Genomic DNA, 57,671 nt, shown 5'->3' with positions numbered 1-57,671 from the left:
AGGCGGTGCTCACCGCCCGGCGCGAGCGGATCGGCTACGTGTTCCAGTCGTTCGGACTGGTGCCCGTGCTCTCGGCGGCGGAGAACGTGGAGGTCCCGCTGCGGCTGCGGCGCACCCCGCCGGCCGAGCGGGCGGAGCGGGTGGCGGCTGCGCTGGCCGCCGTCGGGCTGGCCGGTCACGCGAAGCAGCGGCCGTACGAGCTGTCGGGCGGGCAGCAGCAGCGGGTGGGCATCGCCCGGGCGCTCGTGGCCGACCCCGAGGTGCTGCTCGCGGACGAGCCCACCGGGCAGCTCGACTCGGGTACCGCCGCGGTGGTGATGGACCTGCTGCGGGAGGTCACGCACGCGCGCGGCGTGGCCGCCGTCGTCTCCACGCACGACCCTGAGCTGATGGCCCGTGCCGACCGCGTGGTCGAGCTGCACGACGGCCGGGTGGTGGGCTGACCGGCTCCCTGACCACCACTTATCCTTGCGAGATGCCCGATTTACGATCCGACGGCAGCGTCGACCTGCGGCGGCTTCGGCTACGGGCGATGCTGACGCAGGAGGAGCTCGCGAACAAGGCCGGCGTCGGGACGCGAACGATCCGGGACATCGAGGCGGGGAAGGCGCGACCTCAACCGAAGACACTCCGTCTTCTCCTGGACGCGCTGGGTCTGGCTGGGGATGATCGTGCGCCGCTGGGCTCCTTCCCGGATAGCAACCTGCCAGTTCCTCGCGAGCTGCCGCGAACGCCGGCTGTGTTCGTCGGCCGAGAACGCCAGGTCGACGGGATCTTCGCCCACGGTGAACCGCACGTTCCGCAACAACAGGACGGATCACATGTTCCGGATCGAGCCACGGATCTCCGACACCTTCCTGGGTGGCAGCACTACTGCCGCCTACGAGCGCTGATCACCGGCCTGGGGACCTGATCGGGTGAATTGATCGGGTGAGCCGGAACCGACCCGGCGGCCGGCTCGACATGGGACGGGGCGATGCCCGACCGCACAGTGCGGTCGGGCATCGTCTCGTCCCAACGGGTGGATTTCCTGGTGAAGGCCCCCATGACACTTGCGTTACGGCCGTGAGAACCACCTGGTCGGAACTGTTACCCCGTGTTACCCGCGTATACCGAGATGGTCACAACTCGGTGGCGTTTCTCGCATAGTGGTCATCAGGTCCTGTGCGCAGAGGTTACGTTAGGGCTGTTATCACTGGGCGCAAGGAAGCGCCCGCATCGCTCCGGACGGCGACCGGGCCGGAGTGACCAGCTACCCAGGAGGACATGTGACACCTCGAAAGCGACTTGTAGGGTTCGGCGCATTCGCGCTGGCCGCGTCGCTCGTGCTGACCGCTTGCGGCGGTGGCGGCGGCGGCGAAGAACCTCCCGCTGAGGGCGAGTCGACCGGCATCGTTACTGTCGGCAACGGTGAGCCCCAGAACCCGCTGATCCCGGCAAGGACGAACGAGGTCTTCGGTGGCCTCGTCGTCACGAACATCTTCGCCGGCCTCAGCTACTACGACGCCGAGGGCGCAGTCCACAACGACGTCGCCGAGTCGATCGAGTCCGACGACAACCAGACCTGGAACGTGACGCTCCAGGATGGCTGGGAGTTCTCCGACGGCACGCCGGTCACGGCCAAGAGCTTCGTCGACGCCTGGAACTGGGCGGCCTACGGCCCCAACGGCGCCAACCTGGCTTCCTTCTTCTCGTCCATCGAAGGCTTCACCGAGGCCCAGGGTGAGTACGAGATCGACGACGAGGGCAACGTCAAGGTCATCACCGAGCCCGAGACCGAGACGATGTCCGGCCTCGAGGTCGTGAGCGACACCGAGTTCACGATCAAGCTGTCCCAGCCGGAGTCCGACTTCCCGATCCGTCTCGGCTACGCCGCGTACTACCCGCTGCCTGAGGTGTTCTTCGACGACCCTGAGGCGTTCGGCGAGGCTCCGATCGGCAACGGACCGTACGTGCTGGACAGCTGGGAGCACGATTCGGCCATCACCCTGCTGCCCAACGAGTCCTACCAGGGCGACCGGGCGGCGCAGAACGGCGGCATCGAGCTGATCGCCTACACCGACGAGGACGCGCAGTACAACGACCTGCTGTCCGGCAACCTGGACATCGTCCAGAACGTGCCGGCGTCGGCCTTCGCCACGTTCGAGGAGGAGCTGGGCGAGCGTGCTGTCAACCAGCCGGCCGCCACCCTCGGGGCCATGTCGGTGCCTGAGTGGGTCGAGGAGTTCTCCGGTGAGGCAGGCCTGATGCGTCGCAAGGCCCTCTCGATGGCGATCAACCGTGAGGAGATCACCGAGACGCTCTACGCCGGTGCGCGCACCCCGGCGAGGGATTTCACCTCTCCGGTCATCGACGGCTGGAGCGACTCGATCCCCGGCAACGAGGTCCTCGACTACAACCCCGAAGAGGCGAAGGCGCTTTGGGACGAAGCCGAGCAGATGGAGCCGTGGGGCGACAAGGTGCTCGAGATCCACACCAACACGGACTCCGACCACCAGGAGTGGGTTGAGGCAGCCTGCAACGGGTACGAGAACGACCTCGGCATCCAGTGCGAGATGGTCGGCTACCCGACGTTCGACGAGTTCCTCAACGAGCGTGACAAGGGCAAGGGCGGCAAGATCGACGGCCTGTTCCGCGCCGGCTGGGCTGCTGACTACCCGTCGCTGCAGAACTACCTTGGCCCGATCTACACCAAGGCGGCGCTCGCGGGCTCGAACGACTCCAAGTACGTGAACGAAGAGTTCGAGGCCAAGCTGACGGAGGCGGCCGGTGCCGCCACCACGGAAGAGGCCAACGCGCTCTACAACGAGGCCCAGGAGATCCTGTTCCAGGACATGCCCGGGATCCCGCTGTGGTACTACAACACCACCGCTGGCTACTCCGAGCTCGTGGAGAACGCCCAGTTCGGCTGGGACGACGCTCCGCTGCTGTACCAGGTGACCAAGACGGAGTGAGCGTGATCACGTCCGGCTCAGCGGACGAGGTCCGTCACTCCAGGTGAGAGGCGGGGCGCGCACCGTGCGTGCCCCGCCTTCCCATGTGCTGTGGCCCTAACCCTCGGGGGAATCCGAGAGAATGGTCCGCGGTAATCGACCAAGGAGACCAATCGATGCTCTGGTACATCGGACGCCGGATGCTGCAGGTGATCCCTGTGTTCCTCGGCGCCACACTGCTGCTCTACGCCATGGTGTTCCTGCGCCCCGGCGACCCCGTGGCCGCGCTCGGCGGCGACCGCGGCCTGCCTCCAGCGGCGGAGGCGGCCATCCGCGAGGCCTACCACCTGAACGAACCCTTCATCGTGCAGTACCTGTACTACCTGAAGGGGATCTTCACCTTCGACATGGGCGTGACCTTCACAGGTCGCCCCGTCGTCGACGTGATCACGCAGGCGCTGCCGGTCACGTTCCAGCTCGCCATGATGGCGATCATCTTCGAGACCGTCTTCGGTATCGGATTCGGCCTGTTCGCCGGTTTGCGCAAGGGCAAGTTCTTCGACTCTGCCGTGCTCGTGTGGAGCCTGCTCCTCATCGCACTGCCGACCTTTGTCATCGGCTTCGTGCTCCAGATCGTGGTGGGCGTGCAGCTCGGGTGGCTGCCGGTCACCGCCGGCCGAGATCCCGACTTCGTCAGCCTGCTCATGCCGGCTATCGTGCTGGCGACCGTCTCGTTCGCCTACATCCTGCGACTCACGCGCACCTCGGTGGTGGAGAACGTCACCGCCGACTTCGTACGGACCGCGCGAGCCAAGGGCCTGCCCCGCGACAAGGTTGTCTCGAGGCACGTGCTGCGCAACTCGCTCATCCCCGTTGTCACATTCGTGGGCGCCGACCTGGGAAACCTGATGGCGGGCTCGATCGTGACGGAGGGCATCTTCAACATCAACGGTGTGGGCGGGACCCTCTACAACGCGATCATCCGCGGCGAGAACGTCACTGTGGTCTCGCTGACCACCGTGCTCGTGGTCATCTATATCGTCGCCAACCTGCTCGTGGACCTGCTGTACGCCGTCCTGGACCCGAGGATCCGTTATGCCTGACAACGCGAATGCCATGCCGCGTCCCGGCCAGCGCCACTACGTGGCTCCGCCGGAGGACGTGAAGGTCGACGTCGTCGACGCCCTCGACGCGTCGGAGGCGCCGTCCAGCATGTGGAAGGACGCGTGGCGTGAGATGCGCCGCCGCCCGCTGTTCTGGGCCTCAGCCGTGCTGATCGCCGTCGTTTTGACGGCAACGATCGTGCCCAGTCTGTTCACGTCGGTCGATCCTGGGTCGTGCGACCTCGAGGACTCCCTCGGGGACCCTTCGGCGGGGCACATCTTCGGCTTCGACAAGCAGGGTTGCGACATCTACGCCCGCACGATCTATGGCGCCCGCGCTTCGGTGGTCGTCGGTGTGCTGGCCACCATCTTCGTGGTGGTGCTCGGCACGCTGGTCGGCGCAGTAGCCGGCTACTACGGTGGCTGGTTCGACACGATCCTGTCGCGGATCACCGACATCTTCTTCGCCGTTCCCCTGGTGCTCGCGGCCATCGTGATCATGAGCCTCGCGGCGACCCGCACGTCGCTCGTCGTGGCGACGGTGTTGGCACTGTTCGGGTGGACGTCGATCGCCCGCATCACCCGCGGTGCCGTGCTCAGCGTGAAGAACAACGAGTTCGTCACGGCGGCCAAGGCACTTGGCATGGGGCGCGGTGCGATCCTGCTCAAGCACGTGTTGCCCAACTCCTCCGCGCCGATCATCGTGTACGCCACCGTGTCCCTGGGGACGTTCATCGTCGCCGAGGCCACGCTGAGCTTCCTTGGCATCGGTCTGCCGCTGTCCACGGTCTCGTGGGGCGGTGACCTGTCGAAGGCCCAGGCCTCGATCCGCGTGGCTCCCGAGATCATGATCTACCCCGCCACCGCGCTCGCGCTCACCGTCCTCGGCTTCATCATGCTGGGCGACGTCGTTCGCGACGCCCTCGACCCGAAGGCCCGGAAGCGATGACGACGACGATCACTATCACTGACGGCGCCACAGAGGACGTTCCGGTGGTGGAGCCGAGGCCCGACGCCAACGTCCCGCTGCTGGAGGTCAAGGACCTGCAGATCTCCTTCACCACGGCCACCGGCACCATCGACGCCGTGCGCGGCGTGGACCTGACGGTCTACCCGGGCCAGTCCGTGGCGATCGTGGGGGAGTCGGGCTCCGGCAAGTCGACCACGGCACACGCGATCATCGACCTGCTGCCCGGCACCGGCAGGGTGACCGGCGGGTCCATCACGTTCGGCGGGCGTGAGCTCGTCGGCTTGAAGCGCAAGCAGACCGAGGACCTGCGTGGCCGCGAGATCGGCCTTGTGCCGCAGGACCCGATGTCCAACCTGAACCCGGTGTGGCGCATCGGGACGCAGATCGACGAGGCCTTGGTCGCCAACGGCTTCCAGGGCAGCAGAGCGGAACGCACCGCGCGCGTCGCCGAGCTGCTCGGCGAGGCAGGCCTGCCCGATGCCGCGCGTCGCGCCCGCCAGTACCCGCACGAGTTCTCGGGCGGCATGCGCCAGCGTGCGCTCATCGCCATCGGCCTGGCCTCGCGGCCCAAGCTGCTCATCGCGGACGAGCCGACTTCAGCTCTCGACGTCACGGTGCAGAAGAGGATCCTCGACCACCTGGACGACCTCACTGCCGAGCTCGGCATTGCGGTCCTGTTCATCACGCACGACCTGGGCCTGGCCGCCGAGCGCGCCGAGCACCTCGTGGTGATGTACAAGGGCAAGGTCGTGGAGTCCGGTCCGGCGGCGCAGATCCTCAAGGACCCGCAGCACGAGTACACCAAGCGGCTCGTGGCCTCGGCCCCGTCGCTGGCGTCGCGGCGCATCCAGTCGGCGCACGAGCGCGGCCAGGAGGCGGACGAGCTGCTCGCCGACCATCCGGACGCATCGGCGACCGCGGCGCCCGAGGTCGTCGTCGCGAAGGACCTGACCAAGGTGTTCCACATCCGTGGTTCCCGGCCCGGCGCGTCCACCGACTTCACGGCGGTGGACAGCGTCGACTTCGCGCTGCCCAAGGGCCGCACCCTGGCGCTGGTGGGGGAGTCGGGCTCCGGCAAGTCCACGGCAGCCAACATGGTCCTGGGACTGTTGGAGCCGACGGCGGGCACCGTCATGTTCGACGGAAGGGACGTCGCGAAGATGTCCCCGAAGGAGCAGTTCGCACTGCGCCGTCGGGTGCAGCCGGTGTTCCAGAACCCCTACGGCTCGCTCGACCCGCAGTTCTCCGTCTTCCGCTCGATCGAGGAGCCGCTCGTCCTGCACCGGGTGGGAGACCGGAAGTCCCGCGAGGCGCGGGTCCGCGAGCTGCTCGACATGGTGTCGCTGCCGCAGGCGACCATGCGCCGGTTCCCGAACGAGCTGTCGGGCGGGCAGCGGCAGCGCATCGCGATCGCGCGTGCGCTGGCGCTCAAGCCCGAGGTGCTCGTGCTCGACGAGGCCGTCTCGGCGCTCGACGTGCTGGTCCAGGCGCAGATCCTGACGCTGCTCAACGACCTGCAGGCCGAGCTGGGGCTGTCCTACCTGTTCATCACGCACGACCTTGCGGTCGTGCGGCAGATCGCCGACCTCGTCGCCGTGATGAAGGACGGCAGCATCGTCGAGCACGCGTCCACCGACGAGGTGTTCGACAACCCGCAGCAGGAGTACACGCGGGACCTGCTGGCGGCCATCCCGGGCGCGAGCCTGGAGATCGGCGGCTGACCTCCTGCCACTACCGCCGAAGTAGAACCAGGGCGAAGTAGAACTGCAGCGAAGTAGAACCAGAGCGCAGTTCTACTTCGCCCTGGTTCTACTTCGCCCTGGTTCTACTTCGGCGCGGGTTGTTCTCGGAACAGTGACACGGTCGACACCTGGTGATTTCGATTCGCAGGTAGAATGGGTGGTGCTGCGAGACCGGTCCACTTCGGACCAGAGTCCGCGCCCCTGACCTCCCTTCTGGAAATGAGTGCTCCGTGACCGTGCCTGCAACCGCGCCGACCTCGGCCCGTGCGACCCGATCCGACCTGCGTAACGTCGCGATCGTGGCCCACGTCGACCACGGCAAGACCACGCTCGTGGACGCCATGCTGCGGCAGGCCGGAGCGTTCGGTGCCCGCCAGCACCTCGAGGACCGCGTGATGGACTCGGGCGACCTGGAGCGTGAGAAGGGCATCACGATCCTCGCCAAGAACACCGCCATCCGGTACTCCGGTCCTGCCGCGGCGGAGAACGGGCAGCCCGACGGCATCACGATCAACGTGATCGACACCCCGGGCCACGCCGACTTCGGCGGCGAGGTCGAGCGCGGCCTGTCGATGGTCGACGGCGTCGTGCTGCTCGTGGACGCGTCCGAGGGCCCGCTGCCCCAGACCCGCTTCGTGCTGCGCAAGGCGCTGGCCGCGAAGCTGCCGGTCATCGTCGTCGTGAACAAGGTGGACCGCCCCGACGCGCGCATCGACGAGGTGGTCGCCGAGACCACCGACCTGCTGCTCGGTCTTGCCGGCGACCTGTCCGACGAGGTCGAGGACCTCGACCTGGACGCCATCCTCGACGTGCCCGTCGTGTACGCGTCGGCGAAGGCCGGCCGCGCCTCGATCGAGCAGCCCGCCGACGGCGGCCTGCCCGCCAACGAGGACCTCGAGCCGCTGTTCGCGACCATCCTCGAGAAGATCCCCGCCCCCACGTACGAGGAGGGCACGCCGCTGCAGGCCCACGTCACCAACCTGGACGCCTCGCCGTTCCTCGGTCGGCTCGCGCTGCTGCGTATCTTCAACGGCACCCTGTCCAAGGGCCAGAACGTCGCGTGGGCCCGCCACGACGGCACCCTGCAGAGCGTGAAGATCACCGAGCTGCTGGAGACCAAGGCGCTCGACCGCGTGCCGACCGACAAGGCCGGCCCCGGCGAGATCGTCGCCGTCGCGGGTATCGCGGACATCATGATCGGCGAGACGCTCACCGACATCGACGACCCGCGCCCGCTGCCGCTCATCACGGTGGACGACCCGGCGATCTCGATGACCATCGGTATCAACACCTCCCCGCTCGCGGGCAAGGGCGGCAAGGGCCACAAGGTCACCGCCCGCCAGGTGAAGGACCGCCTCGACGCCGAGCTCGTCGGCAACGTGTCGCTCAAGGTCCTCCCGACCGAGCGTCCCGACGCCTGGGAGGTGCAGGGCCGCGGCGAGCTGGCCCTGGCGATCCTGGTGGAGCAGATGCGCCGCGAGGGCTTCGAGCTCACCGTCGGCAAGCCGCAGGTCGTCACCAAGACGATCGACGGCAAGCTCCACGAGCCCATGGAGCGGATGACCATCGACGTGCCCGAGGAGTACCTCGGCGCCGTCACGCAGCTCCTCGCGCAGCGCAAGGGCCGCATGGAGACCATGACGAACCACGGCACCGGCTGGGTCCGCATGGAGTTCATGGTCCCGGCGCGCGGCCTCATCGGCTTCCGCACGCAGTTCCTCACGGACACCCGCGGCACCGGTATCGCGGCGTCCATCTCCGAGGGCTACGAGCCCTGGCACGGCCCGATCGAGTCGCGCATGACGGGCTCGCTCGTCGCGGACCGGACCGGCAAGGTCACGCCGTTCGCCATGATCAACCTGCAGGAGCGCGGCTCCTTCTTCGTGGACCCCACGCAGGAGGTGTACGAGGGCATGATCGTGGGCGAGAACTCGCGCAACGAGGACATGGACGTCAACATCACCAAGGAAAAGAAGCTGACGAACATGCGGTCCTCCACCGCCGACAACTTCGAGAACCTGATCCCGCCGCGCAAGCTCACGCTCGAGGAGTCGCTGGAGTTCGCGCAGGAGGACGAGTGCGTCGAGGTGACGCCCGAGGTGGTGCGGATCCGCAAGGTGCTGCTCGACGCGACGGACCGTGCGCGGGCGACGGCCCGGGCCAAGCGGTCCTGACCTTCCCCTTCGCTGAGTGCTGGATGTTCGCCTGATGACGATCCGTCTTCCGGGCGAGGATCCAGCACTCAGTGCTTTCTCGGGACCGGCGGCTTTCGGAGGGCTGCTGGCGGTGCATGCGCACCCCGACGACGAGACGCTGTCGACCGGGGGCCTGCTGGCCACCTGGGCGGCGGCCGGGCAGCCGGTCTGCCTGGTGACGTGCACGCGCGGGGAGCGCGGCGAGGTCATCGCCCTACCGGGCACGACGTCGGAGGGGCAGGCTCACCTCGAGGGCGACGGGCCCGCGCTGGGCGCCTACCGGGAGACCGAGCTGGCCCGCGCACTGGCGGAGCTGGGCGGCGGCGACGTCGGCACGATAAAGCAGACGTTCCTCGACGCCCTCCCCCTGCCCGACCCTCAGGTCACCGCGGTGCCCCATGCGCCTGACACGTCCGACGGCGTGCGGTACGAGGACTCGGGGATGTCGTGGGTCGCGCCCGGCGTCGCCGGACCCGCCCCGGACTCCCCGCCGACGGCGTTCGCGCGGGTGCCGCTCGACGAGTCCGCGGGCCGGCTCGCGGCGCTGATCCGTGCGCGGCGTCCTGCCGTCGTCGTGACGTACGAGCCCAGCGGGGGCTACGGGCACCCCGACCACGTGCGGGCGCACGAGTTGACGGTCCGTGCGCTGGAGCTCGCGGCGGACCAGGCCCGGCCGGAGCCGTGGGCCGGGGCCGAGCTGTGGCAGGCCGTGGCCCCGGCCGCCGAGGTACGGGAGGCGCGGGCGACGCTCGCGGCCCACCCGGCCGCTCGCATTTTGGCCGCGACCGAGGCCCTCACTTTCGCACCCGCCCACGAGCCCCTCCCGCCACTGGCCCGGGGGGACCTGGCCGCGTGGTCGGCAGGACGTCAGGAGATCGGCAGCTCGGACTATCGATCTCCTGACGCCCAGCCGATCACCCGGGCCGACGGCGTCGTGCGGGTGGATGTGCGGACCGTGGTCGGGCGCGTGGTGGGCGCTATGCGGGCCCATGCCACACAGGTGCAGCACGCGACCGCCCTGGTGAGTCCCGTGGGGCCGGTCGCAGGGTGGTACGCCCTGTCGAACAACGTGCTGGCCCCTGTCCTCACCCACGAGACCTACCTCGTCACCCCGCCGAGATAGAACTGTGGCGAGATAGAACCGCAGCTCGGCGGGGTTCTATCTCGGCGGGGCGGGGGGTCAGCGCGCCTGCAGCGCGTCCAGGGCGATGGCCATGGTGGCGACGAGCCGGCGGTCGAGCGCAGGGTCCTGGATGTTCACGATGTACCGGTCGCGCAGGCCGAACTTCTTCTCCACGGTGAAGGCCGGGCGGCCGTCGATCGTGAAGTCGAAGTGGTACGGAAGCCAGGCCACGTCGATGAGCCGTCGGATCACGGCGACCGCCATGCTCCGCTCGGACCCGGTGACGGTGCCGAGATCGGGCTGGTCGACGAGCCAGGTGCTGCGCAGCAGCGACTTGGCGAAGTCCTTGCGGAACGAGCCGATCGGCGTACCGCCCGCGTCGACCACGTCATACGTGGCGCCGAGGTCCATCACCTGGCGGGCCTTGAACCCGAGCACGGCCTCCTGCTTGGTCTCGTCCGTGTAGAGCGTGACCTGCTCGCGGAACGCCATGCGCTTCTGCTGGGCGAACGCGTACAGGTCGCCCTCGGAGCCGTCCGGCTGCGCGCCGCGGACCTCGTACTGGTTCACCAACATGCGGATGCGCTGTCGAACGATGAGCTGCGTCTGTGCCTGGAGGGTCTTCACCCGCCGGAGTGTTCCACACTTGCAGCGTCCTCCCAGATGGATGCTGGAGAATGTCTGGGTGAACTCTCCCGGACGCCCCCTCGGACGAACGATCGTGCGCACCCTTCTGGCCGTGGCGCTCGGCGTCGTCATGGGCGGCCTCGGGACGGTGGTCCACCGCTACGGCGACGAGTCCTGGTACCTCGGGCTGTTGCTCGCGTTCGCGCTGACGGCGGCAGGGGCAGTGCTCGCGCGCGCCTGGGCCGGCTACGGCGCGCTGCTCGGGTTCGGCGTGGGCTGGGTCGCCATCGTGCAGGCCCTGTCGCTGCCGGGTTCAGGGGGCGACGTCGTGGTCCCGGCGGGCACGCTCGGCATGGTCTGGTCGTACGCGGGAGTGGCGGTCCTGGCGGTCGTCGCGTTCCTCCCGGCGTCGTGGTTCGCGGAGGTCCCGGCGCGCCGAGATCGGCCTGTTGCCTGAGGTCTGGGGTTCTCCGCAGAGTGGTTCAGGATGGTGGGCAGGATTGATACAGAACCTCCACGTCGGGGCGTCCGCTACGGGGCCTTGGGCAGGATTCGCGCTGGATAAGATGCGCGGCAGGGCGGCCCCGTCCAGCGGATTCGCCGCGGGTCCGGTGCGCCCTTGGGGGACGCGGAGAGCCCGCGTCTCGGGTAGTTGCACGGAGCGTGCCGATGGGTCAGCCGACCGAGCGTGACGAACCGCTCGCGCCGACATCAGACGAGAAATCCGGGACCGAGCCTGCCCCGGCGATACCTCCTCGCTTGTCCCAGACACGCCCCGGCAGTATGCCGCGCCAAGCGGCGCAGCCCTCGGTGCGGCCGACTGACCCCGGACCCGCGCAGCACCCAGTACCGGCCGGTCGTCCGACCGCTCAGCCGGCCCCCCGATCCCCAGAGAAGGCCCAGCCCGTGACCCCTCCGGAGCAGTCCGAGGCCCCGAAGACCCCGCGCCCCGTCGTGCCGTCCGCGGCAGCGCCGACCGCGCCCGAGAGCGTCCCCGGCAGCGCAGGACCGGGCGCGGAGACGCCCGCCGCCGCCCCGAGCAAGCCGGAGCCGGCGGGCAAGCCGACCGCGAGCAAGCCGGAGCCGGCGAGCATGCCCAAGTCCGAGAGCAAGCCGGAGCCGGCGAGCAAGCCAGTGCCCGCGAGCACGCCGGAGCCGGCAAGCAGCAGGCCAGTGCCCGCGAGCACGCCGGAGCCGGCAAGCAGCAGGCCAGTGCCCGCGAGCACGCCGGAGTCCTCAAGCACGCCCAAGCCCGCGAGCACGCCGGAGTCCGCGAGCACGCCGGAGTCCTCAAGCACGCCCAAGCCCGCGAGCACGCCGAAGTCCTCGAGCACGCCCGAGCCCGCGAGCAAGCCCGAACCCTCACAGAAGCCGGAGGTCCCGAGCAAGCCTGCCGAGCCGGGTGCGGCCGACCAGGACCCGGTCGCCGTGCTGCAGACCGTCGTCGAGACGCTCGCGAAGCCGGCGACCAAGGCGGCCGCGCCCAAGAGCGGGTACACCCCGCGCGTCTTCGCGTTCGACCGTCCGCCCAAGACCGCCCCGGGGTCGAGCGGCACCGGGAATCAGAGCACGCGGCCGCAGGACACGGCGACGCCGCGTACGGCGCCGGTCACCTCGGCGGCGGGACAGGCACCAGGCGCGACAGGCCCACGCAAGACCCGCGACGAGGCTGCGAACGCTGCTCCCGCGCTGCCCCACGTCGCAGCAGCGGCGGCGCCTTCCGCGGCATCCGCCGCCCAGGCAGCGAGCTCGTCCGACGCCGGAGCGGGTTCGACTGCTCCGGACGCGCCGACGACCCCCGCGTCGGCAACTCCCGCAGCAGCGGCTACTGCCGGGGCAACGGCGGCGGCAGCAGGCTCGACCGCATCGGGCACCGGAGCGCCCGCGACCGGAGCGCCCGCGACCGCAGCGCCCGGCACCGCAGCGCCCGTGACCGGAGCGCCCGCGAACGCAGCACCGGGCACCAAAGCACCCGGCACCGCAGCGCCCGGCACCGCAGCAGCGGCCGGCGTCGCGGCTGCGTCCGTTCCGCCTCCGCAGTTCGTCCGGCCGTCGCCGCTCTCCCCGCCGTCGGGCGTTGTGCCGCCGGCTCCAGGCGCGATGCCGACCGCCTCGCCGTCGGACCCGGGAGCCGTGCCCCCGCCGGACGCCGGCCAGATTCCGTTCCTGAAGCCGCTGACCGGCGCGATCCAGCGCGTGGCCCGCCCGCTGACCAGCTGGGCCCCCATGCGCTCCGAGTCGTCGCCTCAGTCGGCCTCCCCGACCGGCCACGGTGGTCCCGGTGGATCCGGCGTCCCCGTCGGACCTGGCGGCCCGGCCGGTCCCAGCGGCCCTGCGGGGCCAGGCGGCCCGGCCGGTCCCGGCGGGCCGACCGGCCCGAGCGCGCCAGGTCAGGGCGGTTTCTTCGGCCTCGCCGGCGACGGCGCCCCGAGCCGGGGTCCCAAGATCGCGCTCTTCTCGGTACTCGGCGCCGTCCTGCTGTTCGGGATCTACGCCCTGGCAGCGTGGAGCCTGAGCGACACGGCACCGCCCGAGACCACGGTGGCCGGCGTCGACGTCGGCGGCATGACGCGGGCCGAGGCGGCGTCCGCGCTGACGGAGCAGCTCGGCCCGCGGGTCAAGGAGCCGATCGAGCTCACCGCGGGCGACGGCAAGGCCCAGCTCTCGCCTAAGCCGAGCGGCCTGGCGATCGACGCCGAGGCGACCGCGTCGGAGCTCACCGAATTCTCGCTGAGCCCGGTGCGGATGTGGGCGCACATGTTCGGCGGCTCCGAGCAGGAGCTGGTCCTGGACATCGACACCAAGAAGTTCGACGCCGCGGTGGCGGGCCTCGAGGAGTCGCTTGCCGTGGAGCCCGTGGACGGCGCGATCGCGCTCGTCGACGGGCAGGCGGTCAAGACGGATCCCAAGGTGGGCTCGCGGATCGTCGCGAGCGAGACGTCGCGCATCATCCAGGAGAGCTGGATGAACGCGGACAGCCCGTTCGACCTGCCGGTCGAGCCGGTCCAGCCGACGATCACGCAGGAGCAGACCGACGAGGGCTACGCAGTAGCGCAGAAGGTCGTCTCGGCGCCGGTCACGGTGTCCGTGGGCGGTCAGGAGCCCGTGCTGACCCCGGAGGTGCTGGCCGGGCTGATCCGGTTCGAGCAGAAGGGCGACCAGCTCGTCACCATCGTGGACCGGGAGGCGACGGTCGCGGCCATCGTCGACGGCACCACCGATCTGCTGGAGCTCCCGGACGACGCGCACTTCGAGTTCGCCGGCGGCAAGCCGACCGTCGTCGCGGGGAAGACCGGCACCACGCTCGATCCCGCCCAGGCGGCCAAGGCTGTGCGGATCGCCGCGACGAGCGACGACCGCGAGACGTCGGTCAAGCTGGTCGAGCAGGACCCGAAGGAGACCGTCGAGTCGCTCGAGGCCCTGGGCGTCAAGGAGATCATCTCCGAGTTCAGCACGCCGCTGACACCGGAGCCCGTGCGGACCCAGAACCTGATTCGCGGCGCGGAGATGGTCACGGGCAACCTCATCAAGCCGGGCGAGACGTTCTCCCTGCTGGAGGCGCTCGCGCCGATCACTCTCGAGAACGGGTACTTCGACGCGGGCGTCGTCGAGAACGGCGAGCACGTGGAGGCAGTGGGGGGCGGCCTCTCGCAGATGGCCACCACCTCGTTCAACGCGGGCTTCTTCGCCGGGTACGACGACGTCGAGCACCACGCGCACTCGTACTGGTTCCCGCGCTACCCGGCGGGGCGCGAGGCCACGATCTACGTGGGCGCCAAGGACATGAAGTTCACCAACGACACCCCGTACGGCGCGGTGATGCAGGCGTTCGTGTCGGGCGGTCAGCTCACGGTCCGGATCTGGAGCACCAAGTACTACACCGTTCAGGAGAGCACCAGCGAGAAGCGGAACATCGTGCCGAAGACCGTGATCCACGACTCCTCGGGGGACTGCGAGCCGTACCCCGGTGGCGAGGACGGTTTCTCCGTCACCATCACCCGTGCGGTTCTCCGGAACGGCGAGCTGGTCAAGGAGAACTCGTTCAGCCACTCCTACAACCCGGACAACCCGGTGGTGTGCGACAAGCCGCGAGGCTCCAACGGCTGACCGGCGGTAGGTTGCGCACATGCTAGGACGTAGCGAGCGGGAGTCTCCCGCGCACGCGGTGCTTGCCGCGCGAATGGCGGGCTGGAACGACGCGGTCGAGCTGCTGGACCTCGGCACCACGGCGGACACGCTTGCCACGGTCGCGAACATCGAGGGTCTGGCGGCCGTGGTGCACCTGGGACACCCGGAGCACCCGGCGCCGGGCCTCGAACGCGCCCTGCTGGAGGGCGCCTCCTCGCTCATCGTGACGGGGGCGGTGGCCGTGCCCGGCCAGTGGGTGTGGGTCGGTGCGGGCGCCACGGTGGGCCAGGTAGTGATCGACGAGGCGGGCATGCGCGACTGCGCGGGCGTGCTGCGCGGTCTGGGTGTGAGCCCCCGCCTGGTGCCGACGCGCGCGCCCGTCGAGGAGCGGATAGCCCTGGCGGGCGAGGGCGGGTCGCTGGTGATCGAGCGGTCCCGGGTGCCGGCGGGCTTCGCGGAGCTCCCGGACAGCGCGGCTCTCGCCGAGGGCGGCCCCGTCTGGTACGGGCTGCTCGAGTCCCGCGACGCCTGGCCCGTCTTCACCAGGCCCGCGCAGGTGTGGCTCGCGTTCGGCCCCGCCGACGAGCACCTCGGCTCCCTGCAGCCCACTCTCGCGGTCATCGCGGACGCCGGGCTCGACCTGGACCACCTGCGCAGCCAGCCGTCCTCGGCCGGGCCGCACGTGTTCTTCTCGTCGTTCTCCTGCCCGACGTCGGACACGCTGAGCAACCTGGTCGACGCGCTCACCGAGCGCGGCGTCGAGCACCGCACGCTGGCCGTGCTGCCGGGCGAGGCGTTCGTGCCCGGCCCGGACGCCGTGACGCCGCGATGGGCATGACGGTGCCGGGCGGCCCCGGGCACGGCACCCGGGTCGCGTACCTGGGTCCTGAGGGCACGTTCACCCACCAGGCGGCACTGGAGTGGGCGCGCCTGCACACAGCCGCGTCAGAGGGTTCGAAGGGTTCCGCCGACGACGTGACAGCCGAGCCGCTGGACACGGTCAAGGACGTGCACGACGTCGTGGCGGCCGGACGCGCCGACGTCGGCGTGGTGGCCATCGAGTCGTCCGTCGAGGGCTACGTGGTGCCGTCCCTGGACGCGCTGCTGTCCAGCCCTGACGTCGTAGCCGTGGACGAGGTGGCGCTGGACGTGTCGTTCGACGCGTTCGTACGGCCCGGTCACGGCGAGCTGACCGAGGTGTCCGCGCACCCGCACGGGCTGGCGCAGTGCGCGGAGTTCGTGACGCGCACCGGGCTGGCGACCGTACCGGCGTCGTCCAACGCGGCGGCGTGCCGGGACGCCGGGCCGGGGACCATCGCGCTGGGGCCCACGATCTGCGGTGAGCTGTACGGGCTGGAGACGTACGCGAAGGCGGTGGAGGACTTCCGTGGCGGCCGCACGCGGTTCCTGGTCCTGACCAGGCGGAGCGCGGCCGACGCCCACCTGGCGCGGTCGCGCGCCGCCGGCGCGACGGCGTGGAAGACGATGCTGGCGATCACCCCCGCGGTGACCGGGCCAGGCGTGCTGGCGCGGATCACCGCCGCGTTCGGGGACCGGGGCGTGAACATGTCGAGCCTGATCACCCGGCCGCTCAAGGCTCAGGAGAGCAAGTACGTGTTCGTGGTGACGTTCGACGAGGCGCCATGGGACCAAGGAGCCCGCGAGGTGGTGAGCGACCTGCTCGCAGCCGGAGACTCCCTCAAGACGCTCGGCCTGTTCCCCGCCGGCGCCGGCTTCCGGGCGCTCGACGGCGTGCTCGACCCGGACCACGTCCCGGTCGGGTCGGTGTCGGCCAAGGACTCGGCGGAGGCACGCGCCCGGGGGCTGCTGTGGTGAGCGGCACGCAGACCGGGTCGGTCGGCATCGTGGGCCTCGGCCTGATCGGCGGCTCCCTGGCCCGCGCCCTGCAGGCGGCGGGCGTGCCGGTGGTCGCCACCGACCCGTTCTCGGCCGAGGAGGCCCGGGCGGCGGGCATCACCGTGGCCGACGACGTCCGCGGGCTCGCTCTGCAGCGGCCGGGGACAGTGGTGCTCGCCGCGCCCCTGCGCGCCATGCGTTCCGTCGCGGGCGAGCTCGCCGAGGCGCTGGCCGCCGAGGAGGGCTGGGACCCGACGGTGACCGACGTCGGCTCGGTGAAGGCACCGGTGCGGGAGGCGGTTGTCGACGCCGGGCTCGGCGACCGCTACGTCGGAGCACATCCGATGTCGGGGACGGAGCGGAGCGGTTTCGAGGCGTCGTCGGCGGGGCTGATGCAGGGCATCCCCTGGGCGGTGACCTGCGCGGCGGGCAACGCCGCCGGGGGAGCCGGGGCGACCGACCCTGCCCGCCTGGAGCAGGTGCTGCGCCTGGTCACCGGCCCGCTGGGCGGGACGGCCGCGGTGCTCACTGACGACCTGCACGACGAGGCCGCCGCCCTCGTCTCGCATGTGCCCCACGTCCTGGCCAACCAGCTGCTCGGAGCTGTGGCGAGTGCGCCGGTGCGCGATCTCGCGCTGCGGCTGGCCGCCGGCTCGTTCCGCGACGGGACGCGGGTAGGCCTGACCGACCCGCGCCGGACCGAGGCGATGGTGACCGAGAACGCCGCCTGGGTGGCCCCCGCGCTGCGGCTCGCGGCCCGGGACCTGGAGCGGCTCGCTGACGCGCTGGACTCCAACGCGCCGACGCACTGGTTCTTCGATCGCCCCGACCCGGTCCGCGAGCGGCTCGTCCGCTCGGGCGGTACACGCGTGACTGGTCTTCGCCCGGGTGACGGCTCGGGCGGTGCGGACTCGGGCTCGGACGTTCAGGTAGTGCCGCTGACGGGCGACTGGCCGGCGGAGCTGGTGGCCCGGTGCGCGCGTGGCGCGGTGGTGATCGCTCTGAAGGACGGCCAGGCACTCCTGCAGTAGCGGTCGGTGGTGGCGGTCGGCGACGGCGTCGCCGGGGCCTACAGCGATTCCGCCAGGGCCCGGCCCGTCGTCCGGCCCGTGAAGAGGCAGCCGCCGAGGAACGTGCCCTCCAAGGCCCGGTGGCCGTGTGCGCCGCCGCCGCCGAAGCCGGCCGCCTCACCCACGGCCCACAGTCCCTCCAGCACGTCGCCCGCCGGAGTCAGGGCGCGGCCCGTCTCGTCGCACCAGAGGCCGCCGAGCGTCTTGCGGGTCAGCACCGACAGGCGGACGGCGAGCAGCGGCCCGTCCTTCGGGTCGCTGAGGGAGCGCGGCGGCGCCACGCGGATGGCCTTGTCCACGATGAAGTGCCGTGCGGCCGCGGTCGCCACGACCTGCGGGTCCTTGCCCAGCCCGGTGGCGACCTGCGCGTCCCGGGCCGTCATCAGAGCGGCCAGCGCAGCCCCGTCCACGTGCCCGGAAGACCCGGGCGTGGCTTCGGTGAGGGCGTTCATCTTGGCGGCGAGCTCGGCGGGGGTGTCCGCCCAGAGGAACTCCTCCGACTGCTCCGCGAAGGTGCGCACCGGCACCGACCTCCCGCGCACGCGCTCCAGGAGCAGCGGGATCGACTTCCCGGTCAGGTCGGGGTTCTGCTCGGAGCCCGACAGTGCGAACTCCTTCTCCATGATCGTCTTGTTCAGCACGAACCAGGAGTGGTCGTCGCCGCGGGTGGTCACGTGCTGCAGCGCGCCGAGGGCGTCGAAACCGGGGAACAGCGGGCCGGGCAGGCGGCCGCCGTCGGCGTCCAGCCACAGCGATGACGGCCCGGGCAGGATCCGGATCCCGTGCTTCGACCAGACCGGCGAGTGGTTGGCGATGCCCTCGGGGTAGTGCCACATGCGGTCCTCGTGCACCAGCGTGGCGCCCGACGCCGCGGCGACGCCGAGCATGAGCCCGTCCGTCGAGTCCGGCACGCCCGAGAGCATCCGCGCGGGGAGGCGCCCCGCCTCCGCGGACCAGCGGGCGCGCGCCAGGTCGTGGTTCGCGCCGATGCCGCCGCTCGCGACGACGACGGCCTGCGCGGACAGCTCGACCTCGCCCGTCACGGTGCGGCTGGAGGGCTCGCCGCGGCCTGCGCCGTCGTCGGACAGGACCTCCGCACGGACCCCGGTGACCCGGCCGTCCGTGACGACGAGGGACGTGACCCGGTGCCGGAAGCGCAGGTCGAGCAGCCCGGCCCGGTTGGCCTCGTGCGCGGCCGCGACGAACGGCTCGACGACGGCGGGGCCGGTGCCCCACGTGACGTGGAAGCGGGGCACTGAGTTCCCGTGCCCGCCCGCGGGATACCCGCCGCGCTCCGCCCACTGCACCAGCGGGAACCAGCGCACGCCCTTGGCGTGCATCCACGACCGCATGTCGCCGGCTGCGAACTCGACGAACCCCTTGGCCCATCGGTACCCGAACCGGTCGGGGCCCTCGCCGTGCTCGGCGCCCGGCGTGAACTGGGCGGAGCCGAGCCAGTCGGCGAACGCGAGGTCGAACGAGTCCTTCACCTTCAGGCGGCGCTGCTCGGGGGAGTCCACGAGGAACAGCCCGCCGAACGACCACCAGGCCTGCCCGCCCAGCGATGCGGCCGGCTCCTGGTCGAGCAGGACCACCCGCTTGCCCGCCGCCGTCAGCTCGGTGGCGGTGACGAGCCCGGAGAGCCCCGCGCCGATGACTATGACGTCGGTGTTCCCCGCTGCGGCAACGTCGTTGTTGTGGACGGAGTCAGTCATGAGCGCACCCTAACGATGTCTCACCCCTCGTGGTGCCATCGGCGGTCATTTGGGGGGTGAGGTGGCCTGGGCGCCAGCGCGCCCAGGCCACTCGCCGGTCACGTGCCCGCGGAGAGCAGAACGTGCATGCTGAGCGCGTTCATGGTCACCGACGTGCGGGGGCCGGCCTCGTCCTCGGGCAGCTCGGGGGCGTCCCACGCGGAGTCCCACACCAGCTCCCACGGTGCGCTGCCGGGCTGGGTCGGCGGCAGCGTCACGTAGGCGTCGTCCAGGCCGCCGTTGATGACCAGCAGCACGTCGGCGTCGCCCACGGCCGGTCCGGGCCGGAGCATCTGCAGCACTCGCCGGGAGGGGTTGTTCCAGGTGGCGGGCTCCATCGGCGCCCCTGCCCCGGAGAACCAGAGCAGGTCCGGGTCGGACTCGCCCGGCCTGGGTGCGCCGAGGTAGAACGAGTCGGGGCGCAGCGCCGGGTGCTCCCGTCGCAGCCGCAGCAGATAGCGGGTCGTCTCCAGCAGGTCGGTGGCGGCGTAGTCCTTGGGCCACCGCAGCCAGGAGACCTCGTTGTCCTGGACGTACGCGTTGTTGTTGCCGCCCTGCGTGCGGCCGAACTCGTCCCCCGCGGTCAGCATCGGCGTGCCGGCCGCGAGCAGGAGGGTGCCCAGCAGGTTGCGCTGCGACCTGCGGCGGGGCGGCACGATCGCCTGCCAGGGCTCCGTGGTGGCGTCGTCGCCGGACAGGGTGTGGCCCTCGATCCCGTGGTTCCACGACAGGTTGTTGTCCGACCCGTCGCGGTTGTCCTCGCCGTTGGCCTCGTTGTGCTTGTGGTCGTAGGCCACGAGGTCGGCGAGCGTGAAGCCGTCGTGCGCCGTCACGTAGTTGACCGACGCCACAGGTCCGCGCACCAGCGGCGGGTCACCCGGCCCGAACAGGTCGGCGCTCCCGGCCAGGCGGGTGGCGAGGTCGCGCAGGCCGACCATCTCCAGCCCGTGCGCACCCTGCCGGGGCGCATCCAGCCAGAACTGGCGGGCGGCGTCGCGGAACCGGTCGTTCCACTCCGCCATGGGCGGCGGGAACGACCCGGTCTGCCAGCCGCCGGGCCCCACGTCCCAGGGCTCCGCCACGAGCTTGAGGCCGGACAGCACCGGGTCCGTCTGCAGCGCCACCAGCAACGGGTGGTCCGGGTCGAACCCGACGTTGCCCCGGCCGAGCGTCACCGCGAGGTCGAACCGGTACCCGTCGACGCCGACGGTCTCGGCCCAGTACCGCAGGGAGTCCAGGGCCATCTGGATCACGCGGGGCCGCCGGAAGTCCAGCGAGTTGCCCGTGCCCGTGACGTCCGCGAGGGCGGCCGGCGAGGCGCCGTCGTGCAGGTAGTAGACCGGGTTGTCGAGGCCGCGCCAGGACAGGTGCAGGCTGTCGTCGCCGCCCTCGCAGGTGTGGTTGTAGACCACGTCGAGCAGCACCTCGATGCCCGCCTTGTGCAGCAGGTACACCATGCCGCGCACCTCGTCGAGCACGGCCTCGGCGCCCCGGTCCTGGGCGGCCTGGGTCGCGTAGGCGGCATTGGGCGCGAAGAACCCGAGCGTGTTGTAGCCCCAGTAGTTCGGCAGCCCGTCGGCGGCGAGCCGTGGCTCGGCCACGCTCTGGTGGATCGGCAGCAGCTCGAGCGTGGTCACCCCCAGGCTCTTCAGGTGCTCGACGACGGCCGGGTGCGCCGCCCCCGCGTAGGTGCCCCGCAGCTCTGCCGGGATGTCCTCACGGAGCATCGTCAGGCCGCGCACGTGCGCCTCGTAGATCACCGTGTCGGCCCACGGCACGCGCGGCCGGGACAGGGGAGCCGGCGGCGGCAGCGGCCCGACGACCACGGAGTGCGGCACGTACGCCAGGGAGTCCCGGTCGTCCGCGGCGCCGTAGCGGTCGCCCAGCCACCAGCCCGGTCCCGGCCCCTCGTCCCGCCGTGTGGCCACCGAGCCCACGATCTCCGGCCCGTACCGCAGCTCGCCCGCGAACCCGCGCGCGTACGGGTCGACCAGCAGCTTGTTCGGGTTGTGCCGCAGTCCCGCGCGCGGGTCCCACGGCCCGTACACCCTGAAGCCGTAGCGCTGGCCCGGCGCGACTTCCGGGACGTGCGTGTGCCAGACGCCGTACACCGGGCCCACCATCTCGAACCGACGCTCGGCGTACCGGTTCGGGTCGTGCTCGTCCAGGGCCGGGTCCGTGACGTCGATGAGGCACAGGTCGACGGCGGTCGCGTGGGATGCGAGGACGGCGGCGTCGATCCCGCCGTCGGGCGTGACGTACACGCCCAGCGGTGGAACGTGGCTGCGGCGGGCCGAAGGCCGGATCAGCGGCCGGACGACCGGACGCGGCGCCGGGTCGCCCGGCGCCCGCTGCGGTCTTGCTCTTTTGGACTGCACCATGTGCCCAATCGTGGCAGAGACGCGATGGTGGACGCCGATCCGTCCCACGCCGCCCGACGTCGTACCGTTACCCCATGCGCATCGTGGTCACCGCCAAGTACGTCCCCGACATCAACACCGAGCGTGGTTTCGAGGACCGTCGGGTCGTGCGCAACGCCGGAGACGGCACCCTCAACGAGCTGGACGAGAACGCGATCGAGGCCGCCCTGCGGCTGGTAGAGGCCGAGCGCGAGTCGGGCAGCATCGGGCCCCAGGAGGGCGAGGTGGTCGTCATCACCATGGCCGGGCCCGACGGCGACGTCGCGCTCCGCAAGGCGTTCCAGCTGGGCGTGGACCGCGGCATCCGCGTGTCCGACGACGCCCTGGCCGGCTCCGACTACTTCGGCACCGCCGCGGTGCTCGCCGCGGCCGTCCGCAAGCTCGGCGAGGAGTCCCCGGTGGACCTCGTGGTGACCGGCATGGCGGCCCTCGACGGCCTGGGCTCCGTGATCCCGACCCTGCTGGGAGCCGAGCTCGGCCTGCCCACCCTGAACCTCGCCAAGAAGGTCGAGCTGGCGGGTCGCGTGCTCACCATCACCCGCGAGCTCGGCGACGTCACCGAGCAGCTGTCGGGCCCGCTGCCCGCCGTCCTGTCCGTGACGGACACGGCCAACCAGCCGCGCTTCCCGGGCTTCAAGCTCATCATGGCGGCCCGCAGCAAGGCGATCGAGGTGTGGTCCCCGGCCGACATCGGGATCGACCCGGCCGTGGCGGGCACCGCCGGTGCGCGCACGGAGACGCTGTCGGCGGCCCCGCGCCCGGAGCGCGCCGAGCCCGAGATCGTCACCGACAAGGGTGAGGGCGGCGTGGCGCTCGCCGACTTCCTGATCCGCAACGACCTGGTCTGAGTGAAAGGCACGTGATGACCAACCGCACCGTTCTGGTACTGCTCGACCCCGCGACCGAGGTCCGCACCAGCGTGCTCGAGCTGCTCACCATCGCGCGCGGCCTCGGCCGGGTCGAGGCAGTCGCCCTGGAGGCGCCCACCGTCGAGGTGCTGGCGCAGCTCGGTGCCTACGGCGTCGAGACCGTCCGCCAGGCGCAGCCCGCCCGCGACGGCGCCTCCGTGAGCGGCGACGAGCGGCACCTGCCCGCCGTCGTCGCCGCCGGGCTGGCCGCCGCGGTGCGCCTCACCGACGCGGACGTGGTGCTGCTGCCCACGTCGTTCGCCGCGAAGGAGGCCGCGGCGCTCGCCGCGCACGAGCTGGGCGCAGGCCTCGTCATCGACGCCGCCTCCGTCCGCGAGCAGGGCGGCCGGATCGTGGCCGGCAAGCGGGTCTTCGCCGGCTCGTGGGACACCGAGTGCGCCGTGACCACCGACGTCGCGGTGGTGACCGTTCGCGCCAACTCCGCCGTCGCGCAGCCCGCTGCGGCCGCCGTCGAGCCCGTGACCGAGGGCTTCGCCGTCGAGGTGGCCCCGTCCCCGGTGAAGCTGCTGTCCCGCGAGGTCAAGTCCGACACGAGCGGCCGGCCGCCCCTGGACCAGGCGGCGGTCGTGGTGGCCGGCGGGCGCGGCACCGACGGCGACTTCGGACCCGTCGAGGACCTCGCGGACGCCCTCGGCGCGGCAGTCGGCGCATCCCGCGACGCCGCGTTCGAGGGCTGGTGGGACACGTACGTGGGGCAGACCGGCGTCACGGTCGCCCCGCGCGTCTACATCGGCGCGGGCATCTCGGGCGCGCCGCACCACCGCGGAGGCATGCAGGCGTCCCAGGTGATCATCGCGGTGAACAGCGACCCCGAGGCGCCGATCTTCGAGATCTGCGACTTCGCCGTCGTGGGCCGGCTGGCCGATGTGCTCCCGCAGGCCGCGGCAGAGATCCGCAAGCACAAGGGCTGAGCACGATGCAGGACCGGGAGGTGCCAGCTGTGCCGTCGCTCGGTCCCGCCGAGCGGCGTCGGGCCGCGCGGCACCTCCTGCTGGACGGGTTCGGCGTGGCCGCGCAGGAGCGCCTCGCCGCGTCGAAGGTGGTCGTGGTGGGCGCAGGCGGCCTCGGGTCGCCGGTGCTCCAGTACCTCGCAGCTGCCGGCGTGGGCACGCTCGGCATCGTGGACGACGACGTCGTCGACGCCTCCAACCTGCAGCGCCAGGTGCTGCACTCGGTGGCCGACGTCGGGCGCGCGAAGACGACGTCGGCCGCCGACGTGCTGCGCGGGCTGGCCCCCGACGTCGAGGTGGTCGCGCACCGCGACCGGCTGACCCGCGACAACGCCAGGGCGATCCTCGGCGGGTACCACCTGGTGGTCGACGGGTCGGACACGTTCGAGACGCGCTACGCCGTGTCCGACGCCGCCGCGAGCCTCGGCCTGCCCGTCGTCTGGGGCACGGTGCTGGGCTGGGACGGTCAGGTGAGCGTCTTCTGGTCGGCGGCGCCGGACGGGCGTGCGATCACCTACCCGGACGTGTTCGGCCCGCAGCCTCCCGAGGGGGAGTCGTGCGCGACGGTGGGCGTGCTGAGCCCGGCGTGCGGCGTCGTGGGCTCGACGATGGCGGTCGAGGCCGTGAAGGTCCTGACCGGGACGGGCGAGCCGGCGCTGGGCCGTCTGCTGGCCTACGACGCGCGCACCTCCGCGTGGGACACGATCGTGCTGGCGCCACCGCCGCCGGGCCCCCCGGGCGGCGCTGTGGCCCCGGGTGCGGAAGGTGCGGGCCTGGCAGCGACGCCGGTCCCGGCCGGGTCCGGCACGGCCGCAGCCTCGACCGGCACGGTCGCGAGACCGGCGACGCGGCTCGCGGCGCCCGGTGTGCTGCTGCTCGACGTCGGGCTGCGGCCGGGCGCCGTGCCCGGGGCCGTGTTCGCGCGCCTCGAGGATCTGGCGGCGGGGAACTTCCCGCCCGAGCTGCTGGACCACCCGGTCGACGGGCCGGTGCTCGTGGTGTGCGAGCGAGGACTGCGGTCGCGCGGCGCGGAGGAGCTGCTGCGCGCCGAGGGCTGGCGCGACGTGACGAGCCGCGCGCTCCTCGGGTGAAGTGCGTGGACCTACTTCCTGGACACGTCCCGTTCACCTGGACGTACCGGACCTTTCGCGGGTGAGACACCGCCTGCTCCTAGGTTGACGTCGACCCACCCCCCAAGTTCGGACCGGAGAGTCTCCGATGACGATCGCCCCTGAAAACCGCCCGCTGCTGATGGTGAACACGCACGCGCGCGGTAAGCGCAGTGCCGTCACCTGCCGCCTCAAGTGCAATGACGCGTGCCTTCACCCCGCTCCCAACGAGAGCGCCAACGAGTACTTCAAGGATGTCGTGAGCTCGGTGCTGTCGCGCCGTGCCGTGCTCGGCACGCTGGCGGTCGCCGCCGGTGCCGTGGTGATCGGCGCACAGGGCGTCGGTGCGCCGTCGGCCGATGCCGTGACCCTGCCCGAGGGGCGCTTCCCCGGCCACGCCGGCCGCGGCCTGGCCTTCGGCGCGATCGACCCGCAGCCCGTCGACGTCGACGCGCTGGTGGTGCCCGAGGGCTACACCTGGGACCCGATCATCCGCTGGGGTGACCCGATCCTCCCGGGTGCGCGCACCTTCGACCCGGACAACCAGACGCCGGAGCAGCAGGCCAAGCAGTTCGGCTACAACTGCGACTACCTCGACATCCTGCCGTTCGACGCCGGCGCCTACACCCGCGGCACCCGCGGCCTGCTCGTCTCGAACCACGAGTACACGAACGCGGCGGTCATGTTCCCGCCCACCGCCAAGTACTGGGAGACGGACGCCGCAGGCAACGTCACCACCAAGAAGAACGCGTACGCCCGCGCCATCGAGCGCGCCGCGCACGGCATGGCGGTCGTTGAGGTCCGGCGCCCGGCGCCGGGCAAGCCCTGGTCCTACCAGCGGATCAGCCCGGTCAACCGCCGCATCGACATGGACACCGAGTTCGTCATCGACGGCCCGGCAGCCGGCTCCGACCTGCTCAAGACGACGGCGGACCCGACCGGCACCCGCGTGCTCGGCACCATGAACAACTGCGCCGGCGGCACCACGCCGTGGGGCACCGTCCTGTCGGGCGAGGAGAACTTCAACGGCTACTTCGTGCGTGCGGGGGCCAACCCGACCGCCGACGCCCGCTACGGCATCGCCGCGACCACCAGCTACGGCTGGGAGGCCGACGACCCCCGCTTCGGCGGCGGCGCCGGGTACGAGAACGAGGCCAACCGCTTCGGCTGGATCGTGGAGCTCGACCCGCACGACCCGTCCGCACCGCCCGTGAAGCACACCGCCATGGGCCGGTTCAAGCACGAGGGCGCGAACGTCACCCTGTCCCGCCGCGGCCACGCGGTCGCGTACATGGGCGACGACCAGGCATTCGACTACGTCTACAAGTTCGTCTCCTCCCGCCGCGTGGCCCCGGGCTACTCGCAGTGGGCCCGTGCCCACAACAAGACGCTGCTCTCCGAGGGCGACCTGTACGTCGCGAAGTTCACCGGTGACTCCCCGGCCGCCGAGATCGACGGCTCGGGCGCGGTCCCGTCCGACGGCGCCTTCGACGGCTCCGGCGAGTGGCTGCCCCTCGTGGTCGGCGGTGCCAGCAAGGTGGCCGGCATGTCCGTCGAGGAGGTGCTGGTCTACACGCGCCTCGCCGCGGACAAGGTCGGCGCCACCAAGATGGACCGCCCGGAGGACGTCGAGATCAGCCCGGTCACGGGCCGCATCTACGTGGCGTGCACCAACAACTCGGGCCGCACCCCGACCAACACCGTCGAGGGCCCCACGGAGCCCAACCCGCGCAACCGCAAGGTCGTGGGCGGCGCCACCGTCAACGGCAACCGGGACGGCCACGTGGTCGAGATCATCCCGTCGGGCGACCAGACCTCCACCCGCTTCACGTGGAACCTGCTGCTCGTCGCGGGCGACCCCGCCGTCGAGGGCACGTACTTCTCGGGCTACCCGCGCGAGCGCGTGTCGCCCATCTCATGCCCGGACAACCTCGCGTTCGACGCCGAGGGCAACCTCTGGATCTCGACCGACGGCCAGCCCAGCTCCAGCTCGATCGCCAAGTGCGACGGCCTGTTCAAGGTGCCGGTCGTGGGCCCGGAGCGCGGGCACGTGCAGCAGTTCCTCTCGGTGCCGGCCGGCGCCGAGACCTGCGGCCCGATCATCGACTCCCGGGACGGCATGGTCTACGTGAACGTGCAGCACCCGGGCGAGGACGGCACGTACGCCGCGCCGCAGTCCTTCTTCCCGGACTACGTCGCCGACGGCGCCACCCCGGAGGCCGGCGACTTCCGCGGCCCGCGTCCGACGGTGGTGCAGGTCTACCGCACCCGCTGACCTCCCGGAGCGACCAGACGGCCGGGTGGCCGGCAGCACTCAGCTGTCGGCCACCCGGCCTCTTGCCGGTCCATGACGCTTCCGCACTTTCCGGGCGGTGCACCGGGCGGCTGCGCTAGGTTGCGGCGATGATCGGTGAGACAGCACATCTGTCCAGGTCATGATCGGATCCTTCAGCGGCGTCCAGCTCGTGGCGAGCCGCAGGGTGTGCCGAACGGAGAAGATATCTGGTGTCGCATTCCGAGCCGTGGCTCCGCATCGTCGAGGATGCTCGCCACTACCCGTCCCCGCACAACTCGCAGCCCATCAAGCTCCGGCCCGTCGACGACCGGACCGCGCAGCTCTACTACGACCTCGACCTGGGGCTCCCGGCGGAGTCGTTCGGCATTCCTTTCGGGCACGTCTGCGCGGGCGTCTTCCTGGAGTCGCTCCGCACCGTGGCCGAAGGGCTCGGGTACGGGGTGGCGGAGAGCCTCGACCACGGCGAGATGGACTTCGCGAGCACCGACCGGCTGCACGCCCTGGGCACGGTGACCCTCACGCCCCGGCCCGTATCGTGGGACGAACGGGCACGGCTGGAGCTGTTCCGGTCCCGCCGCACGTCCCGTCGCCCCTACGACACACGGCTCGTGCCCGACGAGGTACTTGCGGCCGCCGCCGGTGTGGCGAGCTCGGCGGGGCACACGTTCCGCACGACCGCGGACCGCCGGACCGTGCGCAGGCTGGTGCACATCAACCAGGCGACCCTGTTCTCGGACCTGCGCAACGACGCGGTGTACGACGAGATCATGACCTGGCTGCGGTTCAGCAAGGACGACGCGCGCGTCCGGGCGGACGGCCTGAGCGCCGAGGCCATGCTCATGCCCGGCCCCCTGCTCAGGTTCGTGATGTCGCACCGCGACCTGTGGGACGCGCCGGTCATCGGCGCGGCGATCCGCGGCATCTACCTGAACACCATGCGCGGGGTGCGCCAGCTCGGCCGGCTGGAGGGCCCGTTCGCGAAGCCTGCCGACTACATCGAGGCCGGCCGCACGTTCATGCGGCTCTGGCTCGAGCTCACCGCCTTCGACGTCCGGCTCCACCCGTTCGGGACGGTGATCACCAACCCCGGCTCGCACCGGGCGTTCGTCGAGGCGGTCGCCGCCGACGAGAGCCAGGACCGGATGGCCTGGATGCTGTTCCGCTTCGGGTACAGCAAGACGCCGCCCGAGGCACACCGCCGCCCCGCCACGTCGATGCTGATCGGAGCAGGCGCATGAAGCGCATCCTCGCGTTCGCCCTGGTGGGCCTCGTGGACGCCGTCGTCCGCCCGCTCACCCGCAGCGTCAACACCCACAAGCTGCTCCTCGGGCCGGGCATCGAGCCGGTGCGCTGGTGGCTGGGCCGCCTGCGCGCGTGGCGCACCTTCGACCTGGCGGCGCGGGAGGTTCCCGCCTACCGTGCCTTCCTCGCGGAACGCGGCCGCGACGGGCGGCTCGGCTTCACCGGCTCCCTCGCCGAGGCCTTCCAGGGGATCCCGGAGATGGACAAGTCGTCCTACATCAAGCGCTGGAGCATCCCCGAGCGCTGCATCGGAGGACGGCTGCCCCGCCGCGGCGTCGTCGTCGACGAGTCCTCGGGAAGCTCGGGGACGCCCACGAGCTGGGTCCGCGGACAGGAGGAACGCGCCGCCACCCGCCAGCTGCTTCAGGTGGGTTTCGCACGCACCGCTTCGACCCTGCGCAAGAAGCCGTTCGTCCTGAACGCGTTCTCCCTCGGTGCCTGGGCCACCGGCATGAACGTCTCGGCCTCGCTCACCGAGGTCACGATGATCAAGTCCTGCGGGCCCGACAAGGACAAGATCATCAGCACGATGCAGGAGTTCGGGACCGAGTACACCTACATCATCACCAGCTATCCGCCCTTCCTGAAGTCCCTGTTCGAGGACGACCGCCTGCGCTGGGAGGACTACGACATAGTCGCCGCGTTCGGCGGCGAGGGAATCAGCGAGAACATGCGCTCGCACATCCTTCGTTTCGCCCACAGTGCGTTCGGCTCGTACGGGGCGAGCGACCTGGAGATCAACCTCAGTATCGAGACCGACTTCACCGTCGCCCTGCGCCGCGCGATCGCCGGTGACCCGCGCCTGTCCGAGCGACTGACGAGGACCGGTGAGTACGGCGTGCTGCCGATGATCTTCCAGTTCAACCCGTTCGACTACCTGATCGAGACGAACGACGCCGGCGAGCTGATCGTCACCATCGCCCGGGACAGGAACATCAACCCTCGCATCCGGTACAACATCCACGACCGCGGTCACGTGCTGCGCATGCGCGACGTCCTGCCGGTCCTGAAGGAGCTCGGCCACGACTCCGTCGTCGACGAGAAGTTCCTCGACCTCCCGCTGCTGTTCCACTACGGGCGGTCCGACCTGTCCGTCGACTACAACGGCGCCGTCGTCGGGCCCGACGCACTCCGCGACGTCATCCACAGCAGCACCGAGCTGCTGGAGGCCGTCGAGAACCACCGGCTGATCAGCTTCGAGGACGAGCGCGGCGACCGGCAGCTGCACATCGCACTCCAGCTGACCGAGAGCGCGACGGCCGCGGCAGGCCTGGAGCAGGAGCGGTTCCGGGCATTCGTCGCCGACGAGCTCCGCCGTCGTAACGCGGACTTCCACAACGGTGTGCTCACCGCGCCGGACGGCACGCTGCCCACCATCGCCTTCTACGGCCACCACTCCGGGCCGTTCGCCACGGACGGCGGCAAGCTCAAGAACGAGTACGTGTGGCAGCTGCCCGCCGGCGACCTGGCGCGATGGGACATGGACTTCTCCCACGTGTTCTCCCGCGAGTGACCGTCGCGCGGCTCACACCGCGGGATGCGATCGGGGCTCCGCGGCGTTCGTAGACTTGATGACCGTGACCACCCCGCCCCCTGACCCTGCGCGCACGCCGCTGACGGCGAGCGGCGCGCACGGTGAGCCGCGCCGCGAGCCCGACGGCGCGTACCTCGACCACGCCGCGACCACGCCGATGTCGGCCGCGGCGCTCGCCGCGTTCGTGGCCGAGGCGCAGCGGACCGGCAACGCGTCGTCGCTGCACTCCGCGGGCCGGACGTCGCGGCGGGCCGTCGAGGAAGCGCGCGAGACGCTCGCGAAGTCGCTGGGCGCGCGGCCCAGCGAGGTCATCTTCACGTCGGGCGGCACGGAGTCGGACAACCTGGCGATCAAGGGCATCTTCTGGGGGCGCCGCGCCCAGGACCCGCGCCGCACCCGGATCCTGGTCTCCGCGGTGGAGCACCACGCCGTGCTCGACCCGGCGTTCTGGCTCGCGGGCCACGCGGGCGCCGACATAGTGCTCCTGCCCGTCGACAGGGAGGGCCGGCTCGACCTCGCCGCCCTGCGCGCCGAGCTCGCCGCCCATGCCGCCGAGACGGCGCTGATCAGCGTCATGTGGGCCAACAACGAGGTCGGCACGCTCCAGCCCGTTCGCGACGTGGTGCGTGCGGCGCGCCCGTACGGCATCCCCGTGCACACCGACGCCGTGCAGGCCGTGGGCCAGGCCGAGGTGGACTTCACAGAGTCCGGCGTGGACGCCATGACCATCACCGGCCACAAGCTCGGCGGCCCGGTCGGCGTCGGCGCCCTGCTGGCCAAGCGCGACCTGGCGCTCGACGCGGTGATCCACGGCGGCGGCCAGGAGCGCGGGGTGCGCTCCGGGACGCTCGACGTCGCCTCGATCGCGGCCTTCGGCGTCGCCGTGCGCCACGCCGTCGACTGCGTGCCCGACCGCGCCGCCCGGCTGTCCGCCCTGCGCGACGACCTCGTCGCCCGGGTGCGTGCCGTCGCGCCCTCCGCGGTGCTGCGCGGCGCCGACCCGGCGTCGGACGACCGGCTGCCCGGCAACGCGCACTTCACCTTCCCGGGCGCCGAAGGGGACTCCCTGCTGTACCTGCTGGACTCCGCGGGCGTGCAGGCGTCCACCGGGTCGGCCTGCCAGGCGGGCGTGCCGCAGCCGTCGCACGTGCTGCTGGCGATGGGGGTCCCGGAGACGGAGGCCCGCGGCGCCCTGCGCTTCACGCTCGGGGCGACGTCCACCGAGGCCGACGTCGACCGGCTCGTGGCTGCCCTGCCGCAGGTAGTGGCGCGGGCGCAGGCCGCAGGCCTGGTGTCCGGCCGGGCGATGGGCGGCATGGCATGAGGGTGCTCGCCGCCATGTCGGGCGGCGTCGACTCAGCGGTGGCGGCCGCGCTCGCCGTCGAGGCGGGGCACGACGTCGTGGGCGTGCACATGGCGCTGTCCCGGAACCGGGACCAGTTCCGCACGGGGTCGCGCGGCTGCTGCTCCATCGAGGACGCGGGCGACGCCCGCCGCGCCGCCGACGTGCTCGGCATCCCGTACTACGTGTGGGACCTGTCCGAGCGGTTCGAGGACACCGTCGTGGCCGACTTCCTGTCAGAGTACGAGGCCGGCCGCACCCCCAACCCGTGCGTGCGCTGCAACGAGCACATCAAGTTCGAGGCCCTGCTCGACAAGGCGACGGCCCTCGGGTTCGACGCTGTCGCGACGGGCCACTACGCGCAGATCGAGAGCCGCGAGGTCGCGCTACCGGGCGGCGGGCGGCGCACCGTGCGCGAGCTGCACCGCTCGCCGAACGACGCCAAGGACCAGTCGTACGTGCTGGCCGTCGCCGGGCCCGAGCGGCTCGCTCGCGCGATGTTCCCGCTGGGCGGGTTCGCGTCCAAGGACGAGGTGCGCGCCGAGGCCGCGCGGCGCGGGCTGTCGGTGTCCGCGAAACCCGACTCCTACGACATCTGCTTCGTGGCCGACGGCGACACCCGCGGGTTCCTGCAGTCCCGGCTGGGCTCCCGCCCGGGTTCCGTGGTGGACGTCTCCGGCGCGGTGGTGGGCGAGCACGACGGCGCCTACGCGTTCACCGTCGGCCAGCGCCGGGGGCTTGCCCTCGGACGCCCGGCCGCCGACGGCAAGGCGCGGTACGTGGTGGACGTGCAGCCCGCGACGAACACCGTGGTGGTCGGTCCCGCCGAGCTGCTGAGCGTGGACCGGATCGCGGGGGAGAAGGCGCTGTGGTTCGACGGCGTGCTTCCGCCGGTCGAGCCGAGCCCGTCGCTGCCGAACCCGCTGGTCGAGCCTGTCGAGACCCCCGCCGCCGTCGTCCCCTCCGCTGACGAGTGGTTCGACGCCGAGGTGCAGGTCCGCGCGCACGGGGCGCCCGTCCCGGCGCGGGTGCGGTCAATCGCCCGGCCCGCCGGCGCGTATGGTGACGGCATACCGGACGGCGAGCGACCGGCGTCGGCCGCTGACGGGTCGGACCCGTCCGCTCCCGCGATGGAGATCGAGCTGACCGGGGCACCCCTGCGCGGGGTCGCGCCGGGCCAGTCGGTGGTGGTGTACAGCGGTACGCGCGTGCTGGGCCAGGCGACGGTGTCCCGGGCCTGGCGGGCTCCCGCGCCGCGGTAGCAACCGACCGGACTCGCTGGCCTCGGTCCCTCGGGACGAGATCGGTCGATTGATCGACCGATCCGGTCCCGACCGACCGATCTCACGCGTGAGGGCCCGCCTGAACCTGCCGAACGAGGAGAGCTGATGACTGCTGTGAGCGGACACGGGCCGTGGCCCGGGGGCGAGCGCGACGTGCTCGAGGCGCAGCAGCTGGCGCTGGGCGAGCTCGCGGAGCTGCCGACCGGCGTCTACGCGGTGCCGTTCCTGACGCAGCTGGCCCAGCGTGGTCCGGGCGCGGACGCCCTCGGGCGGACGGCGGCGCGGCTCACCGAGATGCCCGTCGAGCTGGGCCCGCACGGCTGGAAGCTGACCGAGCGCCCCGGCGTCGACGCGCGGCGGGCGGAGACGTTCTGGCGCGAGGACCTCGGCGCGCTCGCCATCGCGGCGCACGGCCACGCGGGCCCGCTCACCGTGGAGGTACTGGGGCCGTGGACGCTGGCGGCCCAGCTGTGGTCGGCCCGCGGGGACCGCGTCCTGGCCGACGCCGGCGCCCGCAACGCCCTGGCCGGCGCGCTCGCCGACGGCCTGCGCACGCTGGTGGCGGACATCGTGGCCCAGGTTCCCGGTGCCGAGGTGACGGTGCAGCTCGCGGAGCCGCTGCTCGGTCAGGTGCACGCGGGCGTGCTGCCGACGTTCTCCGGGTTCTCCCGGCTGCGGGCGGTGGCCGGGCCGGAGATCGTCGAGGGCCTGGAGCCGGTGCTCGCGGCGGTGCGGGACGCGGGTGCGCGCTCCGTGGTGCACCTCGGGAGCACGTGGGTGGGAGTGCCGCCGGTGGTGCTCGCCGGCGCGGACGCGCTGGGCCTGAACCTGGCCGAAGTCGGGCCGGGCGGCTGGAACGCGCAGGCCTGGGAGCTGATCGCCCGCGCCATGGAACGCGGCACGGGACTGTGGGCAGGGCTGCCGCCCGCGCAGATCTCGCAGTGCGCGGGGCCGGCGCTCGGCGAGCTCGCCGACCTCGTCGGGGTGCCGTGGCGGCGGGTAGGCCTGCCCGCCGCGCAGCTGGCGGACGTGACGCTGCTGGCCGCGCCCCGGAAGTCGTTCGGCTCGACCGACGAGCACCGAGCGGAGCTGGCCAACCTGGGCCGAGTAGCGGAAGCCCTGGCGGAACGCGCGGAGGCGTGATTGCTGTGGGCGTGATCGTTGCGACTATGTGCCCGCTTTAGGCGCAACGATCACGCCCACAACAAAGGTGGGCGGGGCTATGGGGTCTGGTCTGTCAGGCGGTTCCACAGGAACGTCCAGTGCGTGGCCGCCATGTACGCCGCCTGTGCGTTGTTCGCCGCCCCTCCGTGGCCGCCCTCGATGTTCTCGTAGTACGTCACGTCCTTGTCCGCGGCCAGCATGAGCGCCGCCATCTTGCGGGCGTGGCCGGGGTGCACGCGGTCGTCCTTGGTCGACGTCGTGAACAGCACCGGCGGGTAGTCCCGGGCTGCGTCGAACAGGTGGTACGGCGAGAACTTCTGGAGGAACTCCCAGTCGTCGGTGTCCGGGTCGCCGTACTCCGCCATCCAGGAAGCCCCCGCGAGCAGGTGCGAGTACCGCTTCATGTCCAGCAGCGGGACACCCACGATGATCGCCCCGAACAGCTCCGGGTACTGCGTCAGCATGTTGCCGGCGAGCAGCCCGCCGTTCGAGCGGCCCTCCATGCCGAGCTGCGCGGGCACGGTGATGCCCCGGGCGACGAGGTCGCGTGCCACGGCCGCGAAGTCCTCGTACGCGCGGTGCCGGTGCTCCTTCAGCGCAGCCTGGTGCCAGGCCGGCCCGTACTCGCCGCCACCGCGGATGTTCGCCACGGCGTACACCCCGCCGCGGTCCAGCCACGCGCGCCCGACCGTGCCCGAGTACCCGGGCAGGATCGCGTGCTCGAACCCGCCGTACCCCCACAGGAGGGTGGGTGCGGGGCCCGCCTCCCCGGAGACGAGGTCCGCGCGGCCGACGACGAAGTAGGGGACGCGCGTCCCGTCGTCCGACTCCGTGAACAGCTGGCGGACCTCCAGGCCCGCGGTCTCGAAGTAGGAGGGCGCGGACTTGAGCACCTCGGGCGCCTCCGGCTCCTCGCCGGGGCCGACGACGCCGGTGCGCGCCAGCGTCGACGGCGTCAGGTACCCGGTGGTGACAACCCAGACGTCGTCCGAGTCGACGACGTCCACCGCGCCGACGCCGACGGTGAGCAGCTCGCCGCCCACGGGTAGCTCGGAGCGGACCCACGCCCGTTCGCTGGTCGATCCTGCCCCAGCGCTGGTCGAGCTTGTCGAAACCTGGGTCTCGACCGGCTCGACCACCGGAGCGGGCGGCGTCAGCACGTACAGGAGGTTCTTCACGTCGTCGAGCACGTTGAGCACGAGGCGGTTCCGCGTCCAGGTGGTCCCCGAGAGCGATGTCGTCGGCGTCGGCTCGAACAGGACCGTCAGGTCGCGGGACCCGGCCATGAAGTCGTCGAACAGGGCGGCGAGCAGGGACCCGGCGCGGTAGGTCGTGCCACCGAGCGCCCAGTCGTCGCGCAGCCGCACCAGCATCCACTCGCGGTGCAGCCCGACGTTCGCCGAGTCCGGCACGTCGATCTTCGTGAGCGTCTGGCCGGGCGTGCCCACGCCCGTGGCCAGGTACGTCTCGTTGGCGTAGAAACGCAGCGCGCGGTGCACCAGGTCGCGCTCGAAGCCCGGGGTGTGCGAGCGGGACGCGCTGATGTACATGTCCTGCTCGGTGCCCTCGTAGACGAGGGTCGCCTCGGCCAGGGGAGTGCCGCGCCGCCACCGCTTCACCTGCCGCGGGTAGCCCGCCGGCGTCAACGTGCCGTCGCCGAAGTCCGTGTACACGTAGACCGTGTCGGCGTCGACCCAGGCCAGCCCGCCCTTGGCCTGGGCCCGGACGAACCCGCCCTCGCCCTCGGGCACGAACTGCTTGGTGACCAGGTCGAACTCGCGCGTCACGTCGGAGTCGGAGCCGCCCGGCGAGAGGTCGACGAGCGCGTGCCGGCGGGGCTCGCCCGCCGCGAGCTGCTCCGGCGTCGGGCGCAGGACGCTCGCGCCGTGCCAGACCCAGCTCTCGCCCTCCTGCGCCGCGAGCTCGTCGAGGTCGAGGACGATCTCCCACTCGGGGTCGTCGGTCCGGTAGGAGTCGAGCGTGGTGCGGCGCCACAGGCCGCGCTGGTGCTCGGCGTCCTGCCAGAAGTTGTAGTAGTGCCTCCCCACCTTGGAGACGTGCGGGATCTTGTCGTCCGAGTCGAGCACCTCGCGCACCGCCCGCTGGGTCTCGGCGAAGGCCGGGCCGCCGAGGGCCGCCGCGCTGTGCGCGTTGCGCTCACGCACCCAGTCCAGCGCGGTGTCGCCCTCGACGTCCTCGAGCCAGCCGAACGGGTCGGCCGCGGTGGGGTCGAGGGGGGTCGCCGGGAGAGCGGATCGGGTGGCGGTCTGGGTGTGCTCGACGCTCATGGGGAGCACCCTACGCGGCTCGCCGCGGCGTCCGCCGTCATCCGGCCACTAGCCGGCCTCCTGAACAGAATCGCCCGACTTTTGCTATTTTGGGGTGATACCGGGCCTCCGGCCTTCCGTATTCGTCAGTGGCACTTATTTTCGCAGGTCGCACCACGGCCTGCCCTTCCACGCCTGGGACGCCCTGTGGTAGAAACTGCAGTCCAGGGGGTTGTTCGCCTCCTCCAGCCGAGTTCGTGGAGCGGGTCGCGGTATTCGCCGTGTCCGGTCGTCCGAACTTAAGACGAGACAACTATTAAGGGGATCGGCTCGGTGAGCTCGATGTCTTCTTCTCCTCCGCCCAGCAGGCTGCGCCAGGTTGCACCCTGGGTGTGCGTCGCCGGCGTGCTTGCCTACGTACTCGTAGCGCCCGTCCTGTTCACTGCTACCGGCGCCAGCTCCTTGTGGCCCGCCTGGCTCGTCGGCATCGCCGCCGTCGGGCTCGCCGTGGCGGCCGCGCTGATCGCCGCGCGGTCCTCGCGGGACGACCTTGCCGCGCACGACGACCTGATCCTCGCGCACCGTCGTGCCGAGGAGCGCGCCGAGGCGGCCTCGGCCGCGCTCGACGCGCTGGCGAAGGAGCAGCTGCCCGCGTTCCTCGCCAGCGAGCCGGCCCCGCCCCTGCCGCATCTCCCCGGCGACGCCCACGCGCAGGCCCGGCTCGACGAGGCCGCCGCCATGCTCGCCCGGGTGCAGGAGGAGCGCGTAGCCCGCCGCGACGCCGTCCAGGTGGCCGTCGTCGCCCTGAGCCGCAAGGTCCAGGCGGCCGCACACCGCATCCAGGAGGAGGCGGCGCGCATGGTGCAGCGCCACCCCGCCGACCCGGACATCCTGCAGACCTCCATGCGCGTCGACCACGCGGCGGCCCAGCAGGCCCGCCAGGCGCAGAGCCTCGCGGCCCTGTGCGGCGAGTGGCCGGGCCAGCAGTGGAGCGAGCCGCTCCCGCTGCCCGACGTCGTCAAGGGCGCCGCCAGCCGCATCACAGCGTTCCACCGGGTCGAGGTGTCGGGCGACCCCGGCGTCGCCGTCTCGGCCCGCATCGTCGAGCCGCTCATCCACCTCGTGGCAGAGCTGCTGTCCAACGCCACGCAGTCCTCGCCGCCCACCACGCAGGTGCTCGTCGCGCTGCGCCAGGTGCAGCGCGGTGCCGTCGTCGAGATCGACGACTGCGGCGTCGGCCTCGACCTCAAGCAGCTCGAGCAGGCGCGCGACATCGCCTCCGGCAAGCGCGAGATCAGCATCACCGAGCTGGGCGAGATCCCGCAGACTGGCCTGGCAGTGGTCGGCACCTACGCTCGCCGCCACGGCTTCCGCGTGGACGTCACCGAGTCGGTGTACGGCGGGCTCCGCGCCATCGTCATGATTCCGGCCGAGCTCACCGAGGCAGTGGTGCCGTCGGGCATGCTCACGCCGGCTGCGAACCTGCCGAGCGCCGGCGCCCGGTCCACGGGTGTCGCCGCGCTGGCATCGAGCCGCACTGCCACCGCCGTCGTCGAGGCGCCGCTCGCACCCGAGCTGTCCACCGCGAAGCCCGCCGCCGACGACGAGTGGCCGGCTCCCGCGGCGCCCGACGCCGCGACCGTGGTTTCCGTCGAGCCGCTGAGCGCGCCCGACGACGTGGTCGACGACGAGGAGGAGACGCCTGTGGCCGGTGCCCCGGTGACGGCCCCTGGCGAGCTGCCCCTGCGCCCTGGGCGAGCCCGCCCTGAGGGTGATGAGTTCCCCGAGCCGGGTGCGCTTCCGCAACGGCGATCGCGCCGTGGAGAGGTGGACGTGCCCGACGACCGGACCAAGTCCCAGGAGCTCCGTACCGAAGCTCCTCGTCCCGCTCAGACGGCCGAGGAGGCCGGTGAGTGGATGGGCGCCTTCTTCAGTTCGAGCGAGGCGCGGTTCGGGGACTCACCAGACAGCAGCGAACCGTCGGCTGGAGCCGGCGGAATTTCGGAGGACCGATGACTACGCAGGCCGACGGCATGACGAGCACCGACGGCAACAGCTGGATGCTCGAGCTCATCAGTGGAGTGCGAGGGGTCAAGCATGTTGTGGTGCTCACCTCGGACGGGCTGATGAAGGTTCGGACAGACCAGACCCCGCTCGACGTGGCCGACAAGGTGGCCGCGGCATGTGCCGGACTTGTGGCGCTGGGAATGGGAATGAGCAGGGAGTTCGGGCACAGCGAGACGATCCGCCAGGTGATGGTGGAGTTCGACGGCGGATTCCTCTTCGTCCGGGGGGCCGGCGACGGCTCCCGCCTCGCGGTCGTCACAGAGACGGTGATCGACCCGGCGTTGATCGCCCAGCAGATGCAGGCCCAGGTCCTCATGATTGGGGAGCGCACCCTGGGCACGGAGCGGATCTCCAGCTGATCCCGCCTCGGCCGCCATACGGGAAAGCACTATTCGGGCCCAGCGCGGCTCGCGTGTTTCAGGCACCACCAGCTCGACGGATACCTGACCGACCGACAGGGGGCGAGGGGATGGACACCGAGGAATACCGCGACCACCCGGTGCGCTCGTACGTACTCACCTCGGGGCGTGCGCACCCGTCGCGGAACACTCTGCGACCGGAGACTCTTGTGCGCGCCGTCGAGAGCAGGCCTCTGCTCTCGACGGCGGGCCGGCTGGAGCGCGAGCTGGCGCAGCTGTGCCGCGGCACGCTCGCGCTCGCGGAGGTGGCGGCTTACCTGCAGCTACCGGTAAGCCTCGTGGCGGTCATGGTCTCGGACCTGGTCGACGCGGGACACCTGACGATTCGTTCCAACCACCAATCGCACGTCCTGCCCGGCAAGGACATCCTGGAGAAGATTCTCGATGGACTCCGCAAGCTCTGACCGCACCGCGCCCGGACCGCACCTGGCACCGACCGTTGCACGGTCGGTGAAGGTCCTGGTCGTGGGCGCCTTCGGGGTGGGCAAGACGACGCTGATCGGTGCCGTCAGCGAGATCGACCCGCTACGTACCGAGGAGCGCATCACCACGGCGAGCGTGGGCATCGACCCGGGGCTGCCGAACAAGGAGACGACGACGGTCGCGATGGACTTCGGTCGCATCACCGTGACCGAAGACATCGCCCTGTACCTGTTCGGCACCCCGGGCCAGCGCCGTTTCTGGGACCTGTGGGCAGGCCTGGCCGACGGCGCCGTCGGCGCGCTGGTCATGATCGACACGCGGCACCTGGAGGACAGCTTCGAGGTCCTGGACCAGCTGGAGCTGCGGACCAAGATCCCGTTCGCGGTGGTCGTCAACCACTTCCCGGACTCGCCGGACTACCCGCTGGAGCGGGTCCGTGCGGCGCTGGACCTGCTGCCCGAGACGCCGATCGTGGAGTGCGACGCCCGCGACCGGCAGTCCGCCGTCCTGACCCTCATCACCCTGGTCGAGCACGCCATGACCTTCCCCGTCTTCCAGAAGGTCAACGCGTGACGCTGTCCAGCGGACTGCACGGTCGGCTGGAAGACATTCCGGACCGGATGCGGCTGTCGGACATCACAACGGCCCGGGACCCGAACAAGCTCTACGAGCGACTCCGCGACGAGTGGGGCCCGGTGGCCCCGATGGACCTGGAGCCCGGCGTGCCCGCGTGGCTGGTGCTGGGGTACGACGAGGCGAGCAGCGTGATGCGCAACGAGCTGCTGTTCTCCCGCAACTCCCGCAACTGGCGATACGTCCAGGAGCGTTCCCTGCCCGCGGACTCGGGGGTGCTTGCCGCCCTGGCCCCGCGGGAGAACGCGTACTTCCTCGACGGGATCCAGCAGCGTCGGCTGCGCGCCCCGCTCGACGACGCCCTGGGAGCCGTGGACGAGAAGCGCCTGGCCCGCACCGTAGCGGTGACGTGCGAGGCGATCATCGACCGCCTGATGCCGCGCGGCGAGGCGGACCTCGTGAGCGAGTACGCCGTGGCGGTTCCCGTGATGGTCATGACCGAGATGTTCGGCATGAGCCTGTCGGACGGGAACAAGATGCACGAGCTCACCGATGCGCTGTCCGCCGGCAGGGAGAAGGCGCGCGCGGCCGCCGTCGAGCAGGAGGCGCTGCTGGTGGGGCTCGTGGCGACGCGCCGCGCGGAGCCGGGTGAGGACCTGACCACGGCCCTGGTGAACCACCCGAACCATGCGAACGACGTCGAGGCCATGGCCTCGATCGGCGTGATGTTCCGCCTCGGGCACGACGCCGAGATCGCGTGGATCGCCAGCACGCTGCACATGATCCTGACCGACCCGGCGTTCGCGGCCCGCTTGCGCCGCGGCCGGCTCGACCTGGACGACGCGCTGGACGAGGTGTCGCGGCGCAACCCGCCCGCGCCGCACGTGCTGCCGCGGTTCGCCCGGCAGGACTGCGAGCTGGGCGGGCGCCGGATCGCGGTCGGCGACGCCCTCGTCCCCGCCGTCGCCGCGGCGAACGCCGACCGGGCCATCCGTACGGACGACCCGTGGGAGGAGCTCGGCAGCCGGTTCCACCTCACGTGGGGCGCTGGCGCGCACGCGTGCCCGGCCCACCGGATCGGCCCGCTCATCGGACGTATCGCCGTGGACACCCTGCTGCGCCGCATCCTCGACATGCAGCTGACGGTGTCGTCGGACTCGCTCGAGATGTCGCTCTCGCCGTGGTCGCGGTACCCGCGCCGGCTGCCGGTCCGGTTCACGTCCCCGGCGTCGGGCGGCGTGGGCCAGGCCGAGCGCTGAGCGGGCGGATCGGGGCGAACGCCCAGGTCGGCAGACCTTTTCGGGTGCGCTCGACCGGGTGACCGCTCGGATGTCAGTGGTTCAGTCCATGATTGTGTCTGTGAGCGAGACGACAGGCATCCTGGAACCGGCAGACACGGGCGACGAGGCGGCGGCCCAGCGCCGATGGGCCGAGCTGGTCGCCCGGATCGAGGAGGACCGGCGGGCGTACTTCGAGGACGACGCACCGGTGTCGTCGGACGCCGAGTACGACGCGCGCATGCGCGAGCTGCAGGCGCTCGAGGCGGCCCACCCGGCGCTGGTGACGCCGGAGTCGCCCACACAGAGTGTCGGTGGCGCGGCTACGGCGGGGTTCGCGACTGTGGAGCACATCGAGCGCATGCTGTCGCTCGACAATGCGTTCGCCACCGATGAGCTCGCGACGTGGGCCGACAAGGTGCAGCGCGACCTCGGCACCGACCGCCCCGGGCTCCTGTGCGAGGTCAAGATCGACGGGCTGGCGATCTCCCTGGTGTACGAGAAGGGGAGGCTGGTCCGCGGCGTGACCCGTGGCGACGGGCGCGCGGGGGAGGACGTCACCGCCAACGTGCGGACCATCGCCTCGATCCCGCAGCGCCTCGCCGGCGACCCGGCCGCGCACCCGGACGTCATCGAGGTACGCGGCGAGGTCTTCATGACCACCGCCGACTTCGCGGTGCTCAACGAGAAGCTCGTCGCGGCAGGCATGGACCCCTACGCGAACCCGCGCAACACGGCCGCGGGCTCGCTGCGCCAGAAGGACCCGGCGGTCACCGCGAGCCGCAACCTGCGGATGTACGCGCACGGTGTGGGCACCCTGCAGTGGCAGGCCGGCGAGCACGAGCCCCTGGCGCGGCAGTCCGACGCGTACACGCTGTTCGAGCAGTGGGGCATCGCCGTGTCCCCGCACAACCGGGTCGTGCCGGGCCTGGACGGCGCGCTCGAGATGATCGACTACTTCCGCGAGCACCGGCACGACATCGAGCACGAGCTCGACGGGATAGTCCTCAAGGTCGACGCCCTGGAGCTGCAGCGCCGGCTGGGCTCGACCAGCCGCGCGCCCCGCTGGGCCATCGCCTTCAAGTACCCGCCGGAGGAGGTCAACACCCGGCTGCTCGCCATCCAGATCGGCGTGGGCCGTACCGGCCGGGCCACCCCGTACGCCGTGATGGAGCCGGTCAAGGTCGCGGGCTCCACGGTGCGCCAGGCGACGCTGCACAACCAGGACGTGGTGCGGGCCAAGGGCGTGCGGATCGGCGACGTCGTCGTGCTGCGCAAGGCTGGCGACGTCATTCCCGAGATCCTCGGGCCGGTGGCCGCCCTGGCCGACGACGGATACCCGCGCGAGGACTTCGTCATGCCCGCGAGCTGCCCGGAGTGCGGCACGCCCCTGCGCCCCATGAAGGAGGCCGACGTCGACCTGCGCTGCCCCAACGCGAAGTCCTGCCCCGCGCAGGTCCGCGGCCGGGTCGAGCACATCGGCTCGCGCGGAGGCCTCGACATCGAGGCACTCGGCGAGGTCACTGCCGCGGCGCTCACCCAGCCCGACGTCCCGGACACACCGCCCCTGGTCACCGAGGCAGGGCTGTTCTCGCTCACGCTCGACCAGCTGCTCCCCATCGAGGCAGTCGTGCGCGACGCCGAGACCGGCCTCCCCAAGGTGGACGACGACGGGGTGGCGCGCCGGCGTGCCCCGTTCCGCCGTCGGATGACCTACGGCAAGGCGCAGCGCGCGGCGGCAGAGGCCGCGGGCGAGACCCTGCCGGAGTGGGTGCCGTCGGCCAACGCGACCAAGCTCCTCGAGGAGCTCGAGCGTGCCAAGACGAAGGACCTGTGGCGCATGCTCGTCTCGCTGAACATCCGGCACGTCGGGCCGGTGGCGGCGCGGGCGCTCGCGGGCTGGTTCGGGTCCGTGGACGCGATCGAGGCGGCATCGGAGCAGCAGCTGGCGTCCGTCGATGGCGTGGGGCCCGTGATCGCCGCCGAGATCAAGGCGTGGCTGGCCGTTGACTGGCACCAGGAGATCCTCGCGGCGTGGCGCGCGGCGGGCGTCCAGCTGGCGACGCCTGGGCATCCCGGTCCCGCGGCCATGGCCGAGGCGGACACCGAGCCGACCGGCCCGCTGGCGGGCCTGACCGTGGTGGTCACCGGCTCGCTCCTGGACTTCACGCGGGACGGCGCCAAGGAGGCCATCCTCGCCGCGGGCGGCAAGGCCTCCGGCTCGGTGTCGAAGAAGACCGACTACGTGGTGGTGGGGGAGAACGCCGGGACCAAGGCGGCCAAGGCCGAGGAGCTCGGGGTGCCTGTCCTCGACGAGGACGGGTTCAAGGCGCTGCTGGAGGGCGGCCCGGAGGCGCTGTGAACCGGCGGGTCACGGCCGGTGTGGTGCGGCCACGACCTTGTGGGTCGACTCCAGGATCCTCTCCGACAGCTCCGTGCCCGCCGTGGCCCGGGCAAGCAGGAGCGCGCCGACCAGAGTGGCCACCATGGGAAGCCCGTCGTCGCCGTCGGTAGACAGCCACGCGGCGAAGTCCTCGACTCCGGCTGCGTAGGTCTCACGCACCTCCCCAGCCGTCGGCTCGCGAGCCACGTCGCCTGCGAATCCCGCGGTCGGGCAGCCGGTGCCGGGCTGGTCACGGTGCTCGGCCGACAGGTAGAAGTCGACGAGGGCGCCGCGCGCGCTGTCGTGATCGCCGTGGGTGGTATCGAACTCGGCCAGGAGCAGGTCAAGGTCCTCGAAGCCGGCTCGAGTCGCCTCGACGACCAAGGCCTCCTTGGAGGAGAACTGCTTGTAGAAGCCACCCGTGGTCAGTCCGATGGACTTCATCAGATCGGCGACGCTGATGCCGTTCACCCCGCGCTCCCGGAAGAGCCGGGACGCCGCGGCGACCGCGCGCCTGCGGTTCTCGATCGCTTGCGCCTGCGAAACGCGACTCATCAGCCACCTGCCTGCCAAGGTTAGATAGTAATCCGCATCTATCATACGCGACGTCCCGTGCGGCACGCCTGGGCGGTGGCCGGCGGCATCCGCGCGGTTGACGGGGCGACGTTAGATACCTATCGTCATCTAACGCAGGGCCGACATTCGGCCCGTTCGTCCACCGGACCAGAAATGAGACAACCCCATGACCACGCAGAACAAGACCGCCGTCGTCACCGGCGCATCCGCCGGCCTGGGCACCGCCTACGCGCAGCGGCTCGCCGACCGGGGCTACGACCTGATCCTGGTGGCCCGGAACACCGCGCGGCTGGAATCGCTGGCGTCGGACATCCGCAGCCGCACCGGCCGTGCGGTGGACGTCGTCCCCGCCGATCTCACCGATGCGGCGCAGATCTCCGTGGTCGAGGAGCGTCTTCGGACCGACGAGAGCATCGAGGTGCTGATCAACAACGCCGGCGCTGCGCTGCTCACGCCGCTGGCAGCCTCCGACGCGGCGGCCTATGAGGCGCTGATCAACCTCAATGTGACATCGCTGACCAGGCTGACCATCGCCGTCCTGCCGGGCCTGACGGCCCGCGGGCACGGAACCGTCGTGAACATCTCCTCTGCCATGGCTCTCAACGTCATGCCCTTCAGCGCCGTCTACAGCGGCACCAAGAGCTACGTGCTGACGTTCACCCAGGCCCTGCAGCAGGAGCTCGCCGAGAGCCCCGTCACGGTGCAGGCCGTGCTGCCGGGCGCTGTCCGCACGGATCTCTGGGACGGTTCCGGTGTCGACCTCGCGGCTCTTCCCGAGGAGATGGTCATGAACGTGGACGACGCCGTCGACGCGGCGTTCGCCGGCCTCGACGCCGGGGAGCCCGTCACGATCTTGTCGCTGCCGGACATCAGCGACTGGGAGTCGTTCGAGAAGGCGCGTCAGGCGCTCGTCCCGAACCTGTCGCTAAGGGTCCCGGCCGATCGCTACCTCACCCGTACTGCCTGACAAGCCACGCCCATACCGGTTCTGGCGGGCCGGCATGCCCAGCTGACCGGTCCGGGCCGGCGCAAGCCCCGGCCCTGACCGGTCCGGGCCGGCGCAAGCCCCGGCGCCACCGCGCCTACCTCACCTTCGTCACCACCGCCGTCACCCGGGAGGCCTAGGCCACCAGGCGGTCCACCGCCTCCGAGGAGAGGGCCTGGTCGACCGCCATGGCGCTCGCGCCCAGCACGCCGGCCTGCGTGCCGGTCCGCGCCGTGACGATGCGCAGGTGCTGGGTCGCCAGCGGCAGCGATCGCTGGTAGACCACCTCGCGGATGCCGGCCACGATGTGCTCCCCGGCGTCGGCCAGGATGCCGCCGATCACGATCATCGACGGGTTGAGCAGGCTGACGCTCGTGGCGAGCACCGCGCCGATGTCCCGCCCGGCCTGGCGCACGGCCTGGCTCGCGGCGACGTCACCCGAGCGCACCAGCGCGACCACGTCGGCGGGCGTCTTCGCGCCCTCCAGCTTGTTCGCGACGGCCAGCCCGCTGGCGATGGCCTCCAGGCAGCCGATGTTGCCGCACCGGCACACGACGTCGGTGACGCCCGGCACGGCGACGTGCCCGATGTCGCCCGCCGAGCCCTGCGCGCCGCGCCGTAGCGCGCCGTCGGCGATGATGCCGGCGCCGATGCCGGTGGCGACCTTGACGAACAGCAGGTCGGCCACGCCGGGCCAGGCGGTGCGGTGCTCGCCGAGGGCCATGATGTTGACGTCGTTGTCCACGAGCACGGGTGCGTGGAACCGGTCGCCGAGGATGGCGGGCACGTCGGCGTTGTCCCAGCCGGGCATGATCGGCGGGTTGTTCGGCTTGCCGGTGGCGTGCTCCACGGGCCCCGGCAGGCCGACGCCGACCCCGGCGAGCTCGCTGGTGGACCGTCCGGCCTCGCGCAGCAGCTCGGCGCCGGTCTCGGCCACGCGGTCGAGCACGAGGTCCGGTCCGTCGGTGATCAGCAGCGGCAGCTCGCGCTGCGCCAGGATGGTGGAGGCGAGATCGGTCACGGCGAGCCGGGCATGCGTCGCCCCGAGGTCGACACCCAGGACCACCCGCGCGGACGGCGCGAACGCGAAGGTCGCGGGCGGCCTGCCGCCGGTCGACGTCGCCTCGCCCGCCGGTGCGATGAGCCCGGCCGCCATGAGCAGGTCGATGCGCGCCGCGACCGTCGACCGGGCCTGCCCCGTCACAGCCGCGAGATCGGCCCGCGTGCGGGGCCGTCCATCACGCAGGAGCTGAAACATGTCTCCTGCTCCAGAGACCTTGGGTGCCTGCTGAACCGCGGCCCGTCCCACTTCCACCATGACTCTAGTCAATCATGGTCAACATAGTTGCGACTTTTGCTTGACGGTCGCCAAAAGTCCATCTACGTTCGATACATGGTCGACGTGGACCCAGAACCGACAGAGCAGCCGGCGCCGCAGCCCCTGCTGCGGATGCGTGGCATCGTGAAGGAGTTTCCCGGCGCGCGAGCGCTCGACGGTGTGGACCTCGAGGTCCGTCCCGGCGAGGTGCACTGCCTGCTGGGCCAGAACGGGGCGGGCAAGTCCACCCTGATCAAGATCCTGGCCGGGGCACACCAGCCCACGGCGGGCGAGGTCCTGCTCGACGAGGCACCGGTCACCATCCCGGACCCGGTGGCGGCCCTGCGTCTCGGCATCGCGACGATCTACCAGGAGCTCGACGTCGTCGACGGCCTGACCGTCGCCGAGAACATCTACCTCGGGCACGAGCTGGCGCGGGGCGGCGTCACCCGCCGGTCCGACGCCGCCCGGCGTACCCGCGAGGTCATGCAGCGCCTCGGCCACCCCGAGATCTCGCCGCATCGCGAGGTGGGCCGCCTGCCCGCGGCAGGCAAGCAGATCGTGCAGCTGGCCCGCGCGCTGTCCCGCGAGGCGCGTGTCGTGGTCATGGACGAGCCGTCCGCGGTGCTGGACTCCGAGGAGGTCGGGAACCTGCACCGCATCGTGCGCGAGCTCACGGCCGAGGGCGTGGCCGTCGTCTACATCTCGCACCGCCTGGAGGAGATCCGGCAGCTCGGCGACCGCATCACCGTGCTCAAGGACGGTCGTACCGTCGCGACGGGCCTGCCCGTCGCGGACACGCCGACCAAGGAGCTGATCCGGCTGATGACCGGCCGGTCGGTCGAGTACGCGTTCCCCGACCGTCCCGGCGTCCCGGAGGACGCGGCACCGGTGCTCGATGTCGAGGGCCTCGGGCTCGGAGCAGTCTTCGAGGACGTCTCCCTCACGGTCCGCGCCGGCGAGATCGTCGGCCTGGCGGGCCTGGTGGGCTCGGGCCGCTCCGAGATCCTGGAGACGATCTACGGGGCCCGGCGCGCGACGTCGGGCAGCGTGCGCGTGGGCGGCAAGCGCCTGCGCGCGGGTGTGGACGTTGCAGTCGCCGCGGGCATGGGGCTGTGCCCGGAGGAGCGCAAGAGCCAGGGCCTGCTCCTGGACGAGCCTGTGTACCGGAACATCACTCTCTCCACCTTCGCGCGCCTGGGCCGCGGGGGACTCCTCGACGAGGGGGCCGAGCGTGCGGCGGCGCGCGAGCAGGTCGAGGCCCTCGACCTGCGGCCCGCCTCGGTGGACCGCGACGCGCGCACCCTGTCCGGCGGCAACCAGCAGAAGGCGCTGCTGGCGCGCTGGCTCGTGCACGGCTGCCGCGTACTCCTGCTCGACGAACCCACCCGGGGCGTCGACGTCGGCGCGCGCGCCGAGATCTACGGCCTGATCCGGCGGCTGGCCGACGCGGGTACAGCCGTGCTCGTCGTCTCCAGCGAGATCCCGGAGGTGCTCGGCCTGGCGGACCGGGTTCTGGTCATCTCCGACGGCCGCGCGGTCCACGAGGGCCCGGCCGACGAAATCGACGAGCACGCCGTGCTCGACCTGGTCATGGAAGGAAGTGTCGCGTGAGCACACGATCGGCCCTGTCAGGGCCGGCACTGCGAATGGGCGGCCTCGTGCTCGCCCTGGTCCTGCTGTGTGTTGTTGGGATCGCCACCACCGACGGGCGGTTCGCCAGCATCGGCAACATCACCACGATCCTGAGCCTCGCCGCGACGATCGGCGTGGTGAGCATCGGCATGACGTTCGTCATCACCGGCGGCGGCATCGACCTGTCGGTCGGCTCGGTGCTCGGCCTGGCGACGGTGTGGGCGTCCACCCTGTCCACCCAGTACATGGCCGAGGACTACGGCTGGTGGGTCATCGTCCTGACCGCGCTCGTGGTCGGGCTCTGCGCGGGGCTGGTGAACGGCGCCCTCGTCGCTTACGGCAGGGTGCCCGCGTTCATCGCCACCCTTGCGATGCTGGCCGCGGCCCGCGGTCTGGCGGAGATCATCGCGGGGCGGCGCACCCAGATCGTCGACGTGGATCCGTTCCTCGACGTCTTCCGCGGCGATCTCCTCGGCCTGCCGATGATCGTGTGGATCTTCGTCGTGGTCGCCGCCGCCGGATGGTTCCTGCTGAACCGCACCACGTTCGGCCGGCGCACCATCGCGGTGGGCGGCAACCCGGAGGCGGCCCGTCTGGCGGGCATCAAGATCAAGCGGCACACCCTGTACCTGTACGGGCTCACCGGCCTGACGGCGGGGATCGGCGCCGTGATGATGCTGGCCCGCACGACTGCGGGCTCCTCGACCCACGGCACGCTCTACGAGCTGGACGCCATCGCTGCGGTGGTCGTCGGTGGCACGCTGCTGGCCGGCGGCCGCGGCACCATCACGGGCACCGTCCTGGGCGTCCTGATCTTCGCGACGCTGACGAACGTCTTCGTCCTCAACAACCTCGACAGCTCGGTCCAGGCGATTGCCAAGGGCGCGATCATCGTGGCCGCCGTGCTGCTCCAGCAGTGGTTCGCCTCGCGCGAGAGGGCGACGAGCACGTGAGCCCGTCGTCACCCCGTCCGCGCGCCTCCGAGCGCGCAACCGAGTTCGTGCACCAGCCAACCCAGCAGCTCCACCCCGGATCAAGGGAGATCACCATGACTTCTGTCCGAGCAGTACGCACGCGCCGGGCCTCCGGCGCCCTCGTGGCCGCTGCCTGCGCCGCGCTCGTCGTCGCCGGCTGCACCAGCAACGAACCCCGCGAGACCGAAGACACCGCCACCGGTCCAGTCACGGTGACGGAGAACGACGAGCCCGGCGACGAAGTGGTCATCGGGTTCTCCGCCCCGGCCGCCGACCACGGCTGGATGGGCGCGATCACCAGCGCCGCCCAGGCCGAGGCCGACAAGTACGAGGACGTCACTCTCCAGGTTGCCGAGGGCACCAACGACGTCAACGTGCAGATCAGCCAGGTCGAGGGGTTCATCAACGAGGGTGTCGACGCCATCGTGCTGCTGCCGTTCGACGGCGCCGCACTCACCGAGGTGGCGCTCGAGGCCATGGAGGCTGGCATCCCGGTCATCAACGTGGACCGCGAGTTCACCAGCCCGTTCGCCGCCCGCACCACCGTGCTGGGCGACAACTACGGGATGGGCGTGAGCGCCGGCACCTACATCTGCGAGCGGCTGGGTGACAACCCGGACGCGGTGGTCGCGGAGATCGCCGGCATCGACTCCCTGCCGCTGACGCAGGACCGCAGCGACGGCTTCAAGGACGCCCTCGACGACTGCGGCCTGGACGTCGACGCGCGCGTCGCCGCCGACTTCACGGTCGAGGGCGGCGAGGAGCAGACGGCGAACCTGCTGTCGGCGGAGCCGCAGATCGATGCCATCTGGAACCACGACGACGACCAGGGCGTCGGCGTGCTCGCCGCCATCGAGAACGCCGGCCGCGACGAGTTCTTCATGGTCGGCGGTGCGGGGTCCATCAACATGATGGAAGAGATCCAGTCCGGGGAGAGCGTCGTCGAGGCGACCGTCATCTACCCGTCCACCCAGGCCGCCGACGGCGTCAAGCTCGCCCGCCTGATCGCGCAGAACAAGACGGTGGGCGACCTCGCGTCGATCGGCGTGCCGCGCACCGTCCAGCTCCACGCGCCCGTCGTGACGGCGGACAACGTCGAGGAGTACCTGTCGGTCGGCTTCGAGTCCTGACGCAGTGACGTCCAGGACGACGCCCTCTCGGGCGTGCGACACAGCGGGTGAGCCAACGGCGGGGGAGGCGCGGTATGAGTACCGGTAAGAGCAACGAGCTCGGGGTCGGCATGGTCGGCTACGCGTTCATGGGGGCGGCGCACTCGCAGGCCTGGCGCACGGCGCCGCGGTTCTTCGACCTGCCGCTGGTGCCGCGCATGCGCGCGGTCGCGGGGCGGGACGCTTCGGCGGTCCGTGCGGCTGCCGAACGCCTGGGCTGGGACGACGCCGTCGTGGGGTGGCGTGACCTGCTGACCCGGGACGACGTCGGCCTGGTCGATGTCTGCACGCCCGGCGACGCGCACGCCGAGATCGCGGTCGCCGCGCTGGAGTCGGGCAAGCACGTGATGTGCGAGAAGCCGCTGGCCAACAGCGTGGCCGAGGCGGAGACGATGGTCGCCGCAGCCGAGGCGGCCGCGGCGCGGGGGGTGCGCGCGATGGTGGGGTTCACCTACCGCCGCGTGCCTGCGATCGCTCTGGCCCGGCAGCTGGTCGAGCAGGGGCGGATCGGCCAGGTGCGCCACGTGCGCGCGCAGTACCTGCAGGACTGGATAGCGGACCCGCAGGCACCGATGTCGTGGCGCCTCGACAAGCAGAAGGCGGGTTCGGGGGCGCTGGGCGACATCGGCGCCCACGTCGTCGACCTGGCGCAGTACGTCACGGGCGAGTCGCTCACGGGGGTGAGCGGCCTGCTCGAGACCTTCGTGCACGAGCGCCCGGAGGCGGCGTCGTCCTCGGGTCTGTCGGGTGTGGCTGACGCCGGCCGCACGGCCCGGGTGACGGTGGACGACGCCGCGGTGTTCCTCGGCCGGCTGTCCGGCGGTGGGCTGGCGAGCTTCGAGGCGACACGCTTCGCGTGGGGCCGCAAGAACGCGATCCGGCTCGAGGTCAACGGCTCGAAGGGCTCGCTGGCCTTCGACTTCGAGGACATGAACCTGCTGCACTTCTTCGACGCGACGGAGGAGGCGGCGACGGCGGGCTTCCGCCGGATAGTCGTCACCGAGCCGGAGCACCCGTACGGCGGCCACTGGTGGCCGCCGGGGCATGGGCTCGGTTATGAGCACGCGTTCACGCACCAGGTGGTCGACCTGATGGGGGACCTGGCCGCCGGACGGCAGCCGACGCCGTCGTTCCGCGACGGCCTGGAGGTCCAGCGGGTGCTGGACGCCGTCGAGCGCAGCGCGGCCGCCGGAGGGGGGTGGGTTCCCCTGCCGTGAGCGAGAGCGTTTGCCGTACCGCACCGCACTAGGACTGACCCGTCTCGATGAGGAGCTCCAGGTGAGAAACGTGCAACGAACCCGCCGCATGCTGCGGTCGGTGATCGCGGCAGCAGCCGTGACCGCTCTCGGTATCCCGGCCGCGCTGGCGGCCGCCGTCGAACCACCGGCGTCGGCGGTCCAGGGGGCGCCGGACGGTGCGGCCGCCGGCTCGGCAGGCGACACCGCGGCCGAACCCTTCGACGCGCTCGTCTTCTCGAAGACGGCGGCCTTCCGGCACGGCTCGATCCCCGTCGGTATCGAGGCGATCTCCCAGCTCGGTGCGGAGAACGGCTTCACGGTCACCGCCACCGAGGACGCACGCGTCTTCTCCCAGCGCGGGCTCGCCCGCTACGAGGTGGTCGTCTTCCTGTCCACCACGGGTGACGTGCTGAACGCCAGGCAGCAGGCGGCGTTCGAGCGGTACATCCAGCGTGGCGGTGGCTACGCGGGCATTCACGCGGCGTCGGACACGGAGTACGACTGGCCCTGGTACGGCGAGCTTGTGGGTGCCTACTTCAGCGGCCACCCGGCGATCCAGGACGCGACGATCGACGTCGAGGACCACACGCACGCTTCCACGGCGCACCTGCCGGACCGCTGGGAACGGCGCGACGAGTGGTACAACTTCCGCTCCAACCCGCGGGATGACGTGCACGTCCTGGCCAGTCTCGACGAGGACAGCTACGACCCCGGGTCCGGGGCGATGGGGGACGACCACCCGACGGCGTGGTGCCACGTGTACGACGGCGGCCGCTCCTGGTACACGGGCGGCGGGCACACGAACGAGTCGTACGCGGAGCCGGCGTTCCTGCAGCACCTCTTGGGCGGCATCCGGACCGCCTCCGGCGTCGTCGACTCGGACTGCACCTGATACGCGTGGTGCGGGGGCGGGCAGCACGCCCGCCCCGCACCGCAGGACCTGCGCACCTACGACGGAGGAAAACATGGCACGACCGATCACCCTGTTCACCGGCCAGTGGGCCGACCTGCCGCTGGAGGAGGTGGCACGCCTCGCCTCGTCCTGGGGCTACGACGGTCTGGAGCTGGCCTGCTGGGGTGACCACCTCGACCCCTGGCGCTGGGACGACGACGAGTACGTCGCCGGGCGCCTGGAGCTGCTGGAGCGGCACGGCCTGAAGGTGTGGGCGATCTCCAACCACCTCAAGGGCCAGGCCGTCTGTGACGACCCGATCGACCAGCGGCACCGCGACATCGTGTCGGACCGGGTGTGGGGCGACGGCGACCCCGAGGGCGTGCGGCGGCGCGCCGCGGAGGAGATGAAGAACACCGCCCGTCTCGCCGCGAAGCTCGGCGTCAAGACCGTCATCGGGTTCACCGGCTCCGCGATCTGGAAGTACGTGGCGATGTTCCCGCCGGTGTCCGACGCCGCGATCGAGGCCGGGTACCAGGACTTCGCGGACCGCTGGAACCCGATCCTCGACGTGTTCGACGAGGTCGGCGTCCGGTTCGCCCACGAGGTGCACCCGAGCGAGATCGCCTACGACTACTGGACAACCGTGCGGACCCTGGAGGCGATCGGCCACCGCGAGGCGTTCGGCCTGAACTGGGACCCGAGCCACATGGTGTGGCAGGACCTGGACCCGGTCAGCTTCCTGTGGGACTTCAAGGACCGGATCTACCACGTGGACTGCAAGGACACGAAGAAGCGCATGACGAACGGCCGCAACGGCCGGATGAGCTCGCACCTGCCGTGGGCGGATCCCCGCCGCGGCTGGGACTTCGTGTCGACCGGGCACGGCGACGTCCCGTGGGAGGACGCGTTCCGGATGCTCAACACGATCGGCTACGACGGCCCGATCTCCGTCGAGTGGGAGGACGCCGGCATGGACCGGCTCGTCGGCGCGCCGGAGGCACTCGAGTTCGTGCGCTCGCACGCGTTCGACGCACCCGACTCGGCGTTCGACGCCGCGTTCTCGACCCGCTGACGCCGTCGACGACGTGCCGACAGGTCTGACAGGGAGGTACGACCAGGAGCGAACAGGTACCACCCGGCGTCGCTAGCACGACGCGGGAGAAGCAGGAAGACCGGGCCCCGGACGAATGGGATGCGAACGAGGCCCGGCCGGCGTGACGAACTCGACGAGGAGCTGCATCACGTATGAAGACTATCCAGGTTCGCGCCCGCGCGCGGCAGAGCAAGACGTTCGCGGCGCTCGCCGCGACCGCGCTGGTCGGGGTGGCGCTCGTGGCCACGCCGTCGGCGACTGCCCAGGAGACCCTCGACGGAGCGGCCGCTGCCGCCACCGACTGGGGCAACTACGAGAAGATCCTGCTCACCAAGGACGTCGGTGAGCCCATCGACATGGCTGTGCTCCCCGACCGGAGGGTGCTGCACACGGCCCGCAACGGCGACGTGCGGGTGACCGACCCGGCCACCGGGGTCACCAGGCTGGTCAACACCCTCGACGTGTACGCCAACTCGGAGGACGGCCTGCAGGGCATCGCCCTGGCGCCGGACTTCGAGACGAGCAACGAGGTCTACCTCGTGTACGCGCCGCGGGACGCCGACGGCGACGGCGTGGCGGACACGCCGTCGGGCAACGCGCCCAACACGCTGCCCGCGGGTGAGGACGAGAGCTACTGGGACCGGTGGGTGGGCGTGAACCGCCTGTCGAGGTTCACCTGGACCGGCGACGCGCTGGACCCGGCCTCGGAGCAGCCGATCCTCGACGTCGAGGTGCAGCGCGGCCAGTGCTGCCACGTCGGCGCGGACATCGACTTCGACGGCGACGGCAACCTCTACCTCTCCACTGGCGACAACACCCCCGCCGGCACGCCGGGCGCCAACGGGTACGCCCCGAACAACGACGCCCCGAACATGAACCCGGGCTTCGACGCCCGTCGCGGTGCAGGGAACACCAACGACCTGCGGGGCAAGATCCTGCGGATCGACGTGAAGGACGACATCGCGGCCGGTACGCCGCCGGGCCAGGGCAGCACTTACGACATCCCCGCGGGCAACCTGTTCGCCCCGGGCGCCGAGGGCACGCGCCCCGAGATCTTCGTGATGGGCGTGCGCAACCCGTTCCGCATCGATGTGGACCCGGAGACCAGCTCGCTGACCTGGGCCGACTACGGGCCCGACGCCAGCGCGGCGAACCCCGACCGGGGGCCGATGGGCTACGTGGAGTGGAACGCCGTGGGGCTCGACGACCCGCACAACTCCGGGTGGCCGTACTGCCACGGACCGAACGCGGCCTACAACGAGTGGAACTTCGAGACCGCCACGCCGGGCGAGTTCTTCGACTGCGCCGCGCTGCAGAACAACTCCCGCTGGAACACCGGTCTGACCGACCTCCCGCCGGCCCGCACGGCGACCCTGTACTACGGCGACCAGCCGGGGCAGCAGCCGCGTGACGAGCTCGTGAACTTCGGCTCCGGCACCGGGCAGGGGCCCATGGGCGGCCCGGTCTACCACTACGACGCGGACGAGACGGCGCCGGGCAAGTTCCCTGAGGTCTGGGACGGCAAGGCGTTCTTCGGCGAGTTCTCCCAGGACTACTACGCGGCGTTCAGCGTGGACTGGTCCACGTTCGAGGTCGGGGAGATCGAGGACTTCTTCCCGAACACGGCGCTGGAGGCGGCGGGCATGTTCCGCAACGACAACCCGATCGACCTCGAGTTCGGCCCGGACGGTTCCCTGTACGTGCTGGAGTACGGCGACGGCTTCTTCCGGCAGAACCCGGACTCCGGGCTGTACCGGATCGACTACGCGGAGGGCAACAAGGCGCCTCAGGCGCAGTTCACGGCCACGCCCTCGTCGTCGTCGTCCGCACCGGTGGAGGTCTCGTTCGACGCGTCCGCCTCGAGCGACCCCGACGGTGACGCGCTGACGTACGAGTGGGACTTCGACGGCGACGGCACGTTCGACGCCAGCGGCGTCCAGGCCACCCACACCTACACCGAGCTCGACCTGTACACGGCCAGACTTCGGGTCACCGACGCACGCGCCAAGTTCTCGCTGACCTCGCAGGAGATCAGCGTCGGTAACCAGGCACCCGAGGTCACCGTCGACTTCCCGGCCGACGGCGGGTTCTTCGACTGGGGCGACGCGGTGCCGTTCCAGGTGACCACGCAGGACGCCGAGGACGGCACCGAGACCGTCTGCAGCCGGGTGGCGTGGTCCTACGGGCTCGGTCACGACGAGCACGCCCACCCGGAGGTGTCCGGCACGGGCTGCACGGGTGTCCTCCCGACCGACCCCAACTCCCCGGAGCACGGCGCCGACGCGCACCTGTACGGCGCGGTGGTCGTCACCTACACCGACAACGGGGCCAACGGCCTGCCGTCCGCCGCCGGCGAGGCGACGCTGCGCCTGAACCCCAAGCTGCAGCAGGCCGAGCACATGAACGCCGAGGGCACCACCGAGCTGGTCCAGGACGAGGCGGCCTCGGCCGGCGCGTACCTGACGGGCCTCGGCGAGGGCGACTCGCTCGCCCTGCAGCGGGTGAGCCTCCTCGGCATCGACGGCGCCACCGCGACGGTGCGCGGCAAGGGCAAGCTCCAGCTGCGCTGGGACTCGCCCACGGCCAAGCCGTTCGCGACGGCGAAGCTGAGCTCGCGCACGTGGCAGGAGCTCGACCTCGCGTTCGACGCCCCCGAGGGCACCGGAACGCTCTACATCACGGCGGCCGGCGATCTCGCCGTCGATGCGGTGACCATGGTCGGCGCGGGCGTCGGGACGCCCCCAGCGGCCGCACAGGACTCGACCGGCCCGTCCGGGGCCGCTCGGACAGAAGGAGAGCAGTGATGGAACCACGCACTGACGTCGACCGCAGGAACTTCCTGAGGCTGGCGGGCGGCACCGTAGCCGTAGGCGCGGCGTCTCTCGCCGGCGCCGCCCTCGCGGGCAGCGCCGCAGCTTCCACCCTCGCCCCGGCGACGACGGCCGCCGCCACGGGCCGGGTGCTCGTACCGCCGGGACAGATCGGCATCCAGCTGTACTCGATCCGGGACAAGGTGTCCTCGCTCGGCTTCCGCGCAGTGTTCGAGCGGCTCTCGGCCATGGGCTACGCGGAGGTCGAGTTCGCCGGGTACACGCAGAACCAGGTCGGACCCATCACGCCGCAGGAGATCCGGCAGCTGCTGGACGACAACGGCCTGCACGCCGTCGGCTCGCACCGCGGCATCGGGGACTTCGTGAACAACATCGAGCTGGAGCTCGACATCGCCCAGATCCTGGGCATGGAGCACGTGGGTACGGCCAACGCGCCCACCGCGGACCGCACGATCGCCGGCTATCTCGCCGCGGCCGAGCAGTTCAACGGGTTCGGGGCGGCAGCGGCCGCCCGCGGCCTGAAGTTCTACCAGCACAACCACGACGGGGAGTTCAGCTTCGCCACGGACAACCCGGACGTGCGCCTCTACGACGTCTTCTACGACAACACCGACCCCGCGACGGTGTTCCTCGAGATGGACGTCTACTGGGCGTTCGTGGGCCAGCACCGGTACCCGGGCTTCGAGCCGGTGGACTACATCAAGCGCAACCCCCAGCGGTACCCGCTCCTGCACCTCAAGGACGGGGAGGTGAACCCGGAGAGCACCGCTGGCTACGACATCGTGGAGTTCGGGGCCGGCGACCTGCCGTTCACCGAGTTCCTGTCGGCGCTCGCGGGCGGCGGCAAGCGGCACGGCATCTGGGAGCAGGACAACGCCGCGTCGAAGCCGGCACCGGGCTTCCCGGTCGACTCGTTCGGGAACGCCCAGCGTTCCTACGTCGAGATCCGGTCGCTGCGGCGCTCCTGAGCGCGTGAGCGGGTGAGTGAGGGGTGTGGTCGACGCCGTCCGGCGTCGGCCACACCCCTCACGCCGTCCGACGGCGGCGCCTACCGGCTACCGGGCGCGGAGGAGCACCACGTCGTCGTGCTCCAGGCCACCCACCACAGAGGTGCGCTTCCCGATCACCTCTGGGGGGTCTCGGTCCTTGCGGGGGAAGTCTCGGTGGGGGCGGGGGACGCCGCCCCAGGCTCGGATGTCACCTGCCCCGAACGTAGTACGGGGGTCGCGGAGGTGAACGGGACGCCCGAACGGAAAATGTCGGTGCGCGGCGGGGCAACGGTGGGTCGGTCGGGTGCTGGACACGGGTGCGGGAGACCAGCTGGCGTGTCCGCCGTCACAAGCGCTGTTCGAGTGGGTGCCATGGCATGTTCAAAACACACCTGACCTGCGGAAACGTGGTGTGCCGCAGGCCACCTCGGCTGAGTTGGCGCGTACGCCGGAACGTGTGTAATGTTCTCCAGGTCAGCCCGACGGGCAGACGGACACCAGCCGGAAACGGCAGGGTGGCCGTGCCGGGGCTGGAACCCACATCGCAAGATCGAGGAACTTTGTGTTCCCCGGAATTGGTGGGGTTGCCGAATTCGGCAGGCGGGTTGCAATTCCTTCCAGTTCTGAGAACGGAAGCGAATTTGATCGGCCGAAAGAATCTGGTAAGTTTGAGGAACTGCCCCGGGCAGGGAAGTGATCGGGAAGATTGCGGCTCTGACGGTGTGCGT

At 71.4% G+C, this 57,671-nt stretch carries 43 protein-coding genes and 1 pseudogene (1 of these 44 running past the window's edge); 37 read left to right on the top strand and 7 right to left on the bottom strand.

Going from position 1 to position 57,671, the window contains the following annotated elements:
* The 8 genes and pseudogenes from IE250_RS20510 to IE250_RS20475 form a co-directional block, all read left to right on the top strand.
* Positions 1-443 carry the 3' portion of an ABC transporter ATP-binding protein gene (locus tag IE250_RS20510; RefSeq protein WP_189671170.1) on the top strand. The gene continues 250 nt to the left of window position 1, outside the view, so 443 of the gene's 693 nt are visible here — the last part of the coding sequence; its start codon lies beyond the left edge, outside the window; it ends in the stop codon at positions 441-443.
* 32 nt (positions 444-475) lie between these two features.
* Positions 476-670 (top strand): annotated as a pseudogene (locus tag IE250_RS25090) (helix-turn-helix transcriptional regulator); the annotation flags it as partial.
* 598 nt (positions 671-1,268) lie between these two features.
* Positions 1,269-2,954 (top strand): peptide ABC transporter substrate-binding protein, encoded by a 1,686-nt coding sequence (locus tag IE250_RS20500; RefSeq protein WP_189671168.1) that lies wholly within the window; start codon positions 1,269-1,271, stop codon positions 2,952-2,954.
* Positions 2,955-3,109: 155 nt separating this feature from the next.
* Positions 3,110-4,036 carry an ABC transporter permease gene (locus tag IE250_RS20495; RefSeq protein WP_189671167.1) on the top strand — a complete coding sequence of 309 codons (927 nt, stop codon included), beginning with the start codon at positions 3,110-3,112 and terminating at the stop codon, positions 4,034-4,036.
* Positions 4,029-4,985, top strand: coding sequence for an ABC transporter permease (locus IE250_RS20490; RefSeq protein WP_189671166.1), 957 nt, complete (start codon positions 4,029-4,031; stop codon positions 4,983-4,985). Before IE250_RS20495 ends, IE250_RS20490 begins: the two co-directional genes overlap by 8 nt.
* Positions 4,982-6,727 carry a dipeptide ABC transporter ATP-binding protein gene (locus tag IE250_RS20485; RefSeq protein ID WP_189671165.1) on the top strand — a complete coding sequence of 582 codons (1,746 nt, stop codon included), beginning with the start codon at positions 4,982-4,984 and terminating at the stop codon, positions 6,725-6,727. The genes IE250_RS20490 and IE250_RS20485 overlap by 4 nt, the downstream gene beginning before the upstream one ends.
* 251 nt (positions 6,728-6,978) lie before the next feature.
* Positions 6,979-8,922: a translational GTPase TypA gene (gene typA / locus IE250_RS20480; protein ID WP_373301727.1), complete on the top strand. Its 1,944-nt coding sequence runs from the start codon at positions 6,979-6,981 to the stop codon at positions 8,920-8,922.
* Positions 8,923-8,956: 34 nt separating this feature from the next.
* Positions 8,957-10,066, top strand: coding sequence for a PIG-L family deacetylase (locus IE250_RS20475; protein WP_189671164.1), 1,110 nt, complete (start codon positions 8,957-8,959; stop codon positions 10,064-10,066).
* Between the two features lie 57 nt (positions 10,067-10,123).
* On the opposite strand, the gene IE250_RS20470 is transcribed toward IE250_RS20475, so the two are convergent.
* Positions 10,124-10,693: an LURP-one-related family protein gene (locus tag IE250_RS20470; protein ID WP_229872635.1), complete on the bottom strand. Its 570-nt coding sequence runs from the start codon at positions 10,691-10,693 to the stop codon at positions 10,124-10,126.
* Between the two features lie 94 nt (positions 10,694-10,787).
* Here IE250_RS20470 and IE250_RS20465 point away from each other — a divergent pair, with 94 nt between their 5' ends.
* A complete protein-coding gene (locus IE250_RS20465; RefSeq protein ID WP_229872634.1) occupies positions 10,788-11,150 on the top strand; it encodes a hypothetical protein in 363 nt (120 codons plus the stop codon).
* Positions 11,151-11,562: 412 nt separating this feature from the next.
* Here IE250_RS20465 and IE250_RS20460 read toward each other — a convergent pair whose 3' ends face one another.
* Complete coding sequence (locus tag IE250_RS20460; protein WP_189671162.1) at positions 11,563-12,045, bottom strand: hypothetical protein; 483 nt, start codon at positions 12,043-12,045, stop codon at positions 11,563-11,565.
* 76 nt (positions 12,046-12,121) lie between these two features.
* On the opposite strand from IE250_RS20460, the gene IE250_RS20455 reads away from it, so the two are divergent.
* Genes IE250_RS20455 through IE250_RS20440 form a run of 4 tightly spaced genes read left to right on the top strand, consistent with a single transcriptional unit; the run spans position 12,122 to position 17,709 of the window.
* Positions 12,122-14,800: a VanW family protein gene (locus IE250_RS20455; protein ID WP_189671161.1), complete on the top strand. Its 2,679-nt coding sequence runs from the start codon at positions 12,122-12,124 to the stop codon at positions 14,798-14,800.
* Between the two features lie 19 nt (positions 14,801-14,819).
* On the top strand, positions 14,820-15,659 hold the full coding sequence (locus tag IE250_RS20450; RefSeq protein ID WP_189671160.1) for a hypothetical protein: 840 nt from the start codon (positions 14,820-14,822) through the stop codon (positions 15,657-15,659).
* On the top strand, positions 15,650-16,657 hold the full coding sequence (locus IE250_RS20445) for a prephenate dehydratase (RefSeq protein ID WP_189671159.1): 1,008 nt from the start codon (positions 15,650-15,652) through the stop codon (positions 16,655-16,657). The genes IE250_RS20450 and IE250_RS20445 overlap by 10 nt, the downstream gene beginning before the upstream one ends.
* The gene (locus tag IE250_RS20440) at positions 16,654-17,709 is read left to right on the top strand and encodes a prephenate dehydrogenase (protein ID WP_189671158.1); all 1,056 of its coding nucleotides are present in this window, start codon (positions 16,654-16,656) and stop codon (positions 17,707-17,709) included. Before IE250_RS20445 ends, IE250_RS20440 begins: the two co-directional genes overlap by 4 nt.
* Positions 17,710-17,747: 38 nt before the next feature.
* Here IE250_RS20440 and IE250_RS20435 read toward each other — a convergent pair whose 3' ends face one another.
* Both IE250_RS20435 and glgX read right to left on the bottom strand, forming a co-directional pair.
* Positions 17,748-19,463, bottom strand: a complete 1,716-nt coding sequence (locus IE250_RS20435; RefSeq protein WP_189671157.1) for an FAD-binding dehydrogenase — start codon at positions 19,461-19,463, stop codon at positions 17,748-17,750.
* A 98-nt stretch (positions 19,464-19,561) separates the two neighbouring features.
* A complete protein-coding gene (glgX, locus tag IE250_RS20430) occupies positions 19,562-21,883 on the bottom strand; it encodes a glycogen debranching protein GlgX (protein WP_189671156.1) in 2,322 nt (773 codons plus the stop codon).
* A gap of 74 nt (positions 21,884-21,957) precedes the next feature.
* Here glgX and IE250_RS20425 point away from each other — a divergent pair, with 74 nt between their 5' ends.
* The 9 genes from IE250_RS20425 (at position 21,958) to IE250_RS20385 (ending at position 33,810) form a co-directional block, all read left to right on the top strand.
* The gene (locus tag IE250_RS20425) at positions 21,958-22,770 is read left to right on the top strand and encodes an electron transfer flavoprotein subunit beta/FixA family protein (RefSeq protein ID WP_189671155.1); all 813 of its coding nucleotides are present in this window, start codon (positions 21,958-21,960) and stop codon (positions 22,768-22,770) included.
* 14 nt (positions 22,771-22,784) lie between these two features.
* Positions 22,785-23,762 (top strand): electron transfer flavoprotein subunit alpha/FixB family protein, encoded by a 978-nt coding sequence (locus IE250_RS20420; protein ID WP_189671154.1) that lies wholly within the window; start codon positions 22,785-22,787, stop codon positions 23,760-23,762.
* Positions 23,763-23,782: 20 nt separating this feature from the next.
* On the top strand, positions 23,783-24,892 hold the full coding sequence (locus IE250_RS20415) for a HesA/MoeB/ThiF family protein (RefSeq protein ID WP_229872633.1): 1,110 nt from the start codon (positions 23,783-23,785) through the stop codon (positions 24,890-24,892).
* Positions 24,893-25,019: 127 nt separating this feature from the next.
* Complete coding sequence (locus tag IE250_RS20410) at positions 25,020-27,185, top strand: PhoX family protein (RefSeq protein WP_189671152.1); 2,166 nt, start codon at positions 25,020-25,022, stop codon at positions 27,183-27,185.
* 230 nt (positions 27,186-27,415) lie between these two features.
* Entirely contained in the window at positions 27,416-28,444 is a 1,029-nt protein-coding gene (locus IE250_RS20405) for a hypothetical protein (RefSeq protein ID WP_189671151.1), read from the top strand.
* Positions 28,441-30,021 carry a phenylacetate--CoA ligase family protein gene (locus IE250_RS20400; RefSeq protein WP_229872632.1) on the top strand — a complete coding sequence of 527 codons (1,581 nt, stop codon included), beginning with the start codon at positions 28,441-28,443 and terminating at the stop codon, positions 30,019-30,021. The genes IE250_RS20405 and IE250_RS20400 overlap by 4 nt, the downstream gene beginning before the upstream one ends.
* Before the next feature lie 58 nt (positions 30,022-30,079).
* Positions 30,080-31,366, top strand: a complete 1,287-nt coding sequence (locus IE250_RS20395) for a cysteine desulfurase family protein (protein WP_189671150.1) — start codon at positions 30,080-30,082, stop codon at positions 31,364-31,366.
* Positions 31,363-32,646, top strand: a complete 1,284-nt coding sequence (mnmA, locus tag IE250_RS20390) for a tRNA 2-thiouridine(34) synthase MnmA (protein ID WP_189671149.1) — start codon at positions 31,363-31,365, stop codon at positions 32,644-32,646. Before IE250_RS20395 ends, mnmA begins: the two co-directional genes overlap by 4 nt.
* A gap of 126 nt (positions 32,647-32,772) precedes the next feature.
* Positions 32,773-33,810: a uroporphyrinogen decarboxylase/cobalamine-independent methonine synthase family protein gene (locus IE250_RS20385; protein ID WP_189671148.1), complete on the top strand. Its 1,038-nt coding sequence runs from the start codon at positions 32,773-32,775 to the stop codon at positions 33,808-33,810.
* A gap of 77 nt (positions 33,811-33,887) precedes the next feature.
* Here IE250_RS20385 and IE250_RS20380 read toward each other — a convergent pair whose 3' ends face one another.
* Positions 33,888-36,119 carry a prolyl oligopeptidase family serine peptidase gene (locus IE250_RS20380; RefSeq protein ID WP_189671147.1) on the bottom strand — a complete coding sequence of 744 codons (2,232 nt, stop codon included), beginning with the start codon at positions 36,117-36,119 and terminating at the stop codon, positions 33,888-33,890.
* Positions 36,120-36,440: 321 nt separating this feature from the next.
* Between IE250_RS20380 and IE250_RS20375 the strand changes: the two genes are divergently transcribed.
* The 6 genes from IE250_RS20375 (at position 36,441) to ligA (ending at position 43,219) form a co-directional block, all read left to right on the top strand.
* The gene (locus tag IE250_RS20375; RefSeq protein WP_189671146.1) at positions 36,441-38,114 is read left to right on the top strand and encodes an ATP-binding protein; all 1,674 of its coding nucleotides are present in this window, start codon (positions 36,441-36,443) and stop codon (positions 38,112-38,114) included.
* Positions 38,111-38,524 (top strand): roadblock/LC7 domain-containing protein, encoded by a 414-nt coding sequence (locus IE250_RS20370; protein WP_229872631.1) that lies wholly within the window; start codon positions 38,111-38,113, stop codon positions 38,522-38,524. The genes IE250_RS20375 and IE250_RS20370 overlap by 4 nt, the downstream gene beginning before the upstream one ends.
* Positions 38,525-38,634: 110 nt before the next feature.
* Entirely contained in the window at positions 38,635-38,988 is a 354-nt protein-coding gene (locus IE250_RS20365) for a DUF742 domain-containing protein (RefSeq protein ID WP_189671145.1), read from the top strand.
* On the top strand, positions 38,969-39,580 hold the full coding sequence (locus IE250_RS20360) for a GTP-binding protein (protein WP_189671144.1): 612 nt from the start codon (positions 38,969-38,971) through the stop codon (positions 39,578-39,580). The genes IE250_RS20365 and IE250_RS20360 overlap by 20 nt, the downstream gene beginning before the upstream one ends.
* Positions 39,577-40,839, top strand: coding sequence for a cytochrome P450 family protein (locus IE250_RS20355; protein ID WP_189671143.1), 1,263 nt, complete (start codon positions 39,577-39,579; stop codon positions 40,837-40,839). Before IE250_RS20360 ends, IE250_RS20355 begins: the two co-directional genes overlap by 4 nt.
* Before the next feature lie 88 nt (positions 40,840-40,927).
* Positions 40,928-43,219, top strand: a complete 2,292-nt coding sequence (gene ligA / locus IE250_RS20350; protein WP_189671142.1) for an NAD-dependent DNA ligase LigA — start codon at positions 40,928-40,930, stop codon at positions 43,217-43,219.
* Between the two features lie 9 nt (positions 43,220-43,228).
* On the opposite strand, the gene IE250_RS20345 is transcribed toward ligA, so the two are convergent.
* A complete protein-coding gene (locus tag IE250_RS20345; protein WP_189671141.1) occupies positions 43,229-43,795 on the bottom strand; it encodes a TetR/AcrR family transcriptional regulator in 567 nt (188 codons plus the stop codon).
* Positions 43,796-43,982: 187 nt separating this feature from the next.
* Here IE250_RS20345 and IE250_RS20340 point away from each other — a divergent pair, with 187 nt between their 5' ends.
* Positions 43,983-44,783: an SDR family NAD(P)-dependent oxidoreductase gene (locus IE250_RS20340; RefSeq protein WP_189671140.1), complete on the top strand. Its 801-nt coding sequence runs from the start codon at positions 43,983-43,985 to the stop codon at positions 44,781-44,783.
* 154 nt (positions 44,784-44,937) lie between these two features.
* Here IE250_RS20340 and IE250_RS20335 read toward each other — a convergent pair whose 3' ends face one another.
* Positions 44,938-46,059: an ROK family protein gene (locus tag IE250_RS20335; RefSeq protein WP_189671139.1), complete on the bottom strand. Its 1,122-nt coding sequence runs from the start codon at positions 46,057-46,059 to the stop codon at positions 44,938-44,940.
* A 135-nt stretch (positions 46,060-46,194) separates the two neighbouring features.
* Here IE250_RS20335 and IE250_RS20330 point away from each other — a divergent pair, with 135 nt between their 5' ends.
* The 8 genes from IE250_RS20330 to IE250_RS20295 all read left to right on the top strand — a co-directional run bounded on the left by IE250_RS20330 (position 46,195) and on the right by IE250_RS20295 (position 56,922).
* Positions 46,195-47,733, top strand: coding sequence for a sugar ABC transporter ATP-binding protein (locus IE250_RS20330; RefSeq protein WP_189671138.1), 1,539 nt, complete (start codon positions 46,195-46,197; stop codon positions 47,731-47,733).
* A gap of 35 nt (positions 47,734-47,768) precedes the next feature.
* Positions 47,769-48,707, top strand: coding sequence for an ABC transporter permease (locus tag IE250_RS20325; protein WP_189671272.1), 939 nt, complete (start codon positions 47,769-47,771; stop codon positions 48,705-48,707).
* A 95-nt stretch (positions 48,708-48,802) separates the two neighbouring features.
* Entirely contained in the window at positions 48,803-49,858 is a 1,056-nt protein-coding gene (locus tag IE250_RS20320) for a substrate-binding domain-containing protein (RefSeq protein WP_189671137.1), read from the top strand.
* Between the two features lie 74 nt (positions 49,859-49,932).
* Positions 49,933-51,114 carry a Gfo/Idh/MocA family protein gene (locus IE250_RS20315; RefSeq protein WP_229872630.1) on the top strand — a complete coding sequence of 394 codons (1,182 nt, stop codon included), beginning with the start codon at positions 49,933-49,935 and terminating at the stop codon, positions 51,112-51,114.
* A gap of 61 nt (positions 51,115-51,175) precedes the next feature.
* The gene (locus tag IE250_RS20310) at positions 51,176-52,027 is read left to right on the top strand and encodes a ThuA domain-containing protein (RefSeq protein WP_229872629.1); all 852 of its coding nucleotides are present in this window, start codon (positions 51,176-51,178) and stop codon (positions 52,025-52,027) included.
* Between the two features lie 73 nt (positions 52,028-52,100).
* Complete coding sequence (locus tag IE250_RS20305; RefSeq protein WP_189671136.1) at positions 52,101-53,102, top strand: sugar phosphate isomerase/epimerase family protein; 1,002 nt, start codon at positions 52,101-52,103, stop codon at positions 53,100-53,102.
* 173 nt (positions 53,103-53,275) lie between these two features.
* Positions 53,276-55,927, top strand: coding sequence for a PQQ-dependent sugar dehydrogenase (locus IE250_RS20300; RefSeq protein ID WP_189671135.1), 2,652 nt, complete (start codon positions 53,276-53,278; stop codon positions 55,925-55,927).
* A complete protein-coding gene (locus tag IE250_RS20295; protein ID WP_189671134.1) occupies positions 55,927-56,922 on the top strand; it encodes a sugar phosphate isomerase/epimerase family protein in 996 nt (331 codons plus the stop codon). Before IE250_RS20300 ends, IE250_RS20295 begins: the two co-directional genes overlap by 1 nt.
* Positions 56,923-57,671: the final 749 nt, after the last annotated feature.

Source organism: Promicromonospora soli, from assembly GCF_014653785.1.
GTDB lineage: Bacteria > Actinomycetota > Actinomycetes > Actinomycetales > Cellulomonadaceae > Promicromonospora > Promicromonospora soli.
Note: the sequence above shows the minus strand (reverse complement) of the source record. Positions and strands in the feature narration are given on the sequence as shown.

Coding starts and splice junctions, on each gene's coding strand:
- IE250_RS20400 (WP_229872632.1), top strand. CDS start 28,441: ATGAAGCGCATCCTCGCGTTCGCCCTGGTGGGCCTCGTGGACGCCGTC.
- IE250_RS20395 (WP_189671150.1), top strand. CDS start 30,080: ATGACCGTGACCACCCCGCCCCCTGACCCTGCGCGCACGCCGCTGACG.
- IE250_RS20325 (WP_189671272.1), top strand. CDS start 47,769: ATGGGCGGCCTCGTGCTCGCCCTGGTCCTGCTGTGTGTTGTTGGGATC.
- IE250_RS20365 (WP_189671145.1), top strand. CDS start 38,635: ATGGACACCGAGGAATACCGCGACCACCCGGTGCGCTCGTACGTACTC.
- IE250_RS20375 (WP_189671146.1), top strand. CDS start 36,441: ATGTCTTCTTCTCCTCCGCCCAGCAGGCTGCGCCAGGTTGCACCCTGG.
- IE250_RS20340 (WP_189671140.1), top strand. CDS start 43,983: ATGACCACGCAGAACAAGACCGCCGTCGTCACCGGCGCATCCGCCGGC.
- IE250_RS20330 (WP_189671138.1), top strand. CDS start 46,195: ATGGTCGACGTGGACCCAGAACCGACAGAGCAGCCGGCGCCGCAGCCC.
- IE250_RS20475 (WP_189671164.1), top strand. CDS start 8,957: ATGACGATCCGTCTTCCGGGCGAGGATCCAGCACTCAGTGCTTTCTCG.
- IE250_RS20315 (WP_229872630.1), top strand. CDS start 49,933: ATGAGTACCGGTAAGAGCAACGAGCTCGGGGTCGGCATGGTCGGCTAC.
- IE250_RS20445 (WP_189671159.1), top strand. CDS start 15,650: ATGGGCATGACGGTGCCGGGCGGCCCCGGGCACGGCACCCGGGTCGCG.
- IE250_RS20450 (WP_189671160.1), top strand. CDS start 14,820: ATGCTAGGACGTAGCGAGCGGGAGTCTCCCGCGCACGCGGTGCTTGCC.
- IE250_RS20425 (WP_189671155.1), top strand. CDS start 21,958: ATGCGCATCGTGGTCACCGCCAAGTACGTCCCCGACATCAACACCGAG.
- IE250_RS20320 (WP_189671137.1), top strand. CDS start 48,803: ATGACTTCTGTCCGAGCAGTACGCACGCGCCGGGCCTCCGGCGCCCTC.
- IE250_RS20335 (WP_189671139.1), bottom strand. CDS start 46,059: ATGTTTCAGCTCCTGCGTGATGGACGGCCCCGCACGCGGGCCGATCTC.
- IE250_RS20435 (WP_189671157.1), bottom strand. CDS start 19,463: ATGACTGACTCCGTCCACAACAACGACGTTGCCGCAGCGGGGAACACC.
- ligA (WP_189671142.1), top strand. CDS start 40,928: ATGATTGTGTCTGTGAGCGAGACGACAGGCATCCTGGAACCGGCAGAC.
- IE250_RS20380 (WP_189671147.1), bottom strand. CDS start 36,119: ATGAGCGTCGAGCACACCCAGACCGCCACCCGATCCGCTCTCCCGGCG.
- IE250_RS20360 (WP_189671144.1), top strand. CDS start 38,969: ATGGACTCCGCAAGCTCTGACCGCACCGCGCCCGGACCGCACCTGGCA.
- IE250_RS20295 (WP_189671134.1), top strand. CDS start 55,927: ATGGAACCACGCACTGACGTCGACCGCAGGAACTTCCTGAGGCTGGCG.
- IE250_RS20345 (WP_189671141.1), bottom strand. CDS start 43,795: ATGAGTCGCGTTTCGCAGGCGCAAGCGATCGAGAACCGCAGGCGCGCG.
- IE250_RS20410 (WP_189671152.1), top strand. CDS start 25,020: ATGACGATCGCCCCTGAAAACCGCCCGCTGCTGATGGTGAACACGCAC.
- IE250_RS20420 (WP_189671154.1), top strand. CDS start 22,785: ATGACCAACCGCACCGTTCTGGTACTGCTCGACCCCGCGACCGAGGTC.
- IE250_RS20485 (WP_189671165.1), top strand. CDS start 4,982: ATGACGACGACGATCACTATCACTGACGGCGCCACAGAGGACGTTCCG.
- mnmA (WP_189671149.1), top strand. CDS start 31,363: ATGAGGGTGCTCGCCGCCATGTCGGGCGGCGTCGACTCAGCGGTGGCG.
- IE250_RS20370 (WP_229872631.1), top strand. CDS start 38,111: ATGACTACGCAGGCCGACGGCATGACGAGCACCGACGGCAACAGCTGG.
- IE250_RS20495 (WP_189671167.1), top strand. CDS start 3,110: ATGCTCTGGTACATCGGACGCCGGATGCTGCAGGTGATCCCTGTGTTC.
- IE250_RS20385 (WP_189671148.1), top strand. CDS start 32,773: ATGACTGCTGTGAGCGGACACGGGCCGTGGCCCGGGGGCGAGCGCGAC.
- IE250_RS20490 (WP_189671166.1), top strand. CDS start 4,029: ATGCCTGACAACGCGAATGCCATGCCGCGTCCCGGCCAGCGCCACTAC.
- glgX (WP_189671156.1), bottom strand. CDS start 21,883: ATGGTGCAGTCCAAAAGAGCAAGACCGCAGCGGGCGCCGGGCGACCCG.
- IE250_RS20300 (WP_189671135.1), top strand. CDS start 53,276: ATGAAGACTATCCAGGTTCGCGCCCGCGCGCGGCAGAGCAAGACGTTC.
- IE250_RS20305 (WP_189671136.1), top strand. CDS start 52,101: ATGGCACGACCGATCACCCTGTTCACCGGCCAGTGGGCCGACCTGCCG.